This is a genomic window from Marinobacter gelidimuriae (genome assembly GCF_000372805.1).
Taxonomy (GTDB): domain Bacteria; phylum Pseudomonadota; class Gammaproteobacteria; order Pseudomonadales; family Oleiphilaceae; genus Marinobacter; species Marinobacter gelidimuriae.
The window spans coordinates 1-48,084 of record NZ_KB889881.1; the positions used below are offsets into that span (position 1 = coordinate 1).

The following is a 48,084-nucleotide window of genomic DNA, read 5'->3' on the forward strand; positions in this document are numbered from 1 at the left end:
GAATGAAAGTCATGGTAATCGAATTCGGAAAGTGGGGGCGGGCAGAAAATCTGTCATCGAGACCGAGTCTGGAGTGATGGCTGCGTTAGAAAAACGGGTTGAACCGACGACGCGAGGTGATCCAGAATCACCGCTACGCTGGACCTGCAAGAGCTTGCGTAAGCTGGCCGGGGAGTTGAGCATACAAGGCCATTCTGTGAGTCATCCGAAAGTGGGGGATTTGCTGCGGGAGCTGGGTTACAGCTTGCAGGCAAATCGAAAGAGGCTGGAAGGAACAGATCATCCAGATCGCAATGCACAGTTCGAGTTCATCAACGACCAGACCAAGCAACGCCTAGTGGCGGGCAATCCAGTTATTTCGGTTGATACGAAGAAGAAGGAGCTTGTTGGCACGTACAAGAATAACGGCACAACCTGGCGCCCTGAGGGAAAGCCGGAATTAGTCAAAGTGCATGACTTCATCGACAAGGAACTTGGACGAGCAAATCCTTATGGCGTCTACGATGTGGCCAGTAACACCGGATGGGTCAGTGTAGGGACGGATCACGACACGGCCAGTTTCGCGGTCGAGACAATTCGTCGCTGGTGGAATACGATGGGAAAACAACGCTATCCCAAGGCATCGGAATTGATGATCACAGCTGATGGTGGTGGCAGCAATGGCAGCCGCGTACGACTTTGGAAATTAGAATTACAGCAATTGGCCAACGATATCAACATTCCAATCCACATTTCTCATCTGCCTCCAGGTACCAGTAAGTGGAACAAGATTGAGCATCGCCTGTTCTCGTACATCAGCATGAATTGGCGCGGCAAGCCCTTGATCAGTCATGAGGTGATCATCAGTCTCATCGCGGGAACCACTACGCGAAAGGGACTGAAAGTTCATGCCGAACTGGACAACTCCTTGTACCCGTTAGGCATCAAAGTTAGCGCTGCAGAGTTTGAAAATATTCGCCTCACACGAAATGAGTTTCATGGTGAATGGAACTACAGGATTGATCCAAATAATGAATAAATTTGTTACATTTATTAATTAACGACTCCTTAGTAACGTCGTCGAAGGCAATCATTCCGGCGCGGGCACCCGCTTCAATGCTCATATTGCAGATCGTCATGCGCCCTTCCATGGAAAGGTTTGTGATCGCGTCACCCGCATACTCGATGGCATACCCGGTTCCACCGGCCGTTCCGATCCTGCCAATCAGGGCAAGAATCAGATCCTTGGGGGTAACACCGAAAGGCATCTGGCCTTTAAAGACCACCCGCATGTTTTTCTGCTGCTGGGTTCGAAGAGTCTGAGTCGCCAGGACATGCTCCACCTCACTGGTGCCGATGCCCGTTGCCAGGGTTGCAAAGGCCCCGTGAGTGGCCGTATGAGAATCACCACAGACGATCGTCATACCTGGCAGCGTCAGCCCCTGCTCGGGCCCCACTACATGAACGATGCCTTGCCTGGCATCCTCCAGATCAATCAGCGGGATATCAAACTCCAGGCAGTTTGAGGTCAGGGTTTCGACCTGTTTTCTGGCGACACGGTCCGCGATACCTGCGACACCAAGCTCGCGGTTGCGTGTTGGCACAGCGTGATCCGGCACCGCAATATTGGCATCAAGACGCCAGGGCTTTCGATTTGCGGCCCTCAAACCGGAGAACGCCTGTGGCGATGTCACTTCATGCAGGAGGTGCCGGTCGATATAGATCAGAGACGAACCGTCATCCAGTTCATCCACAAGGTGCCGGCTCCAAAGCTTGTCGTAAAGCGTTTGTACAGCCATCGCCATATCCTCGTTATTGGCTGGATAGAAGACCCAGGAGATCCGGGTAGCTCAGCCATTGATAAAGTTCTTCGCCTTGATCTGCGTCGAGTCTGAACCCGCACCAGCTGTCCAGCTTGCCATTCTGCAAGGGTTCAATAATGCAGTATGGGCGAGTACAGTCCGGGCCAGAGAGCCCCTGATCCAGCAGCAACTGGCGGCTATACTCGAGCTGCGCCTGTGCCATCTTGCCGGCTACCGGATCGTCCTCGGCTATGGCTTCTACGTTGGCCCGGAAACCGGATACGTATGCCTCCCGATAAATTTGGCAGACATCCGGCTCAGCAGCCAACTCCGAGACAAACGTTTCCAGATGCCCGCCTCGTGAATCCAGGGTCGGCGTTGCGACACAGCCAGCCAGACCAATGCACAGACACGCAGCACCGATGCGATCAAAAAACATGACTCAGAGTGTCCTCAAGAGACAAAACATCCACGTATTTCGTATTCAGGTCTTTCAGGTTTGCCGCGTGTGCGTCCCTGTCTCGATCGCCACAAGCTTCCCGGACCACAATGGTCCGGTATTCATGCTGAAGACACCCCAGCGCCGTAGCTCGCACACAGCCACTGGTGGTCAGCCCCGTCACGATAACCCCATCCGCACCGAGGTTTTGCAGTTGTTTATGCAAGTCAGTGCGGAAAAAACCGCTGGGCCACTGCTTGGTAATCAAAACTTCACCGTCACGTCGCTGCAGTCGAGGGTCGATCTTCTCCAGCCCAGAGCCCGCTTCGAGTACATTAAGCTCCGGTAGCTTTTCCCGGAAAATACGAGCCTGGTTGGGCGAGCTGTAGGCGACTGTCGTGAAAAGCACAGGCAACCCCGCCGACCGGAACCGATCCAACAGAACCCGGTTCGCCTCAATCACATCGCCACACTCCGCAGCCAGAGGGCTGAGGGTGATGTCAGTAAAACCCAGACTCATGTCTACGACGACCAGGGCGTATCGCTGTGCCTTTACCAGGGTTCGGGAGTCGAGGCTCATGCCGAACCTCCAGCGCCGGACGTCCAGACCGGCGCTGCCGGCGCCGGCAGGCCGGTCTCCGCTTCACACCGCGCCTTGATTTCTTCGATGGTGCCACCGCGGGTGAACAGGACTGAATCGTCACGACCCTTCGCCATTTCGGTACGCAGCGCCGCCGTTTCGGGTCCGTTCACTGCACCATCTGCGCTGACTACGACACCGTAACGTCTGACGCCTTCCACACTGACAAGCTCCTTGACCACATCGGTTGCCACGGCTGCCGGGTCGCGCTCCAGAGGGTTACCCCAGCCACCACCACCCCAGGTGTCAAACACCACCAGGTCGCCTTTTTCTACCTTGATGTGATCGCACTTTGCGGGCAGAACCCGACGCTCACCATTTGCCTTAATCAGCTCCTTGCGGCTGCGCATGCCTGGATCACCGCCATTGACACCCCATGGATAGGTAAGCCAGCGATCATCGTGGATAGAGATTTCGCCATCCGCCAGCAGGCGGTAGTCAACGCGAATTCCGTTACCACCCCGGTGCTTGCCGGCACCGCCGGAGTCGGTGATCGTTTCATAGGTTTCAATTCTGAGCGGGAAGTAAGCTTCCACAAATTCGTTGGGTACGTTAGTGAACCCCGGCCACAGCGAATGTCCGTCTGGTCCGTCGCCCACTGGCCGCCCCGGAATGCCGCCAAAGCCGATTTGGAACAACTGGAACCACTCGCCTTTTTCGTCGTAACCGGAGTACATAAAGTGCGGCGAATCGGAGAAGCCGGCCGCACTCATGGCATCCGGTGTGCCTTGCCCAAGCAAACCGCCCATGACGTCAAAGATACGGCCAAGCAGATGTGTCCGGCATGACAATGCGGCCGGGAAATTGGGTTTAAGAATCGAGCCTTGGGGAATACGCACTTCCACCAGATCGTAAAAGCCGTCGTTGAACAGAATCGACGGATCAAAGAGGTTGATGGTGAACGCACCGAAGAACATTTTGAACATCTCTTCGTTGAGGTAGAAGTTCACCGAAGACGGCGCCTGGGGATCGGTTCCCTCAAAGTCAAAGATGGCCTTGTCGCCTTCACGCCACATGGTGCAGCGAATGGTATAGGGGCCAAGACCCGCACCGTCATCGCAGATGTAGTCCTCGAACGAACGTTTGTCCTCGGGAACCACGCTCCGGATAATCTCGCGCATTGCAATATAGTTACGCTCCAACATCATGCCGAGCGCGCTGAAAAAAATGTCGTCGCCAAAACGTTCGGCCAGCTCAACACAGCGCCGCGCGGCCGTGCGACAGGACGCCACAATCGCGTTAAAGTCGGACTTGTTCCAGCTCGGCATGCGGACGTTGTGCAGAATCAGGTCGAGCACGTCCTGATTCAGTTCGCCTTTGCGGTAGATCTTGATCGGCGGAATGCGAATGCCTTCCTCGAAGATGGTCTGGGCGTCGGTTGGCAAGCTGCCCGGCACCTTGCCCCCAACATCGGACATATGACCAAACATAGCCGCCCAGTTGATTAAACGACCATCCTTGAAGACCGGAACCAGCACCAGCCAGTCCGGCAGATGACTGACCGCGCCATCACACATGTAAGGATCGTTGGTCAGAAAAATATCGCCTTCCTCAATATCCCCCTGGTAAGACTGAATGTACCCGGTGATGAAGGAACCGAACTGGCCAACCACCATCTTGCCTTCATGGTTGGCAATCATGGGGAACGCATCGCCCTGCTCACGAATACCCGGAGACATGGCGGTACGAAACAACACCGCATCCATTTCGTTTCGGGCGTTGGCCATCGCATTTTCGATGATGTCCAGCGTGACGGTATCGACATCGACCCGTTTCAGAGGCGTAGTATTAGGTTGAATAATATTCGCAGGCATACGATTACTCCTCGCCCTTGCGGCCAACAGGCTCGATCAGCAGGTTACCCACCTTGTCGACTTCGGCCTGAAGGCCTGGGAAGACCACGGTGGTGGAGTCCATTTCAGTGACAATGGCAGGGCCGGCGATTAAATGCCCGGGCCACAGCTTCTCCCGATCGTACAGGGTTGCTGTGTAATCCTTGCCATTGAAGTAGATCGGGCTTTCACCCGTAATCGCCTGGTCAAGCGGCGCGCCATCGGTCGTCCACTCCCGTTCCGTTATATTCGGGCGAGGGGCCCGGGCAATCGCCCTCAGGTTGACCAGTTCATGCTCCTCATCCAGAGAGAAGCTGAAAAGCTGCTGATGTTCAGCATCAAAGGCCCGCTGCAGCACGTCAAGTCCTTCAGCCCGGAGCTGTTCCGGAGACACGTCCTGGGTGAGCAGAAGCGCCTGGCCCTGATACCGGAGATCCGCCTGCCAGGTAATGGTTTGCTGGTCACGGGGAATGTCCTGTTTCTCCAGCGAACCACTGACCTGATCTGTCAGACCCTCCAGAATATCCACGACGTTCCCGGTGGCCAGAGTAGAGAAGCCTCTTATCAGCGACCGGGATGCTTCATCCTTCACACGGGTGGTGGCATCTCCATAGGCGCATAGAACACCCGGTGATAATGCTGACGTTTTCCCAGTCCTGAGCCTGCGCATCGCTCCGGAATACCGCGCCCATCTCCCCGATCGCAAAAAAATGGTCGTCCAGCCACGCCACTTCAATCAGTTTTCCGGCAATCTCGGACACCGGCAGTTTCAGGGCTGCCCAGGAGCTGTCTTCCTGATGGCGGAAGGTCCAGCCCGCATTACCAACCGCCAGCACAGTGCCATCACTGGATACGGCAATGCCCTGAAGATTGATGTCCTTCGGCATGGTGTGACGCTGCCAGGAGGCCGGATCCGATCCACCTTCCAGAACCACCCCGTTATTGCCAGCAAACCAGTAGTGGTCCGCTTCCGAGGCACTGACGTCGTAAAACAGATCCCTGGGTTCACTCAGGGGTTGTGGCAAAGGTAGCGGCTTGACTGTGGGTTTGACGAATGTCGCAGCATAGGCCAACCCGCTCACCACGGCCCAGGGCGCCACCTGCGCTGCGAAACTGAGCACTTTACCGACCATGACCAGATTTCCCGCGCTGCTTCCGGTATTGCTGGTCCAGCCACCGGTAACTCTTACCACCGAGGGACACACCAGTGAGCTCCTCCGCGAACTTGACCACGGGCACCAGGTTCAGCGGATCAATGCCGATGTCATAACCCATGCTGTGCAGCAGCAGGACCACATCCTCGGTGGCGACGTTGCCGGTCGCACCCGGCGAGAAAGGGCAACCTCCAAGGCCACCGATGGAGGAATCGAACTCGGAAATACCCCGGTCCAGCGCTGCGGTAATATTTGCCAGGGCCATACCGCGCGTGTCGTGGAAATGACAGGACAGCTTTTCAGAAGGCACAGAAGGAATCAGGACATCGAGCACCCGGCGTACCTGTTCCGGATTGGCCGCCCCAATGGTGTCGGCAACAATAATTTTACTGGCGCCGGCTTCCTGCATCTGCCGTCCGAATCGGGCGACCACCTCAGGGGACACCATGCCTTCAAAGGGGCATTCGTAAGCGACTGCGAGATACGCCTGAACCTCGATACCTTCACTGCGACCACGTTCAACAATCTCGGTACAAACCTGCGCGGTCTGGTCCAGGCTCATGCTAATATTTTTTTGATTCATGGTCTCGGTGACCGACAACACCACGTTCACTACCCTGGCACCGGCGGCGACCGCCAGCTCATAACCCTTCATGTTAGGCACAAGCCCTGCGTAGCGAACTGTCTCGGTGTTCGGTAAATGCGGGAAGATATCTGCCGTACCTGCCATTTGTGGAACGGCCTTGGGTGATACAAAGCTACCGGCTTCAACATGTCGGATACCGGCATTGACAAGGGCGCGAATGAGCTCTAGACGTGCCTCTGTCGACAGAGTTTTTCCCTGACCCTGGAGTCCGTCACGCGGACCAACTTCGTTGACTCGAATCTTCATCGACACCTTTTCACCCCACGATCTTTTTGGCTTTCAGGTCAGCAATGCGCTCTTCGCTATACCCCATGGTATGAAGCACCGCCTCCGTGTGCTGGCCTAACAGTGGCGGCGGGGTGTAACTGTCTGAGGAATCGACGCTCAGCTTGATCGGATTGCCCGGTGTCTTGACTGAACCACCGCCCGCCTGGGGAACGTCGACCACCATGTTCCGGAACAGGACCTGGGGATCGCTCAGCGCATCGGAAAACTTGTTAACGGGCGCACAGGGGATTCGGGCGCTGGACAGCAACTCCACCCAGTGTTCGGTGGTGTTGGTTTTAAGCAACTCGGTCAGGATGCCGTTGATTTTGTGTTTGTCCGCGAAGCGACCCGGCTGAGTCTTGTAGACCGGATCCCGGAGTGCATCGATATCCAGCAGTTCGACCAGGTTGTCCCAGAAGCTGTCGAAAATTACCGCGATGATCACGAAGCTGTTACGGGTCTTGAAGGCGTCGTAAGGAACGTGCACAAAATGCCCGTTACCGATCGGAGACGGATTATCACCACTCAGGAAATACATCGTGGCCATGTAGTTCAGCATGCTGATCTGGCAATCGAGCATGGAGATATCAATATGCTGGCCATAGCCATTGGCCGCACGGGAGTGCAGTGCCGCGAGGATACCCATCACAGCAAACATGCCACCACCCAGATCACCAATCGGAATACCCGATCGGGCAGGATGGCTCTCATCATGGCCGGTGATCGACATACCACCACCAATGCCCTGGACCACCTGGTCAAATGCCGGGCGCTGGAAATTCGGGCCATCCTGACCAAACCCGGTCACAGAGCAGGTAATGATCTTTGGATTGATCTTCGACAGATGCTCGTGATCGATCTTGAGCTTGGAGGGAACGCCAGCCGAGAAGTTATCCAGCACGATGTCCGCCTCACGAACGAGGTCATAGAAGGTTTGCAGACCTTCCTCGGTTTTCAGGTCAATGCAGACGCTCTTTTTGTTTCGATTCAGCGTTATAAAATAGGCACCCTGCCCATTGAAGGAGTTATTTGGGTCCTTCGCCAACAAGGCTCGGGTGCCTTCGCCTTTGAGTGGTTCGACCTTGATCGACTCAGCGCCCATGTCTGCCATGAGCATGCCGGCGTATGGACCGGAGAGCATGTGCGTCAAATCGATGATCCGGACGCCTTCCAATGGTTTGGTCATGTAGAGTCAGCACACTGTTATTGGATTGAGTGATGTAGCCCGTTTCTGCGAGAGCCGTTTTACTATCTGTCGCAAAGGTAGTGCCAACTGCGGCAACGCTGGCAAAAGAAGTCTTCAAATAATTGATTTTCAATAATTAATTACTACGTAAAAACCGAAATAAAAGGTGTTTTAAATGGCAGGAAAGTATTTCAAAATGAAATACATATTTCAAAACGAAACGAATGAAGCAATCAACAGCAGAGGGTAAAAAGACGGGACCGATCCCGGCGCCAGCTTGACAGACTCAATTGACTTCCCGATAAGCGCAAGGTGGGCGGAGAAAATTCGGGTATGGGAAAAGCGTTTTCGTGCTGATATTCTGCAGCAGCGCTGATAGGGGATCCCTCAGTCGATAAGCCGTTTTCACAAGGCATTTGATCGAACAGAAACCGCTGTAAAAATAAATCTGTTCCGGTTTTCAGAAAGATGTGCTGACTCGGCTGCCGACGCAGAAGGACAACGCCATCGATGAACTGTTGCCCCACAAATGGGAATCGGTGATCACTAGCAAGGTGTGGTCGCCGGACGTGTACACTTTTTGTAACATAGCGTTTAGCTTTGATTCCTTTAAATTCGGCTCGCTAACCACGGTTTTCTAAACGCTCTTCACAGAGCTGAATCTGGGCACCGAAGGTTTGATCCGTATCCAGATCCCGCACCCACCAGTTCAGCAATCCCTTCCGGTCTGTATCACGGGTTGGCTCCAGGCCGGCATTCGCAAGATCACTGAGAGACGACTCCATATCGTCCACCCCTAACGACATCAGGAAAAACCCCTCGCCATGGGCCTTCAGATGCCGCCCCGGCACAGAATCCGGATCAGTCGGCTGAACCAACACAATCCATTGCTCCCCCAAACGGGTGCGGGCGGTAAGAGCGCCCCGGGCAGAGAGTTCGTCTTTAGTGAAATGACTGCCACCCAGCAGGGCCGTATAGATGCGGATGGCGGCATCAAGTTCTTTGACCAAAAAGTTGATGTGGTGGATTTTTTGAATGCTCATTCGGTGCACCCTGTGCAGATGGTAAGGGAATGTCGGGCTTTTAATTCGTCGGCGCCACTTTGTTCAGGAAATCCGTGATGGCATCGTTGACCGGACCGGGATGTGACAGATTGGCGGTATGGCCGGCACCGGACACGGTTACTAGACATGATGTTTTGACCTGCCCAACACAGAGCCATAATTGAGAGGGCAGGTCATGACAGAGTTTACCGCAGAAACTATCGAGCATAAAACGCCAGCCAGCCTGGTTGGCTCAACGCTTTCCTGTCGCGCAGCAATGGCTGTTCCTGGCCGACAAACAAGAAAGCCGACACGTGCGCTTCAAGCCAGTCCGCCTCTTGCTGGCTCCACCCGGCGCAGGCGTAGGTGTAGCTTGAGGCGCCCAGCACGGCGACGAAGATCTGAGCATTTAGGATCTCGCCGGTGCGGTGTCCGGATTGACGACCGCCATGGTCGGTCGGCAGTAGTCGACGAACAGCTTTTCGCCAGCATGATGCACTTGGCGCATGCTGCGCTGCTGATAATAAGCTCATTCACAACTGTAAAAGCGGTCGCTCGGTATACAGTTTTTGCATGTGCCCTGGTGGCACCGTCGTCACCAATGGCATGAACCCGTATTCGCGCAATGCACACAACGCCAACAGTGCAGTGGTGGAACAAAGCCGTGCCCGAACCCTTCGACAGGGTGTTCACCCACCACCACAGAATGCCTGTTCTATATTAGTTGGAATAAATATTATTGCATACAATATTAGACTAAGGTCGACTACAAAATACGGTAAGAGGGGCTAAGCTATAGTTATTGCATACAAGTTAGGAGGAAATCGGTGATCGAGAGCAAGAGCCGGGTTGGTGACTCAGTTCCAAGAACTGCTAAAATGGAAGTTCACGACGCCGTTAAGCAGCGTATTCTTGACGCAGTTTATCTGTCTCATGAATTTATCCGTGAAGCACGGGTAGCCCAGGAGCTAGAAGTCAGTAGAACACCTGTTCGCGAGGCATTCAGGGAGTTGATTTCCGAAGGTTGGCTGGAGGCCATTCCACACCAAGGCGCCAGGGTGACTGCCTGGACTGAAAGAGACGCCCGCGAGGTGTTTGAAATCCGATTAGTATTAGAACCGATGGCCATTGCTCTGGCGTGTCACAAAATTGATAAGTCTCGCCTCGACTACCTCAGGTCTCTGGCCAGTCAAATGGAAACGCTGACTGTAAAAGTTGAGACCAATGCTGAAGCCCGCAACAGTATTGCTGCACTCAATCATGAATTTCACAGGGAGTTGATCGCCGGTAGCGACAATCAGCGCTTAATGGCTGCGCTGGAAAACATCGTGCGGACGTCGGTAATCAGAAGAAATTTCACAAACTATAAGCCAGAACATCTCCAACGCAGTATGCGCCACCACCGTGAAATGCTGGAGGCCATTGAAGCTGGCAGCGTGAGCTGGGCCGAAAGCATTATGCGATCGCACTTGCTTGCAGCACGTGATTTGCATGTCAACGTCTCAGACTCAGACTCAGAAACTTGTTATCAGCACGCTGAAGGCGCTTAACTATTTAATAAAACTCTAATTAAATCAAGGGAAAACAATTACAATGTCCCTAAATAAGCTTGCTCCAACCACGCCGTTAAGCGATCTCAAGGTACTCGAACTCGGGCAACTCATAGCAGGTCCTTACTGTGGCCAGATTTTGGCCGATTTTGGTGCCAATGTAATCAAGATCGAACCCCCTGGCAAAGGTGACTCCATGCGTCAATGGGGTGAAGTTGACGCCGATGGCGAACCTGTGTGGTGGAATGTTATCGGTCGAAACAAGCAGTCCGTGACGCTGAATCTTCGCGAGCCGCAAGGTCAGGAGATACTTCGTAACCTGGCCAGTCAGGCCGACATCTTAATTGAGAACTTTCGTCCGGGCACAATGGAGCGCTGGGGGTTAGGTTACGACGTTTTATCTAGGAACAATCCAGGGTTAATCATGGTTCGGGTCACTGGATTTGGTCAGGATGGGCCCTATTCTGACCGTGCCGGGTTCGCCTCTGTTTGTGAGGCCATGGGTGGTTTACGCTACATTAGCGGTTATCCCGACCGGCCGCCGGTTCGAGTGGGTATTTCAATCGGAGATACGCTAGCCGGAATTCATGGTGCAATCGGTGCGCTGGTCGCCCTTCACCAGCGAGAGAAATCAGGCGAAGGCCAGGTTGTCGACAGTGCCATCTTTGAATCTGTCTTGGGGGTGATGGAAAGTCTGGTGCCTGAGTACGATCGGACCGGCAAGATCCGTGAGCGAAACGGCAGTTCCCTGCCCGGTATCGCGCCTTCCAATGCCTACCCGGCCAGAGATAATCGTGATGTTATCATCGGGGCCAACCAGGACAGTGTTTTCCGCCGTTTGTGCGAGGCCATGGGTCAACCGACACTTGCGGATCACCCGGACTACGCGACCCATCGGGCAAGGGGCGCAAACCAGCAGGCGATTGACGATGCCGTAGCGGTCTGGACAAGTCAGCATGATGCCCAGGAAATCGTGAACAAGCTCGCGGAGGCAGGCGTGCCGGCAGGACTCATTTATCGCGCTCCCGACATGTTAGCTGATCCACATTTCAATGCCCGAAAATCCATTGTTATGGTGCCAGATCGCAAAGGAAAGCCATTGCCTATGCAGAATGTCTTCCCTCGCCTGACCAAAACGCCGGGTACGATTCGACACGCAGGGCCCCAACTCGGAGAGCACACCAATGAGGTGCTAAAAGGTTGGCTCGATATGAATGATGCGCAGTTAGACACGCTGCGTAATTCGTCCATCATCTGAGCGGGGGAGCACCTTTGGAACCAATTATTGTTGTAATCGCATTAATCACCATGATTGCCTTTGGTTTTCCCATATTTTTGGCGCTTGGATTGTCTGGCTTACTCGGACTTTACATGGCACAGGGTAGCCTGGCTTTTTTCTTCGCGCCCTCCTCTTTGTTTGGGCAACTCAACAGCTTTGAGCTGATCGCACTCCCATTGTTTATTTTGATGGGCAACATTCTAGGGGCTACACCGGTTGGATCGAGTCTTTTTCAAGCTGCAGTTTGCTGGTTAAACTGGCTCAAAGGCAGTCTTGCCATATCATCCGTTGGCGCATCGGCCATGTTCGGCGCCGTTTCCGGTGTCAGCCTGGCCGGCGTAGCGGCTGTTGGTTCAATTGCTGTACCTCACATGATAGAGCGTGGTTACAGTCGCTCACTGGCAGCCGGTTCAGTCGTCAGTGCCGGCGCTTTGGCAATGCTAATCCCGCCGAGTGTCCCCTTCATTATTTATGGATCTGTATCTGGCGTGTCAGTGGCGGATCTCTTCATTGGCGGTATCGTCCCCGGCGTTGTTCTGGCCTTGGCGCTCTGTCTTTACATTTGGGTAAGGGTGCATTTCAACCCTGAAGAAGCCCCTTTCTCCACCCAAACGTTTACTTGGAAAGAGCGCTTCCAAAGCTTAGGAGCAATTTGGCATTCAGCATTACTTGTTATTGCCGTTTTGGGATCTATTTACGCTGGCATCGCTACACCCAGTGAGGCTGCCGGTATCGGTGCGTTTGGTGCACTTCTGATTGCCACGCTGGTATTTCGGTCTTTGAGCTGGAGCAAGTTCCTCTCCATTGTGGCTGAAACGGCCCGCATCAGTGGTGTCATTCTACTCATTATTGGATGTGCGAAGATTTTCGGTGATTACCTCAATTTCGTGCGCGTTCCACAGATACTGTCTGAAATGCTTACTTCTAGCCCGTTGCCCCCCTGGGCCATTCTGGTCGCAGTTATGCTGTTACTGGTGCTGCTGGGCATGATTGTGGATGCCGTTTCACTGATTGTAGTCACCACACCCGTCCTGCTACCGCTGATTATTGCCCTCGGTTACGACCCGCTGTGGTTCGGCATCGTGCTGGTGCTCAACTTGGAAATTGCAGTGGTGACACCACCCGTCGGGCTTAATCTGTATGCCCTACGCGGGGTGTGCCCGGAGCTTTCGATCGAAGAAATCATTCGCGCTGCGCTGCCCTTTGTGGCTGTGCAGTTCGTCATACTGATGTTATTTGTCTTGTTCCCAAGTATCAGCCTCTGGTTGCCAGGGCTCTTGTAGCCCTAGTTTTTACTCAATGACACTGTCAACACAATTACAACAAAGCAGTAAAGAAAAAACCAAAGGAGACACACCATGCAGATAACACGTCGAGCACTATTGAAGAACAGCACATTGGCTTCTGCCAGCTTCGCCTTAATTGGGGGGCAAAGTCTGTTTGCCGGTCACGCCTCAGCAGCGACGAAGTTCACTGGGGTATATTATATCCCGCCATCCTACGAAGCTCTGAGTTATGGCTCCGACGGGTTTGTTGACTACCTAAAAAAGCAGGGAGGCGACACCCTAAGCGTTGATTACTACCACTCAGGCCAACTTGTGAAGGCCGATGAGCAACTGCCCGCGCTGCGCGCCGGCGCCATCGACTTCATGTTTCATACGACATCGTATATTACCCGCTCTCTGCCGATTCTGGGCATCACCGGCCTACCCGGCGTGGTTGACGAGCTGTACCGCAATCCGCAGCGCCTCGCCAAAGGCAGCCCTCTTATGGAATTGATTAATGAGGAATTGGCTAAGGACAATATCTACATGCTTACTGCCGGTGGCGGGATTCTTCAACCTGAATTCATCTGGAGCACAGCGGCCAGCCCTATTCGTTCACTCGACGATGTTCGTGGTAAAAAAATTCGTATCGTCAGTTTCGAAGCCACTTCAGCACTTAAACCTTTCAATATCGCTGCCGTGCGCATTTCATCTTCAGAAACTTACATGGCATTGGAGCGCGGCACCATTGATGCGGCTGTGGCAAACATTTCGACTATTTATGGCCGCAGCCTGCAGGAACAATTAAAGGTGTGTTACGAGCTACCCATGACTTCCTTTACCGTCGCCCCATTCATGCTCCGCTCACGTTGGGATGCACTTGAAGACGACGCCAAACAGGTCATTGAAGGAGCCGCACAATGGTATGAAGAGAACTTTGCCAGCTACTGCAATGACGTCATCTACCCCAATAAATACTGGCCCGCTGTTCAAGAAGCCGGGGTAGAGGTTGTTCTGCCCAGCGAAGAAGATTTAGCGACCTACAGAGAAAGCAGCCAGGCCGTATGGGAAGAGTGGAAGGAGCAGGTCGGCAAGGAGGTCGGCGAAAAAGCCATTTCTCTCGCTCTAGGGCAAATCTGAGGGGTGATGTTAATGACCAAGCTCGCAATGCAAGGTTGGGATGGCCTTCTGGCTGTCCTGCGCTGGACCATGTTCGTAGTGCTGATTTTCATGATGCTAACCATCTGCTATGACGTGATCATGCGCTATGTGTTTGTGGCACCCACAAGTTGGAGCTTGGAAATCAACACTTTCCTGTTGGTTTACCTGGCAGTTGTTGGTGCAGGTGAGGCTCAGCGCCATGATGCCCATATTCGTATCACATTTTTCACCCAACGCTTTCCGAAGAGTGGACAGGCTCTGATCACAATGCTCACCAGCGCACTTGGCTTGGTGTTCTGCGCCATCATGGTGTGGCGCGGCAGTCTAATGGCGCATGACGCTTGGGAATATGGTGAGCGGGTGTCCAGTGCTTTTGGCACACCCATGGTCTATCCCTATGCACTTATCCCCATCGGCTTTGGCGTACTTGGTTTGCAATTTCTGATTGATATTTTGCGTGTAGGATACGATTTATTCCACCCAAAGAGTGAGGAGGACATAACGCATGCCTGATTCATTGAGCCATAAATTGATTGCTGCGCACCTAGTCAGCGGAAAAATGACACCCGGCGGCGAAATTGCCCTCAAAATGGATCAAGCGTTATTGCAGGATGTTCTAGGCACGCTGGTCATGCTGGAGCTTGATGCAATGGGTATTGAGCGAGTGCACACATCGCCCAGCGTCCAGTACATCGATCACACCCTGATTCAACAAGACAACTTCAATGCCGATGCCCACTTGTTCCTTAAAAGCGCATGCGAGCGTTTGGGCATTTGGTACAGTGGACCTGGTAACGGTATAAGTCACCCCGTGCACATGGAACGCTTTGGCAAACCCGGCGACAGTCTGGTGGGGTGCGACAGCCACACGACTTCAGCGGGAGCCCTAGGTATGTTGGCCATTGGTGCCGGCGGTATTGAAGTGGCAATGGCGATGGCCGGTGAACCTCTGTTTTTAGCTATGCCGAAGGTCATCGGTGTACGCCTGACCGGGGAACTGCCGGATTGGGTCAGCGCCAAGGATGTCGTATTGGAACTGCTGCGCCGCTACGGGGTTTCGGGAGCAAAGAACTGCATTCTCGAATATTATGGCCCCGGACTGGCGGCACTGGATGCCATGGACCGCCATGTGCTGGCGAACATGGGAACGGAAATGGGAGCGACAACCAGCGTATTTCCCAGCGATGACACGACCCTTGAGTTCATGCGGGCGCGGGGCCGCGAATCAGAATGGCAGCCGCTAGCCGCAGATCCTGGCTGTCAGTATGATCAAGACGAACATATTGATCTGTACAAACTGGAGCCCTTAATTGCCCTTCCCTCCAGCCCGGATAAGGTCGTGCTGGTCAGTGATGTAGCCGGCGAACCCATTTATCAAGCGTATATTGGCTCGTCGGGAAACCCTGGGTATAGCGACTTTGCGGTTGTTGCGGACATTGTCAGGGGTCGCACGATCTCACCTAATGTATCACTAGACATTAACCCATCTACTCGCCAGGTTCTGTCGGCGCTGATTGACGAAGGCCACATGGCTACTTTGATCAAAGCGGGCGCGCGCCTTCATCAACCCGGTTGCAATGGTTGTATTGGAATGGGCCAGGCACCCGCAACGGGTCGTAACAGTTTGCGCACCGTACCGCGCAACTTTCCCGGTCGATCTGGCACGCTCGAAGACTCCGTATTTCTATGCAGTCCGGAGACCGCCGCCGCATCCGCACTGTACGGTGTAATTACCGATCCGCGCACTCTAGAACGAGCCCACCATCGCCCTAAAGAGCCTAAAAACATGAAGCCCGACGAGCACATGTTCTTTCCACCATTAGCGCTCGAAAAAGCTCGTCGCATCAAGTTACTGGCAACCGACAACACGCCACCCTTGGCTGTGCTCAAACCCTTACCCGATTCCATATGCGCGCCAATATTGTTAAAGCTTGGCGATAACATATCCACAGATGACATCATGCCGGCAGGTGCCCGCGTGCTCCCAATTTGGAGCAACATAGATGCATCAGCGAAACACACTTTTGAAACGGTGGATCCCGGTTACGCCACTCGGGCGCGCACGCAGGGGGAAGCTGGCCATATCATCGTCGCCGGTGATAACTACGGTCAGGGTTCAAGCCGCGAAAATGCAGCCCTCGTGCCCAGGGCTTTGGGACTGCAGGTGGTCATTGCCAAAAGCATTGCACGCATACACTGGCAGAATCTGCCCTGCTTCGGCGTATTGCCTCTGACACTCGATAATCCAAAAGACTTGGACCTACTGCAGCAGGGCGATGTTATTCGGATTGACCATCTTCGTGATCAGCTTGCCGCAGGCACTTGTATCACGGCTACCATAAATGAACACCAGACAATCACATTGACACATGAGCTAAGTGCCCGCCAGCAAGCTATTTTTTCATCTGGCGGCGTCATTAACTGGCTCTCGCGGAGAACCGGATCATGAACAGCACTTTTCATCCTCCCAAAACAGTCGATATCGTTGAAGTGGCTCCTCGAGATGGCTTTCAATCCATTCACGAATTATTACCGACAGCCGACAAGATCCATTGCATTCAAACATTGATCGATTCTGGCATTACTCGCATTGAAATTGGCTCATTTGTTAGTAGCAAGGCCATCCCCCAGATGGCTGACATTGGCGACATCGTAGCCGCGTTTTCGGATCATACCGGCATGCGTTTCTCGGCGCTTGTTCCCAACCTCAAGGGCGCCGACAGGGCTTTGGCAAGCGGCATCAAAGAGCTCGTTTTTGTGGCCTCAGTCTCTGAGACTCATAATCAGAGCAACGTGCGCCAAAGCGTAGACAGCTCCTTGGAAGGCCTAAAAACAATCGCCGACAGGCTCAGGAGCGAAAAAGATTCTGTGCGTCTACGGCTGGATTTAGGCACCTGCTTTGATTGTCCCTACGAGGGGGAGATTCAATGGCAACAGGTAGATGCTGTACTGGGTAAAGCTCGGGATATCTGCCAGGGTATCGAACTGGAAGTGGCCCTTTGTGACACCACAGGCCGCGCCACACCCTATCAGGTAGCAAACCACTTCACCCGCCTGCGGGAACGCCATGGCAGCCCTTCCCTGAAATGGGCCTTCCACGGTCATGATACCTTTGGGATGGGTGTCGCCAATGCCCTGTTCGCGGTCCAGCATGGCGCAACAACCCTGGATGCCTCCGCCGCAGGTTTGGGCGGCTGCCCGTTTGCTCCCGGAGCTACCGGAAACACCGCTACAGAAGATCTGATCTATGCCCTGCAAGGTGGCCATATCGAAACCGGTGTGAATTTGCCACTGCTTCTGGTAGCAGCCGACGCCATCGCGGCCCTGCCGGGGGGCCAAACGGCCAGCCACCTGCGCAATGTTCCACGTGAACGGATGAGTTAACCGTCGCAGAGTCCGGCTACCCATAGCCCGAGTAGCCAATACTTCCGTAACTGGGCACCGAGCCGAGGATAATGACTATGCCAACACTGTGGGGACGCGCCACCTCCAGCAACGTTCAGAAAGTTCAGTGGTTGTGCGCTGAGATGGCACTTTATGTGGAGCGTATCGATATTGGCGGTAAGTTCGGCAACACCGATACCGCAGCCTTTAGATCGAAAAACCCGAATGGCCTGATACCGATTTTTGAAGACAATGCGCTGGTGTTATGGGAATCCAATGCCATTTTGCGTTATTTGGCGGTGAACTGTGCCAATCAGGCATTTTATCCCGCCGAGCCGACCACTCGGGGCCTGGTTGATCAATGGATGGATTGGCAGTTGGGAACACTCTGGCCATGCATGAGGCCGTACTTCATCAGCCTGGCACTAACCCCGGAAAAAGAGCGCGACCATAACGCCACCGACGCCGCACGAGACAAAACATTCGCGTTATGGTCAATATTGGAAGGTTCACTTGTATCATCTGACTGGATCGTTGGCCATGCGCCTAGCCTGGCAGATATCGCCCTTGGCCCTTTTCTACATCGCTGGTTCACACTCAATCCAGCGGCATTAAACCAACAACCCCGGCTTCGGGAGCTCTACCACCGACTTTCAGAACGGCCCGCCTACCAGCAACATATCATGGCGCAGCCGTTCCGCTGATCAACGTGGCTTCAGTCCCGGAGGACCGCTACTATTTTCCTTGACCATGACAACAAAGGCAGCCACAAGTACCAAGGCCAGACCAACCACGAAGGCGTTCCATCCAGCACCGCGTAGCAGATAACCGGGCAAAAACGAGCCAAGCACACCACCGAAGTAATACGCTGAGATATCGAGCCCGTTAACCACGCTGCGATGGTCGGGCGCCGCCGGTTCACTATGCCCTACAGCAGACCATGAATCGTAAACATGTCAGCACAGAACAGGAACATAGTTAGAAACAGTAACGGCACAGAAGGTGCCAGAAATCCCAATGTGGCGAGCAGATACAGCCCCAAGAGTACAACCCGCCGCTCGTAAGCCATTCGGCGCACAACCCAACCAGACCCTAGGGCAACGACAATGTCCATCAAATACCCGGAATACATGAGTGAGATTTTTCCAGGACCCATTGCACCTGATAACTGGGTCAAACGAAAAGGTAAATAATTCAACAACGAAGCAAACACAAAGAAAGCACAGAAGATGGTAATGTAGGCACGAAATAATCCTGGTATGCGCAATACATCACCCAGGTCTCTATGCCGTAAGCGACCAAAACCAACACTCGGCTCACCCCTCAGTCATAACAGCCACACCGTAAGAATAGCCAGGAGAAGTCCCAGCACTCCAAACATCATCTGCCATCCCACCAGATCCGACATGTGGCCGGAAAATGCACGGCCTAGAACCCCCCCAGCGATGGTCATCGCAACATAGCCTCGGGATAACGCCGTTTCATTTTCGCCAGCCGGTATATGGTGATGAAGTTAACGACCAGCACCATGGCTTCCGCCAGCGTGCCGCCCACCGAACCGATGGCAATATTGTTCAGCATCCAGGCAACCGCGGCGGCGGCCAGCATNAGCCGCATGGGAATGCCCCTGAGCATGAACATGCCCAGGGTGCCGAAAATAGCCGCCGCAATGGCGAAAAAATCTACCGGGCTGCGCCAGGTCAGTAACGCAGCCACCAGATTTACCGCCAATACCGCCAGCATCACCTGCCAGCTGCCCATATAGCGCCGCGCCAGCACAATGCGGCCGATCACCAGCAAACTCAGGATCGCCGCCGTCCAACTGCCAAACAGCGCAAACTGCAGCGCAAAGGCCACACTTGCCGCAATCAACAGCACCATCAGCCGGTCATCGCGCTTGCTGTTAAAGCCGACAATGCAGAAGCCCAGCGCAATAAGGCCGACAATCTGGCCCGCCAGGGCGGTGTAATTCATTTCTTCGAACATCATCAAAGTCTACGGCACAGGCACTATTTAGAGAAGCCAGCAAGAAAACCCGGACCTGCATTCCTTCTGAAACCTGCAAATTCACGAAAAGGTCTCAAGCCAGCGCGGCCCGCACCTTCTTGCCCAAATGGCCCATGTCGACCCGACCAAGTACCTGCGGGCGCAGCTCGTTCATCACCCGACCCATGTCCTGCATTCCCTGGGCATCGGTTGAGCTGATGGCCGCACGGATCAGGCCATCCAGGTCGTCCTCAGTCAGGGCGGCGGGCATAAATTCCTCAATAACCAGCATTTCTGCCCGCTCGATGTCGCCCAGCTCTTTGCGACCGGCATCGTCGTATTGACTGGCGGAATCGCGGCGCTGTTTGAGCATTTTGTCCAGCACCTTTAGAACGTCGTCGTCATTCACCTCGCGGCGTTCATCAATCTCGATCTGTTTGACCGCGGCCTGAACCAACCGCAAGGTGCCAAGCCGAAATTTTTCCCTATTCCGCATCGCGTCTTTTACCGCGTTGTTCAGTTGTTCCTTGAGTGATAATTCCGCCATGGTCGAACTCCTGTTCCATAAGTTAAGAGGACTAGTTTCGCATTAAACGAAGAAGTAGGTGTGTTTGTCATCACCAAATTAGAGGCTGCCAAGACGTCGACACATCAAAACCCAACGGCTGCCGAAAGCTCATGGCCTCTGGAGCAACGAGCAGCCAACCCAGAACGCCTATATTTACCAGAACAGCCAGCCATCCATCCATCCAGAATGGCAAAAAGCACCCGCTACCGAGCGCAAGCCGTGAACCAAGGCGACTTGATCAGGCCTAACTAGCCTGTTGGGAGGTGGCAGCAGTCTAAGCGAAAGCCCTCAATACAGGCGATCGATATAGGACTCGTGCGGCTTCGCCGTACGGTTGTCGTCGTGCGACCATTCGCGCGGAGGCAGGTCCGGGACTGGCGGCAGATCGCGGCTATAATCGAATTGCTCCAGCAGATTGCTGATACAGTTCAACCGGGCATGGCGCTTAACGTCGGCGTCTACCATCCGCCACGGTGCGTATGGCAGGTCCGTGTAACGCAGCATTTCGTCCTTGGCCCTTGAGTACTCGGCCCACAGCTCGCGCGACTTGAGATCCATCGGGGAGATCTTCCAGCGCTTGGCAGGGTCGGCGGCACGCGCCTGAAAGCGCTGCTCCTGGGTTTCCTCGCTGACCGAGAACCAGTACTTCAGCAGAATAATACCTTCCTCGACAAGCATGTGCTCGAATTCGGGGCAGGTGTGCATGAACAGCGCGACCTCCTCGGCCGTCGCGAACCCCATCACCCGTTCAACGCCGGCCCGGTTGTACCAGGAGCGGTCAAACAGCACCATCTCTCCGGCCGCCGGCAGGTGGGACACATATCGCTGAAAGTACCACTGGCTGCGCTCGCGATCAGACGGTTTGCCAAGTGCGACCGTGCGCACAATGCGAGGATTCGTCTTCTCGGTAATGCGTTTGATGGTTCCGCCTTTGCCGGCGGCGTCGCGTCCCTCGAATAAGACCACGATGCGCAGGCCTTCGTCGGTAATGGTGCGCTGGAGCTTGGCCAGCTCCTCCTTCAATCGCGCCAGTTCCTTCTCGTAGATTTCCTTCCTCAATATACCGTGCTTATCGTAAGCATCGTCGCTGAAGCGGCGACTCGGCGACAATAGCTGCATGCGGCCTCTCCAGATTGACTGCTCGGCTTTCTAACTAAGCCGTGAACTTACTTACATTACAGAAATGTGACAAGATAATAAACGTCATCGAAATCTTGCCATATCGATGGTTTTGCGGCCTGACTGCACGGAATCAAACTCGCGCCAACAGCGGGGAAAGGTAAGCCAATGAACTACCGCCAACTCGTCCTCGCCGGAATACTCAGCCTTCTGGCTTTTGCACTCTGGACGAGCCCAGAATTCAAACAGATTGCCGCCGGGGTTGCGATCTTCCTGTTTGGCATGCTCTCACTCGAGAACGGGTTCCGCCAATTCACCGGCGGATTCCTGGAGAGGGTGCTGCGCCGAACAACCAACACGATTCCGAAGAGTCTTGGTTTCGGCATTGTCAGCACCGCTATCATGCAATCCAGCTCCCTGGTATCGGTCATCACGATATCGTTCCTGAGCGCCGGCCTGCTCCCCCTGATCACCGGCATCGGCATTATTTTCGGAGCCAACCTGGGCACCACAACCGGCGCGTGGCTATTCGCCACCATCGGCATGAAAATGAGCCTTTCGGCCTTCGCGTTGCCCATGCTCGTCTTTGGCGTGGTGCTGAATTTCCAGCAACCCCGCGCACTGAAAGCCGTCGGCGCGATTCTGGCCGGTCTGGGGTTTCTGTTTCTCGGCATCGATTTCATGAAGGAGGGATTCGTAAGCTATCAGTCGGCGGTCGATCTGCGCGAATATGCGATGACAGGCGTCACAGGACTGCTCGTTTATACAGGGCTCGGAATTCTGGCGACGGTCATCATGCAGTCGAGCCACGCAACGCTGGCCCTCACACTGGCCGGCCTGGCCACGGGCCAGATAACCTACGAGAACGCGCTGGCCCTGGCTATAGGTGCCAATATCGGCACAACGGTGACCGCGCTGATCGGCGGTCTTGGCGCAAATATCGCCGGCAAGCGACTGGCAGGCGCCCACCTTTTGTTCAATATGGCGACGGCGGCGATCGCCTTGATACTGATCGAGCCCCTGCGCTGGTCCGTCGACTTTCTGTCGGCGCTCATGTCGATCACCGAAGATGATTATACGGTCAAGCTCGCCATGTTCCACACCCTGTTCAACTGCCTGGGTGTCGCCGTGATGTTGCCACTGATATCGCGGATGGCGAGCGCGCTGGAACGCTGGTTGCCGGAACGAGAGGAGGAAGCCGCGGCGCAGCCGAAGTACCTGAACCCCGCTGCGATGGACTCCCCCGATAGCGCAAACGCAGCAGTCCGCCGGGAAGTCTGGCACCTGTTCGACCAGGCCTTCGTCATCCTCGCCCATGGCCTCCACCTGCACCGTGAACAGATCCGCAACTGCGATGACCTGGAAGCAACGATCAATAACAGCCGAGAGCGCATCAACATCGACATCGACCTGGTCTATCGGCAGCGCGTCAAGCGCCTTTATAGTGCCATCCTCGATTTCATTTCCGGGCGAATGACGCGAATATCGTCAGCCAGTTCCACCGAATCACTCTACCGCCTGCAGCACGCCGCCGGCGAGATGGTGGAAGCCATCAAGCACGTTAAACACCTGCGCAAGAATCTCACTATCTACATGGTTGCAGATAACACCGCTATCCGTAAGGAGTACAACGATCTGCGGCTGCGGGTCGCGATGGTGCTGCGGGAAACCCACCGGTTTTACGAGGGCAAATTTGACGACGCCAGCACGGCCATACTGGAGCTCGACGAGATCGCTGTACGTGCCCGAGTGGACCGCGAATCCATGGTCGCGCGCGTCACGAAACTCCTCGGCGCAAAGCGGATCGACTCAGCAATGGCCACTTCCCTGCTCAACGATTCTGCCTATGCCAGCGAGACAGTGGATGCTATTCTGACCGGAACACGCGCGCTCCTGACAGCCACGGATGTGGAAGCCGCCCGGACCACAGAGGCACTGTCGGTGAGCGATGCAGGCCAGGCAGACATCATCGTCTGACGCGTAATGGGCTCGTGACGGCGTCCCGGCCGACCAATCTTCGAACACGGAGGATTCAGGCAATGGGTTTCAAAGACTTGGTGGCAACGTTCGACGATGCACTGCGCAAACACGACAAGGGCAATTCCCTCAAGCGCAAGGAACTGAAGCATCTCGAGCAGGCACTGAAAAAAAAGCGAGCAAAATACCGCGAACGGCTGTATTCCGGCTCGTCAGAAGAAACATCTGCTCAGACCGAGGTTCGCCTGCGCGTGGTCGAGGCTCAACTCGCTAAGCTGCGCGAGCTTATGGAAGAAGCATCCCTCTGATGGTAAAGAAAGCACAGCCGCTACCATTCTTCCTTTTGAGATGCTCGCGTAAAAAGCCGACTCCGAACACGCCCCCTATTGCAATGTGAGTCGAGCTCACGGGAAGGCTCATGCCGCAGTATCCCGCAACTAGCCGCTCATTCCAAGACGCTGTAGCGGGGTGCCCGTAATCCCGGCGTTAGCTCGGCAGGGCCACCACGTAGCGGTCCCGACCACCATTCTTCGCAGCATATAGCGCATCATCGGCTCGCTGCAAAAATCGGGTACGGTCCTCTATCTTATCTCCCAGCACAGCAATACCGATACAGGTCTAAAGCTGACTTCTTCCCCCGTAGGTACCTTGAGTTTTTTATTGTGGCATCCGTCGCGTACGGCATCAGCTACCTTGACTGCCTCTGACTGATCCATACCCGGCAGAATCATCAGAAACTCCTCACCCCCGAAGCGCCCGGCGAGATCCACCTTGCGTTTGGCACCATCCTTGAGAATTTTGGCAAACTGTTTGAGCACCAAATCCCCGGCTGCATGGCCGTGGTTATCGTTGAAACTTTTGAACTTGTCCAGATCAAACAGCAACACCGACAGCGGCGTGTCCTGCTCGTGAGCATCCTTGATATCACCGTCCAGCTGCGCCATCACCTGGCGGCGATTGGCCAGCCCGGTAAGCGGGTCACGGGTCGTTTGACGGTAAAGCACCAGCAGCATGCTGAGCTGATTCACCGAAGCCCAGCCTGCAATGCAGCCCAACACTGCCACAGCCAGCGGCGGCTTCCCGGTGAAATTTTTTCTCTGGCAGTTGCCCGGGTTCATTGGCAAAGATGAACCGCTCTCTGAACTGCTCTTTATGCTGCATGAATGGCTGGGCTGGATCATTTTAGCGTTGTTGGTGCTGCATGTGTCTGGTGCGATGTTCCATTGGAAAATCAAACGCGATAACGTTATGAAGCGTATGAGCCTGTTTGATTAACGGACGCATCTAGCGCAGCCACACATAAGGCGAGTGGTTTGGCCAGTTCCAGTACTTATCAGCGGGCTTTTCGGGACTATAATTATTAATTTTTGCAAATCATTTCGAGACAGAAAAGACGCACCCTCGCGTATCCGAAGCATCCCAGATCTCGTCGATGCGAATCATCACAGAAGCTCACGCTGAAGCGCTTGTTACTATGCCCATTGCCACATCGCCCAAGCACAACGTCTCCGAAGTTGAGATAGAGCAGGCAATCCGCTCAGGCATCGAGCGTTACTTTGACGACTGCCGGGCGCGGGTACCGGCGTTTATTGACCGGCATTTCCATTATCCCGGTGCCATGGCGACCAACCAAATGGCGCTGGGATGGGACATGTTGCGGGCACCCATCAACCTACTGTGGGCGCCGGTGTACGCCTTGGTATGCCTGGTGAAAATTCTGGTTCCCAAACGAACAGGCCTTATGTGGCTGCACGGTTTGGCAAATCGTGTACCCGCCGGTTTGATCACCCGGGTACAACAGCACATCTCGCACCTGATCCTGGTGAACCTGTTGAGCAATGGTCAGGAGAGCTCACGTCTGGAGGGATATCTGATTGAGGCGCTGGAGGCGGTCTATGAGCGCCATACCTGCAAGTCGGTCGAGCACCAGCGGTTTAGCACCCTGATTGAACCGCTGGTCGCGGACGCTCTCAGTCAGTACCGGATGACCCGAACGGCGTCTGCCGATATCACCAACAGTATTTCATGCACGGTGTTGGGCGCGTTCGCGTTCCAGAAGTTTACCCCGGGCGGCATTGGGCTCGGGGTAGTGCTCGCATCCATGCTCGCAGAGACCCTGGCCGCCCAGGACTTTATCCTTGGTGAAACCCTCGGCAGTTGGTACTACAGCGGGTTTCCACCAGAACCTTCGCTGGCGACGACGGCCAGCGTTATGATCGCTGTCATGGGCTCATTGGCGGCGTTTGCAGCCTTTTCCGGCGTTATATTCGACCCAGTTCAGGCGGCGGTCGGTTTGCATCGTCGGCGCCTGCACAAGCTGCTGGACCACCTGCAGAGGGACGTTACCATCAACACCCAAAGCAGCTTTCGCCCGAAAGACCAGTTTGTGGCGCGGATTCTGGACATGTTCGACATGATAAAATCGGGTTTACTTTAGTTAGCGGAGTTTCTGCATGATTACCATGAAGGTGTAAACTGTAGTGGCATCGTGAATTTGGACACCGAATTGGCGTTTCAGATGATCACGCCAAACCCGAGGGCAGGCCTCTTTAAATTCTCGCGCTCCACGCGCACACTTGGACGTAACTTACTTTGAAGCGAACACGCACATCATGTCATTAAACATAAAAACCCGAATTCTCTTCTACTCCAAACGCCTGAGCATTTACCTGGTGCGTTACCCAGAGGACCACAAGGTGGTTCCCCACGTGGACATGGTATCCGAAGGCCGGCTGTACAAGCTCAATTGCGTACTGGTTAAGCCCAAAGCCGGCGGTGATTTCATCTGCGAAAAAAATGTATTCAATCTGTTTGGGCGAGTCATACTCTTCCGGCCGGACCTTTACCAACACCGGGTTTCGAAGATTGAGCGCGGCAACCGCTGGCTACTCAGTTTTGCGTTGACCCAAAGCTGAGTGAAAACGAGGAACGATGGAATTCACCTTTCTGGGCACGTCTGCCGGAACACCAACATGTTCACGCAACGTTACCGCCCTGGCTCTGTCGCACTCTGGCCACAAACCCTGGTACCTGGTGGACTGTGGCGAAGGCACCCAGCACCAACTGCTACGCACCCACTACTCCGTGATGCAATTGGGAGCGATATTCATCACCCATATCCACGGTGACCACACCTTCGGCCTGCCGGGGCTGCTCACCAGCGCATCCATGCTGGGCCGCACAGAACCTTTGGACATCATCGCCCCCGTCCAAACTCAACGCTTCATCAACGCAACTCTCGAAAACAGCGACTCCAGTCTCGGCTATTCCCTGAATTTTATCGATTCCGAAGCACCGGACTTTTACCGGCAAGATCAAGACTTCGGGGTGACGAACGTGGCCTTGTCCCATCGAGTGCCCTGCCGTGCCTACGTATTCACTGAGCGAAACATAGAGCGACAACTGTTGCAGGACAAGCTGAACGAGGATGGAATCGAACCCGGGCCCAGCTGGGGCGAATTGCAGAAAGGCAATGACGTAACGCTGGAGGATGGCCGCCTGCTAAGGAGTGACGATTACACACAGACTCCCCGCGTTGCCCGTCGCCTGATCGTCGCCGGCGACAATGACGACCCTACCCTGCTGACTGACGCCTGCAAGGGCAGCCATGCGCTGATTCACGAAGCCACCTATGCCCAGGATGTGGCCGACCGGGTTGGGCCCTGGCCACAGCACAGTTCCGCAGAACAGGTGGCCCGGTTTGCTCAACAGGCCCAGGTGCCTAGCCTGGTACTTACCCATTTCAGCTCCCGCTACCAATCCGCGCCGGGCGGCACGCCCAACATCAACCCATTGGCAGCCGAAGCCATGCAACACTATCGGGGGCCGCTATTTATGGCTCGGGATTTCGACGTTTACCGGCTGGAGAAGAACTTGTCGCTGACGTGCCTGACCACATAAGGGCCTACTGCTTTCCTGCATGGCTATAGTTGTGCCTGTCCATTGTGTGGCTTGAGTGATAGCGGGACTTGTCGAGCAAACAGCGGGCAGAGAGATTAACCAGGAACTCCCCAAACTTACCTGTGAACCAGGGGGTTTTGACGATGCCCGCAATGATGAGGACGGGTATCAAGTACCAGAGCACCGCAACCAACGGCTGGAACATGGGGTTAATGTCCATTTAACGGGCGTCCTTGTGGTATTTCTTTGGCGGGGCCAAAAAATCAGGCCACGTATTCTACACCAGAGCCAGACAGCTTCAGAAATTTAGCACTCACAAGCTGATTAAGCTCTTTTTGAATCGCCATTTCATGCTTTAACGTCCTTTGTTTTAACGCATTGTGCCACGGCACGTCTGGGAACACAGTTCAATGAAACCCAACCGAAAGATAAATCTGTCCTGTTTTTCTGTTGCGACATGCGCTATTGCGATAACTGCTACACTGGCGACAAATTATACATGCTGACCCAACTCCAGAGGGGCAGCACCTTGCAGGGAAGTGTAAACACTTACTGCAGTGTACCGTTATAAACCAGCTGCCTGAACATCGACAAGCCTGCGGCAACAGGGTAGGTTTTTGCTCTATCAGGAACTTGTCGAAGTATTTCTCATGAGACAGGGCATTGCCAAGGCTCACCGGGATAAAACATGGAGTCCGTATGAGCAAGCCCTCGGCAAACCAGAACCCGGAACAAAAGGCTCGTGACCGGATAGACAGCCAGCTGATTGCAGCCGGCTGGCTGGTGCAGGATAAGAAATCGATCAACCTGAACGCTGGCCCCGGAATAGCCGTCCGTGAATACCAAACCGACGTTGGCCCAGCCGACTATGTACTGTTTGTGGCTAAGCAAGCCGCTGGCGTGATCGAGGCCAAGCCGGAAGACTGGGGCCACAAGATTACGATGGTGGAGGATCAGTCGCAGGGTTATGCCAATGCGACCCTGAAATGGGTCAACAACCCAACCGCCCTGCGGTTTGTATACGAAAGCACCGGTGTGATTACCCGGTTCACCGACGGCGGAGACCCTGCCCCTCGCTCACGCGAAGTCTTCAACTTCCACCGGCCAGAGACCCTGGCCGAATGGTTGAGTCAGCCCGCAACCTTGCGCGCCAGCTTGCAACAGCTTCCGCCACTGGTTCATGACGGCTTGCGCGACTGCCAGATCACCGCCATTACCAATCTAGAAGAATCCTTCAAACAGGACAAACCCCGCGCCCTGGTACAAATGGCTACTGGCTCCGGCAAAACCTTTACCGCCATTACTGCCAGCTACCGGCTGCTGAAACACGCCGGTGCCAAACGCATCCTGTTTCTTGTGGACACCAAAAACCTCGGTGAACAGGCCGAGCAGGAATTCATGGCCTTCCTGCCCAATGACGACAATCGCAAGTTTACCGAACTGTACAGTTTGCAGCGGCTCAACTCGTCTTTTATGGCCACCGACACCCAGGTCAGCATTAGCACCATCCAGCGCATGTACTCCCTGCTCAAGGGTGAAGACCTGGATGAAGCTGCCGAGGAAAACCCGCTGAGCGGCGCCAACCTGTTGAACAAAACCCCGCTGCCGGTGGTGTATAACCAAAAGATACCGCCGGAGTTCTTCGATTTTATTGTCATCGACGAATGCCACCGCTCGATCTACAACCTATGGCGCCAGGTGATCGAATACTTTGATGCCTACCTGATTGGCCTCACTGCCACACCGGATAACCGTACCTACGGCTTCTTCAACAAAAACGTGGTCAGCGAATACGACCACGAAAAAGCCGTCGCCGATGGCGTCAACGTGGGCAATGAAATCTATGTCATCGAAACTGAAAAGACTAAACAGGGTGGCGTGCTGACCGCCCAGCAGCAGATTGAAAAACGTGAACGCCTGACCCGCAAAAAACGCTGGGAGATTCAGGATGAAGACGAAGCCTACACCGGCAAACAACTGGACCGCGATATCGTCAACCCGGACCAGATCCGCACCGTGATTCGCACCTTCAAAGAAAAACTACCGGACATATTCCCCGGACGGAAAGAAGTGCCGAAAACCTTAATCTTCGCCAAAACCGACAGCCACGCCGATGACATCATCAACACCGTGCGTGAGGAGTTCGGCGAGGGCAACCAGTTCTGTAAAAAGATCACCTATAAGATCGAAGAAGACCCGAAATCTGTGCTCGCCCAGTTCCGCAACGATTACTACCCGCGCATTGCCGTCACCGTAGACATGATTGCCACCGGCACTGACGTCAAACCACTGGAATGCTTGCTGTTCATGCGCGACGTCAAAAGCCGCAACTACTTTGAACAGATGAAAGGCCGCGGCACCCGCACCCTGGATGCCGACAGCCTGAAAAAAGTCACGCCCTCCGCCACGACGGCCAAAACCCATTATGTGATTGTCGATGCCATCGGCGTCACCAAATCCCTAAAAACCGCCAGCCAGCCGCTGATCACCAAACCCGGCGTGTCACTGAAGAATCTCGCCATGGGTGTGATGATGGGCCAGCACGACGAAGATACCGTCAGCTCACTGGCTGCCCGCCTCGCCCGGCTGGACAAACAACTGGACGACAAAGAGCGCGCCCGCATCAGTGAAAAAGCCGGCGGCAAACCGTTGCTGTTGATTGTTGGCGAACTCTTCAACGCCATCAACCCGGACACCATCGAGCAAACAGCCCTGACCCTCGCCGGGCAACCAGAAGGCACCAACCCCGGTGACAGCGCCCGTGATCAAGCTCGCGAACAACTGGTCGGCCAGGCCGCCAACGTATTTAACGGCGAACTGGTAGAACTGATCGACAGCATCCGCCGCGATAAAGAACAAACCCTCGTCCACGACGACCTGGACAGTGTTATCACTGCAGAGTGGGCAGGCGACACCGAAGACAACGCCAAAGCCCTCACCCAGGAGTTTGCCGACTACCTGCAAGAGCACCGCGACAACATAGAAGCCTTGAGTATCTACTTCCAGACCCCGGCCCGCCGCAGCGACATCACCTATCAGATGATCCGCGAGCTGCTCGAACGCCTGCGCAGCGACCGTCCCAAGCTGGCCCCACTGCGCGTCTGGCAAGCCTACGCCCATTTGGACAACTACAAGGGCGACAGCCCCATCGGCGATCTGACCGCGCTGGTCGCCCTGCTCCGCCGCGTCACCGGGCTGGACAACACCCTTTCTACCTACGCCGCCACCGTGCGCCGCAACTTCCAGAGCTGGATCATGCAACATCACAGCGGCGCTGGCGAAAAATTCAACGAGGAACAAATGGCCTGGCTACAAATGGTCCGCGACCACATCATCAGCTCCTTCCATATCGAACGCGATGACCTGGAAATGGCACCGTTCGACAGAAAAGGCGGTATGGGCCGGATGTATCAGTTATTTGGCGACGGGATGGATGACGTGATTGAAGAATTGAATCGGGAGTTGGTGGCGTGAGTGAGCAGTTACCTGAAGGTTGGCTAAGAACATCGGTCGGAACGATTTTAGAGTTTTCGTATGGCAAAGGACTGGTTAAGAACTCCAGGAATGAGCAAGGGCCATTTCCTGTCTACGGTTCCAGCGGGATAGTTGGATATCACGATGACTTTATTGTTGAAGGGCCCAAAGTTATTGTGGGTAGAAAGGGTGCAGCTGGTGCAGTCCATCTTTGTCTAGATAATTGCTGGCCGATAGATACGACTTACTTTATTAACATTAATGTCGGCGTAGATGTAAAGTTTGCTTACTACCTTTTGAAGAACTTGAGGCTCAATCAATTTGAAACCTCAACAGCTATTCCGGGGCTTAACAGAGATGATGCCTATCGGCTGAGCATTTCGTTGCCACCCCTCAACGAACAACACCGCATCGTCGCCAAAATCGAAACCCTGTTCTCCGAACTGGACAAAGGCATCGAATCCCTGAAAACCGCCCGCGAACAAAACAAAGACAAACTGGACACACCCGAACAACTCCTCGCCCGCATCTCTGCGCCAAAACAACCCCGCGGGGGCAGGAAAGCAAGCGTAGAAATCATTGAAGGAATAGCGGCTCTATCCGTCAACAATCCAACTAAAAAAGCACCTAATGGGTGGCTCTGGACACCGCTTTTGCGAATAGCACGGCAAGAGACAGGCCACACACCAAGCAGGAAGCAGGAAGCAGGAAGCATCCAGAGTATTGGGACGGCGATCAATACTGGATCGGAATTGTAGATGCCAGGCACCATCACGGCCTAGTTATTCAAGACACATTACAAAAAGCGACCAAACTTGGGCTGGAAAACTCATCCGCAAGAATCTTGTCCACTGACACGGTTTGCCTTTCAAAAACAGCATCGGTTGGGTATGTGACCATCATGGGCAAGCCTATGGCGACCAGCCAAGATTTTGCGACTTGGTCTTGCACGGAAGCATTAGATCCAAAATTTCTTATGTATGCGTTGATGGCAGAAGGCAACGAGATTAGGCGTTTTGGAAAGGGCACCACACATACCACAATTTATTTTCCTGAGATAAGGGCACTTCATATCTGCCTGCCTTCAGTGCAGGAGCAGAAGGTAATTGTCGAGACTGTCGAGTCAAAGCTTCAGCATATAGGGAAAATGGTCCAAGAGATTAAGAATCAACTGAAGAGGTCTGACACTCTCCGCCAATCCATCCTGAAAAAAGCCTTCTCCGGCCAACTCGTCCCGCAAGACCCCAACGACGAAACCGCCAGCGCTTTGCTTGCCCGTATTCAGGCGGAAAAATCCGCGCATGCCGCGAGCAAAGTCAGCCACAAACACTCACCCGCCAAGGGTGGCCGAAAAGCACGTAGCAAGGAGGCTTCATGATTGAGGAAGAATTAAAACCAGTATTCGAGGCGCCGTTCGATGAGGCGATCCAGCGTCTCGAAGACCTGATTTCGCAAAGTGGCCGCGCCTTTCTTTTGGGGGCTGGCTGTAGCAAGTGCGCTAATCTTCCATTGACAGCAGAACTCACTAAAAAAGTTTTAGATAGTGACAAGCTAGACGACCGTTCTAAACAAATACTCAGTGTTATTCAAGCCTCATTTGACGGCTCAATACCCCCTGCAAATATTGAAGATTTCCTCAGCGAGTTGGTGGACTTAATCGCCATTGCTAATCGAAGGTCCACACGGAATGCCACTGCAAAAACTGTAGCGCTTGATGGAGCGGATTATACGGTAGAACAGCTTTTTGAAGCTGCCGAGCAGATTAAGCGTGCGATTGCGGGTGTCATCAATCAGAAGATAGATATCCAGACCCATAAGCGATTTACCGAGGCTTTGCACCGCCCTATGCGGCCAGGGAAATCATCGCTAAATAATTCGGTTGATTATTTAGTTTTGAACTATGACACGATTATCGAGGATGCTTTGGCGCTGGCACGCGTACCATTCTCAGATGGTATTGAAGGTGGCGTTAGTGGTTGGTGGAACCCCGAAACGTTTGACCGTAAAGGCTTGGCCGCTCGCGTATTCAAGATGCATGGCTCAATTGATTGGCATGAGTTACCGGGCAGCACTCTGCCGCATCGTGTGGCGGCGAATGTTGATTTACCCGATCTTGGCGATCGCCGCATTTTGATCTGGCCAGCATCAACCAAGTATCGCGAAACCCAGCTTGATCCTTATGCCCAACTGGCTGAACGGGCACGACGTGTCCTCAATCCTGGACAAGGATCACAGCGGGTGCTGGTGATTTGTGGTTACAACTTTGGTGATGCGCATATAAATATTGAGATTGAGCGCGGACTGACTTCTTCTGCAGGCGACTTGACGGTTGTTGCTTTTACCCATGAAGCAGAACCAACAGGCACATTGAAGGAATGGCATGAGGACGCCAATATTAGTGACCAAGTCCTTATTTATGCCAATAACGGTTTCTTTCATGGTCAAGATGTTCGCCGGTCTGAAATACCATTGCCGTGGTGGAAGTTTGAGTACATCACCACCATTCTGGAGGGGGCACGATGAGCCAACTTATTTCAGGCCACGGCTTCCCGATCGAAAATCTTGCCATCGGTAAAATCATTGAAGTCGATGGCTCACGCTTTATCGCAGAGCTTGACCCTGCAATTTCAGAGCTATCCCGAGTCTACGCGGGCGAAACTTACCCCATTGGACAATTCGGTTCAATCGTCCGTGTTCACTTTGGTAGACGTTCGATTTACGCACTTGTTGGTCGCCTGAGAATGAAGGCAGACTATGAGGCTGAGCGCGGTATGCCGACGAGTGTTTCGGCGGATGAGCGCATTATTGAGGCTAATCTTTTCGGTGAAGGTGAATGGTTCAAAGATGAAGAAGGAAATCCACGGCTCAATTTTGAACGCGGCGTAGCCACGTACCCGCTCCCCCAGCAAACCGTTTACATCACTCCAAAGGCTGAACTTCGGTTTATCTATGGCAACGCTAAAGGTGCGGTTATTCGCTTGGGTGAGCATGTTGGATCAGGTGGCGCTCCCTGCTATGCGCAGATGAACGAACTGCTCGGAAAGCACACCGCCGTGCTGGGATCTACTGGAGCGGGCAAATCCGGCACGGTGGCTGCAATTATCCACAGCATTCTTGAGAGGGGGGCTGATGCGGGTCACCAGCACTGGCATCCACAGATAATTATTCTCGACCCTCATAACGAGTACGGAAAGGCGTTTGCTGGGCATCAGCGGCTTTCGACCGATGAAGGTAGCTTGAAGCTTCCATACTGGCTTTTGGATCTCGAAGAGTCTCTCAGCCTATTTATAGGTAAAACCGAGTTTGCGGCCACGTCTCAGTCAAATATTATTAAGAATGCGTTGATTGCTGTGCGGGGAAACGCCGCTGGCATTCTCGGTCTGGATGAATCGAAGCTGACAGTTGATTCGCCAATTCCGTACATTTTGGGTAGCACTACGGAGCTAGATGAGTTCGGTAAAGTTGGTGGAGTACTTTATGAGAAGGGTTTGATTGGCGCTATAAATAAACAGAGGCCAGCCGGTCAAAACAAGAAAGACCATGAAGACTTCAACAAGGTAATACGGAAAATTGACTCTCTTCTGAAAGATGGCCGTTTGCGCTTTATGATGACTGCCTGGGATGGTGCACAGGATCCATTGCCAGAAATTCTAAATCAGTTTTTAACTTCTAAAACGAAAATACAGATTGTTGATTTATCTGGTGTCCCAAATGAAGTGGCAGGAACCGCTAGCGCGGCAATTTCGCGAATGGTATTTCAACTCAAAGTTTGGCAAAGCGAGGATGAGCGCGCTAGAAGCCCTGTGTTACTTGTTTGCGAGGAGGCGCATCGCTATGTTCCGAACAAGGGTGAGGCTCAGTATGAAGCGGCACAAAGTGCTGTTCGGCGTATTGCTAAAGAGGGCCGTAAATACGGTGTCGGTTTGCTTCTGGTCTCACAACGACCAAGCGAAGTGGAAGCAACGGTCCTTTCTCAGTGCAACTCGTGGATTGTCTTGCGGATAACCAATGATGCCGATCGGGAGCATGTGCGCTCAATTCTCCCTGACACAATGTCGGGCTTGACTAAAATGCTTTCTGGTTTACGCAGGCAAGAAGCTATTTTTGTTGGTCAAGCTGCAACGCTTCCTTCGCGAATCATGATGCGCGATCTGACTGATGACCAACTGCCACGCTCAAATGACATTGATTTTGATAAGGGTTGGCAGGAACCAGCAATGAATGCTGCACAGCTGACTCAAGTCGCGGTGCGCTGGAGATATCAGACGAAATGAATGCTGCCACAAAGCCTCAGTCGCTGGAGTTGTTCTTTATCGACGGCAAGCCTGACGGCATGCTCACCGCCGAAGTCTTCAACTGGACCGGCCATGTACTGATGACGCCCCGCACCCAACTGAGCGCTGCCTTGAAGCGCGCGGAAGCCAGATATACCGGCGTCTATCTGCTGCTCGGCGAAGATGACAACGGTCCGCTGGTGTATATCGGTGAAGGCGAGGATATTGGTGACCGGATCAAAAGCCATGACACCAGAAAGGACTGGTGGACGATAGCAGTGCTGATCACCTCTGCGGCCAACAACCTCAATAAAGCGCATGTAAAGTACCTCGAGTCACGCCTAGTAGAAGAGGCCCGGCGTATTGGCAAGATCGCACTGGATAACGGCAATACGCCGCCACGCCCTTCCCTGAGTGAAGCGGCCCGCGCCAACATGGAGAATTTTCTCGAATATATCCTGATGGTGTTGCCGGCGTTGCGTATCGACAGCTTTCTGGCCAATACCCGACCTAGATCTCCTGTTCGCCTATCACCGCTGGACAACTCCGCTGAGATTGCTCCCCCTACCTTCATGCTGAACACCCCAAAGCACGGTATAGAAGCTACAGCGGTCCTGGAAAATGGCGAATTTGTCGTACAGGCAGGCTCAAATGTCAGTTACCAGTGGAAGGGCAAAGGCACCGAAGAGACCGGTTATGCCAGGCTGTTCGCTGAACTGGTCAAGACCGGCGTTCTGATTGAACACGGTAGTGGCCGCACGTTCACCGATAATTACGCCTTCAAAAGCCCAAGCGCTGCCGCGGCTGTAGCCAACGGCCGCCCTGCCAACGGCACCATTGAATGGAAGCTGACCAGCGGCAAAACCTACAAAGATTGGGAGCAGGAGAAGCTCGCCCAAGAAGTAAGCCCGGATGAATAATACTGCTTGTATATACAGCTTTTATTGCTATCGTTTGTCTGTTGAACCCCATTTGACATGGCACTCTGCACGGAGGCAGCAATGAGCAATAAACTCATCCGTAACAGCACTGCTGAGTTTCTGATTTTTACCGGGCAAGCGGGCGAGCAAAGCATCGAAGCACGGCGTGAAGATCAATCCATCTGGCTTAACCAAGAGCTGCTTGCCAAGATATTTTGCGCTGGTATCCGAACTGTCGCGACCATCTTGGATTACAGCTACAGGGGGCAGCGCTTTTGATGGCTATCCCAAGTCAGCCCAAAATCTATCACATCGTCCACGTTGATCGGCTGGCATCGATTATTGCCGATCAGGCGTTGTGGAGCGATGCGCAAGTCATCGCTCGTGCGCCAGCAGGCACGACCATTGGCATGAGTGGAATCAAGCAGCGCCGCCTCAAGGAGTTGACCTTGACCAGCCACCCCAATTTGTATGTGGGTGCTTGCGTACCATTTTACTTTTGCCCACGCTCTATCATGTTGTATCTGATTTATCAGGGTAACCATCCGGATCTCAGCTACAAGGGAGGGCAAGGCCCCATAATTCACCTTGAGGCAGACTTGAATGATTCTGTGGCTTGGGCTGAGGCGAATCAGCAACGCTGGGCTTTTACCCTTTCTAACGCAGGCTCGTATTATTTCGAAGATCGTTCAGACCTGTCCAGGCTGAATGAGATAAACTGGACTGCGGTTGGAGCACGCAACTGGATGTCCTGCAAGGATGGCAAACAAGCCGAGTTCCTTCTGGAAAACGGCTACCCCTGGCACCTTGTTGAACGTGTCGGGGTATGTTCGCAGGCGATCTACACACAGGTGGCAAATATTTTGACCGATGCGCCCCATCGACCAGACCTACAAATCAAGCGTAACTGGTACTACTGACAATGGAGGAGGCCAAGATGATCGAATACAAAACCGGCGACATCCTGCGTGAAGACGCCGACGCCATTATCAATACCGTAAATTGTGTCGGTGTCATGGGCCGTGGGATTGCGCTGCAGTTCAAGAAAGCCTTCCCAGATAACTTCAAGGCCTACGCCGCCGCGTGTAAAAATCGTCAGGTTGAGCCGGGACGTATGTTTGTCTTTGAGACTGGGCAACTGACGGCGCCGCGCTACATCGTCAACTTCCCTACCAAGCGCCACTGGCGGGGTGCCAGCCGTATGGAAGACATCGACGCCGGACTCAAGGCGCTGGTCGACACGATCCAACAGTATCAGATTCAATCTATTGCTATTCCCCCTCTGGGAAGCGGCCTTGGGGGTCTGGACTGGGCAGAGGTGAAGCCGCGCATTGAGTCGGCACTACGACCGCTCCGCGATCTGCGGGTGATTGTATATGAGCCCAAGGGCGCACCGCCTGCACAAAAGATGGTGCAGAACCGGAAGGTGCCTGAGATGACCGCCGGAAGGGCCGCTCTGGTAGAACTGGTAAACCGTTATCTTGGTGGCCTGCTGGACCCGTGCGTGACGCTGCTGGAGGTGCATAAGCTGATGTACTTCATGCAAGAGGCAGGCGAGCCACTGCGGCTAAAATATCAAAAAGCGAGCTATGGCCCGTATGCGGAGAACCTGCGGCATGTATTGAATGCGGTAGAAGGGCACCTTCTGTCTGGCTATGCCGATGGCGGCGATGCGCCAGACAAACCGTTGCAACTGGTGCCCGGTGCGGTGGACGATGCCAGCCGTTTCCTCCTGCAACACCCGGACACCCTGTCGCGGTTTGATAAAGTGGCGCAGCTGGTTGAGGGCTTTGAATCGCCCTTTGGTCTGGAGCTGCTATCCACTGTGCACTGGGTCATCAAGAAGGAGTCAGCTTCTACTCGGGAACAGGCCATCCGCCAGGTGTATGACTGGAATGATCGCAAACATCAGTTCTCAGAACGTCAGGTTGATTTGGCTACCCGGGTATTAGAAGCGAAGGGATGGACAGAAGCCGTTTAAAGAAGGGTCATTCAACAAAACCATGCATTATGTACCTTGGTGGGCTTAATCCGGATTTGCTTGACCGTTGCTTGATTCAAGAGCCTGAAAAATGATCAGGGAAATTTAAAGTTTACAAAAACAACTGGTTATGTTTTCGTTTTGCGTGACCAATGCTTGAGGGAGATCCCCCTGAACAAGTCAGCTTAATGCTGTTCACATATACAGTGTTTTGTTATTCTTCGGCTAACCGCCCGTTTTGCCAAGTGGCTCGCCGCAAGGAGACACCCATGAGCAATAAACTCATCCGCAACAGCACCGCCGAGTTTTTGATTTTCACCGGGCAATCAGGCGAGCAAAGCATTGAGGCACGGTATGAAGATGAATCCATCTGGCTGACTCAGAAGCTTATGGCTGAGCTTTTTGGGGTAGATGTTCGAACGATCAGTGAGCACCTTGCCAATATCTATACTAGCCAGGAGTTGATGCGCGAGGCAACTATCCGGAAATTCCGGACAGTTCAACAAGAGGGCTCCCGAAACGTCACCCGTACTATCGAGCACTATAGTCTCGACGCCATTATCTCTGTCGGCTACCGCGTCAACTCCCTGCGTGCTACTCAGTTCCGTCAGTGGGCCACCAACGTATTGCGTGAGTTCGCGATCAAGGGTTATGTGATTGACCGTGAGCGCATGGAAAACGGCAGCTTTCTGGGTGAGGATTACTTTGAGCGTCTGCTGGAAGAAATTCGTGAAATCCGGCTTTCGGAGCGGCGCTTCTATCAGAAAATCACCGACATCTATGCCACCAGTTTGGATTACAACGGTGAGGCGCCAACCACTAAGACCTTCTTTGCCAAGGTGCAGAACAAACTGCATTACGCCATCCATGGCCATACCGCGGCCGAACTGATAAAGCTGCGTGCCGACAGCACCAAGCCGAATATGGGACTGACCAGTTGGGCCAAGGGGCCTGAGGGCAAGATTCTCAAGACCGATGTGGGTACGGCTAAAAATTACCTGAGCAAGGATGAGCTCGATTCGCTGGGCAGAATAGTGAACGCCTACCTTGAGCTGGCGGAAGACCGCGCCAGGCGTAAAATTCCGATGACGATGGAAGACTGGGCGAAACGCATGGATGCCTTTTTACAGTTTGATGAACGCGAAATTTTGCAGGACAGCGGCAGTATCAGCGCCGCGTTGGCCCGCCAATACGCCGAAAGTGAATTCGAGAGCTACCGTATTATCCAGGACCGCTTGTTCGAGAGCGACTTCGACAAGCTGACCAAAAACAGCGATGACACGGCAGATAACGACTTACCCTTGAAAGACAAAACCGATAAGGATTTAACCGAATGAGCCCGGCAAGTGCCCCGATCATCTCCAAAGTATGGAGTTTCTGCACCACCCTGCGTGACGACGGCGTTGGCTATGGAGATTATCTGGAACAGCTTACTTACCTGATCTTCCTGAAAATGGCGGATGAGTACGCCAAGCCACCTTACAACCGTGATGTGGGCATTCCAGAACAGTACCGCTGGCATACACTGAAAACCAAAAAGGGTGCGGAGCTGGAAGTGCTCTACGTGGAGCTGCTACGAGCACTGGGTACCCAAAAGGGAATGCTCGGCCAGATTTTTACCAAGGCGCAGAACAAGATCCAGGATCCAGCCAAACTGTATCGCCTGATTGATATGGTGGACAGCACGCAATGGGTGGTCATGGGTGCGGACGTCAAAGGGGATATCTACGAGGGCCTGCTGGAGAAAAATGCCGAGGATACCAAGTCGGGTGCTGGCCAGTACTTCACCCCACGCGCTTTGATCCGGGCGATGGTGGACTGTTTACGCCCGGAACCGCGCAAGACTATCGCCGATCCGGCCTGTGGCACGGGTGGTTTTTTTCTTGCAGCATACGATTTTCTGACCGATCCACAGAATTACCAGTTGGACAAGGCGCAGAAGAGCTTTATCAAGCATGACACCTTCTTCGGCAACGAGATTGTCGCCAACACCCGCCGCATGTGCCTGATGAATATGTTCCTGCACAATATTGGCGAGATTGACGGTGATAGCCTTGTGTCGCCTAACGATGCCCTGGTAGCCGCCAGCCCGCAGAGTTTCGACTATGTGCTGGCGAACCCGCCTTTCGGAAAAAAAAGCTCGATGAGCTTTACCAATGAGGAAGGCGAACAGGAAACCGATGACCTGACCTACAACCGTCAGGATTTCTGGGCTACTACTTCGAACAAGCAGCTCAACTTTGTGCAGCACATCCGCAGCATGCTGAAAACCACCGGCAAGGCCGCAGTGGTAGTACCGGATAACGTGCTGTTTGAAGGTGGTGCCGGTGAAACCATCCGCAGGAAGCTGCTGGAGAATACTGACCTGCATACCATTTTGCGCCTGCCCACCGGCATCTTTTACGCCCAGGGCGTAAAGGCAAACATTCTGTTTTTTGATAACCAGCCGGCCAGCCCAAACCCCTGGACGAAAGAGGTCTGGTTTTACGATTACCGTACCAATGTGCATCACACGCTGAAGAAAAAGCCCCTGCGTTACGAGGACATGGCCGACTTTATCGCCTGTTACAATCCGGCGAACCGGCAGAAGCGCGCTGACACCTGGCACCCAGACACCAATCCTGATGGCCGTTGGCGCAAGTACAGCTACAAAGAACTGGCTGCCCGCGACAAGACCAGCCTGGATGTGTTCTGGCTTAAAGATAAAAGCCTGACAGACCTGGATAACTTACCAGAACCGGACGAACTGGCTGAAGAAATCATTGAGAATCTGGAGGCCGGGCTGAATAGTTTTCGGGAGGTGTTAGCAGGGCTGGGGGAAAAGGTTTGATATGAACGTAGGTGAACGGAACCCGAGACAGAGTCAGTGCAAACTGGCGGGCTTAACACTTAACAGGCTTCACGCTTAATACGCCTTACGATAGTTACCCTGATAATCAAAGATCCGTTCCTGCACCTGCCAGTAGTGCTTTTGTTTGCGAGCAATAACAAAATCCGGTGCAGGCAACGAGGCTTGTATCGCAAGCACCTGTTCAATCCTGCTGAACTCTTGCGGGGCCTGGCTATTCGCTAAACGCCGTCCAAACAGTTTGTTAAAAACGTTGCGTTGTGTCGGCTTGCTGAAATCAAAAGACTCGCTGAGCTCTTCCCCTTCTTCACCGTGATAGGTGATTCTCAGTTTGCTCTCGTTTTTGATGTCGTTTTTACGGCCAACGGCGCTTAAAGTGATCCCAGCGCAACGAATCACCATGGCATCTTTGAGTTTCAGCGCGTCTCTTAGCTGATCATCCGGGTCGATAATGGCTTTTTTACACTGCTGACAGTTACGGGCCGCGATATCATTCTCGGCACCGCAGTGTGGGCACTCCTTGAAACGAAAACGGTAATCGCACTGTTCAGGGCGTCTGTTCTGCGCTGCAGGTTCATCCTCTTCAGCAGGCCCTAGCAGCCCCTGACAACGACGACCGAAGTGCTCGATAACATGGCCCTCACTGTCTGCTTTGCCCCAGAAGATATTGGCAAAACCGCAGCCCGGGCAAAATACCTGCACCGGCTCACAATCCGGGTTCGGTTTCTTCTCCCCCACTTCCGGGTGATACAGATTGACACTGTTACCCGCATAATCAATCACCAGACAATCCTGTTTACCGTCGTCCAGACGAAGACCGCGACCCACAATCTGCTGATACAGGCTGACCGACTGGGTGGGACGAAGAATGGCGATGAAGTCCACATGGGGCGCATCAAAGCCCGTGGTGAGTACGGATACATTCACCAGATACTTTAACTGCCGCTGTTTAAAGCGCTGAATCAGCAAATCACGTTCATTCAGATCGGTAGCGCCGGTAATTAAGGCGGTTTGGTGTTCCGGCAGATAGCCGGTGATCTCCCGCGCATGATCCACCGTTGCAGCAAAGAGCATCACCGCCTTTCGCTTAATAGCCAGCTCCATCACTTGCTCAATAATGGCACGGGTTACACGCCGATGTTTGCCCAGCAGCTGATTAACGTCTTTTTCGGCGTATTCGCCAAAACGGTTCTGAGACAGCGCAGAGAAATCGTATTGCGCCACCGCCGCGTTAACCCACTCAGGCCGGGTGAGATACCCCCGATTAATCATATAACTCAACGACAGTTCATAAATGCAATGCCCAAAGGGCTTATTCTGCTCATCACTACCGCTACGGACAAAGCCCCGGTAGTGATAGCGATAGATCCAGCCCATGCCCAGGCGATAGGGTGTGGCGGTTAGCCCGAGCACTTTAAGGGAGTCATTCTGTTGCCGTAGCAGCTCGATGATTGTTTGATACTGGCTGCTGTCATCACCACTGACCCGATGGCACTCATCGATGATGATCAATGAGTATTGATCTCTAAACTGATCCAGATTCGCCGATACAGACTGCACACTGGCGAAGGTCACCTGATGCCGGTTTTCCTTACGTTTTAACCCGGCGGAGAAAACGCCGCCCGTTAAGCCATAGCTCTGGTATTTGGCGTGATTCTGCTCAACTAGCTCTTTTACGTGGGTCAGCACCAGAATTTTACGCCGGGCAAGACGGGCCAACTCGGCAATGACCAGACTTTTACCCGCACCGGTCGGCAACACAATAACCGCAGAATCATCCGATTTGCGAAAGTGTTTCAACGTGGCATCAACGGCTTCTTGCTGGTAAGGCCGCAGTTTAAAAGGAGCATTCATGTTGCAGCGCTTAATCGTTATCAGGATGAGAAGGCGGTCGTAGTAGCAAATACCGATGCCGTTACCTGCGAGACTGTTAATAAATCTGCCCCGGCTTTCCATACATGTTCATAAAAACGTACATGGTCTGATAAATTGTACGATTATGAGTACATCTATAAATTGATAATTTTCCATTGCTCACTATAATGTACAAAATACATTAATTTGTACATTTTTTGGTGAATAATGCCTAAATCCGTTGAAGCACAGACCTATAACATCCGACAGGTCCGGGACGCCCTGAAGGAGACCGGAGAGCTAATTGAAGCCATTCGAAAAGAGCGTGGGTGGAGCCAGTCCGAACTTGGCAAGCGCTTGGGCGGTATCGATCGCAGACACATCAGCGCCTTGGAAAAAGGGAATCCAAACACAGATTTTGGCTTGGTCGTTAGCGCCCTCTGGATTCTCGACATCCCTGTGCTGGAGACGCTCAAAACTCACCGTAGAGCTCATGCGAGATCACGAAAGAAGGTGGTAGACAATGATTTCTGATGAAGCATACCTTTGGTTCTACTTGCCTGGTGAAAATGAGCCCGTCGTTTGCGGCATTGTTGCCTTCAACGGCCAGGAACATGTATTCCGTTATGCCCGAAGCTATCTTCAGCGGGACAACGCTGTCCCACTTGCCCCACCTAACTGCACGCTTGGCTCTCTCACAGGTGAAGAACACATCCTGGACGACGAGTTAAACAGCGTCATCCGGGATGCTTCACCTGATGCCTGGGGCCGGAACATCATGCTGCGTGAGCATGCTAATGCCCTGAGTAAGAACGAGAACGAACTTGGGGAGATCGACTTCCTCCTGAGGGCGGGACCGGATCGTATCGGGGCGTTGGACGCTACAGACAGCCCAAGCCACTACCTTCCAAAGGATAGTCATGCGGCGTCTCTGGAAGAGCTGCTGAAGGCGGCTGACCGCATCGACCAGGGCAAGCCGCTGGATGTTAATCTTGATGCCGCATTGAACCATGGCACCAGTGTCGGCGGAGCCAGACCCAAAGCTTTACTGCATGAGAACAGGGAGTTCTGGATCGCAAAATTCAGCTCATCAAGAGACTCTGCGGATATGGTTGGCATCGAAGGCGGAGGAATGGCACTGGCAAAGATGGTCGGTATCAACGTCGCGGACACTCGAATTGTCGAATCACTGAATAAGCCGGTAATTCTGATCCGCCGGTTCGACCGGGTGGTCACCGCCAAGGAGGTACATCGCCGTCACATGATCAGTGCGATGACGCTCCTGGGCCTGGATGAGTATGCCGTCCGGGCAGGCTACTCCAGCTATTTTGAGCTGGCAGACATACTCAGGCAATACGCCAGAGACTTTAATTTCGATGGAAAAGAGCTGTTTCGTCGCATGGTGCTCAACATCCTCATCGGCAACGTGGATGACCATGCCAGAAACCATGCCTGCTTCTGGGATGGTGAATTCCTGGACCTGACACCGGCTTATGATGTTTGCCCTCAGCCACGAACCGGAATGTCCGCAGACCAGGCAATGATAGTCGGTGCGTGGGGTCGTCGGTCCAACCTTCAGAACGCCGTTGGTAAATGTGAACGATTTGGCCTCGGCTTCGGTGAAGCGACAGAGATAGTGGACAAGATGACAGCCACCGTCCGAAAAAACTGGGAAAAGGTCTTTGCGGATGCCGGGGTACCCGAGGGGGATATTCGCTATCTCTCCCAGGCAACCCTACTGAGCGAGTCGGTGTTCTATGAGTTGGCGTGAAATAACCGCTCAGTAGAGCGCAAAACCTGACCTCGAGCTTCCCCTTTCGCGTGAAGTGCATCAGAGGTTTTGAATGGTCGACATTCCACCATCTACACCCAATATCTGTCCCGTAATCCAGGATGCCTTTTCACTAAGCAGAAATGAGGCTGCCTCAGGGCGACCCCATGATCACCGGCATAGGCTGGGTATCGGAGCTGATTGGCATCGCGGGTGGTGAAGATATCCCTGCCGTGGCGAACAACCACCTCTACGAGATCAAGTCACCGCTAATCCTTCAACCCGGGCCAGCTGCGCTGACGGATGGGCTGGACGCGTTGTGTGAGATCATTGACCGGGTGTGACGGTCTGGCCATTCCCTGGCTCTTTTCGTGGCTCTTTTCGTGGCTCTTTTCGTGGCTCTAATTAAGGTGGGGCAGACTGAGACGAATACAACGAAAGGGCAAGGCAGAGGCAAAACGCAAGACCTGACCCCGGCACCTTAGCCACTCCTGAAAAACCGGTGTTAGCGCACCGGGGGTAATCACGGCGTTTGCTGCGCCGCGTGCTTCACTCTCAAAATTTCGATAGTGCGTGCCTCGTCCAGCACGCGATAAAAAATAATGTAGTTCCGATGCGCAACCAGCTCACGCAGGAAGGCCGGTAGACCGGGCCTGCCAGTGCGGCCAAGTTTTGGATGCTGCGCAAGCGGCAACACCTTGGCACGCAGTTCTTGGCCGAATTCCTCGGCCTTGATCGGGTTGTCCTGGGCGATGTAGTCAACGATGTTGTCTAAGTCGGCTTCGGCTATCGGTCGCCAGACAATTTGGTAAGGGGTCTTTGGTTTCGTCATGAGTCAGTTGGCCTGCTGGTTCATGCTCGCTTCGCTCCTGCTGCCTTGTGGCGTGCAATGCGGGCATCCATCCGGGCCATAACTTCATTGTGCGGAACGCTCGGCCGTGGGTCGTCGATGGCTTCCTGAATTTCAGCAGCCAACCACTGGTTATAGGCGGCGGCTTCGTGGGCTTGGCGCATTGCTTGGGCGCGGTTATCCCGGTTCTGCGTGACTTCTTTTTGGTCGGGGTCCCAGTTGGTCGCGTCGAGCTGTGCAACAGCAATACCAATGTCGCGCAATACAGTCAGCGCCGAATTAGCACTACCGAAGCGGCGTGGCTCGGTGCTGCGGGCCTTCACCAAAAAAGCGTTTTGTCCGCTGCGGGTGGCAATCTCCATGAAAAAGCCGCTGCCCTCGCCTTTCAAAGTAACGCCTACAACGCCGCCGGCGCTGGCTGTGGCGCGTAGCTGCTCTAGTGTCATGCTTTGCATGATTTGCTCCTTCATAGGTTAAGCGTGTATTCAAGCCTTTATTGTGTATGACCTATGGAATTTATGAAAGCGTTTTAGAATCAGTAAACGGTCGTTTTGTGGGCTTTTTATGGATTTTCAACGGGACGCGCTGAAGGCGATCGGTTGTGAAAAGGTCTACATGAAGTCTCGCAAGAACTGACCGAAGCGCGCCCACACGAAACGGTAGCGCTGGCTGCGGCGCCGTAACGCATCACCGCGGCTAACCAGCGTTTCTGCACGCCAACCGGCCGATGCCTGTTTCGGTATAACCCGTCCTTGACGCTATGCAGCGTTCGTCGCACCGTCCTTCCGGGCAAAGCGCCAGACCTGCCCCCGGCACCTCATTAATAATGCTTTAACGGTTGATAAACAGACACATCTCATCATCACTGCTAGTCTCTCTTAGCGAATTAAAATAAATCGAAACATGGAGCTAGCTGTGGCGACTCGTCCTGAATTCCTGTCTGGTGGTGAACCTGCCCGTCTTATCCCGATAACTGCAGACAGTGCCCGTGAACAAAAGTCTATATCCGTATTACTCGCAGGTATGCGCTCCGTGCTTGAACTTCGCCAAGCATTGCTGAAATCCATTGGCACCCGTGTCGGAAGCAGCGCCACGTTAGAGACCTGGACTGAAGTGGTTTTTGCGAATGAAGACAAGAAGACCGCTCAACAAAAAGACCGACCAGACGGAATTCTGATTCTCCGTACCGGAAGGCGTGAATGGCGAGCGTTGATTGAGGCGAAAGTGGGGAACGAAACAATCGGCGAAGAACAGGTATCACGCTATCTACAACAAGCGAAGAACCACAAGCTGGACGCAGTCATTACCATCACCAATCAGTTCGCAGCACTCCCAACTCATCACCCGGTAAAGCTTCCAAAAATCGCTACTCGCTCAGTCGCGCTTTATCACTGGTCCTGGGCATTTATCCGCACCCAGTGCCAACTCCTGCTCAAGAATAACGATGTTGAAGACGTAGACCAAGTCTTCATCCTCAGTGAAATTCTCCGGTATTTCGAAAGTGACCGGTCTGGCATCAGTAACTTTGACCAGATGAATAGCGAGTGGAAAGATGTCGTCAATAAAGTGAAAAGCCATGCTTCACTTGCAAAATCCAGCGACGAGGTACAAAACACCATTGCAGCCTGGCATCAGGAACAGCGTGACCTTTGCCTTATCATGTCCAGGCTGACCGGCAGCAACGTTTCTCTAAAGCTCAAAAACAGCCATCGGACAGACGCAGCTGAGCGTGTAAAGGATGACGCGACGGATTTCTGCAAAGAACCCGTACTCAAATGCGCGTTAAGCATCATCAACGCCGCTGCTGATCTGGAAATACATGCAGACCTGCAGCGACGAATGATTTATTGCTCCATGAAGCTCACTGCGCCGAAAGATAAAAAAAGCACAAAGGCCAGAGTCAATTGGCTGCTGCGGCAACTGAAACGCACTAGCCCGGCTAATTTCTTTGTTCGGGCAACCAGACCTGGGAAAGCCGAGACAACATACCAGCCGTTGAGTGCCCTGCGGGAATCGCCTGAATTGCTGGAGTCTGAAACCTCCAATACCACCGCCACCAACCTGGAGGTGGTATACGAAGTAGATTTGGCAGGTAAGTTCAGCGGTCGAAAGATATTCATTGAAGAGCTGGAAAAAGCTGTCCCTCATTTCTATCATGAGGCTGGTCAATGGTTGAAGGCTTGGAGTCCGGCACCGCCGAAAATCTCTCAAGAATCGGATGTTGAAGAAACTGAACAATCGGATGCAGCGGATCAGTCAGCGGAAAGTTCGTAAAATAAGCTTGCCTCGATTTTCCTCTGTAAAATCCCCCCTGCGTCTGTGGCACTGAATTCCTTCAGTGCCCCAAGTTCCTCGGGGTCAGATCCTGCGTTTTGCCTCTCGAACAATCTGGCTTACGCGAGAATAATGCAGGCTGAGACGATTACAACGAAATGGAAAGACAGGGGCAAAACGCGAGACCTGACCCCAGCACTTTCCCTTTTTTCTCGTGAAGATAATCCTTCAATGATGCCCACCCGGCCCATGCGCGTGGCCGTGGGCTATCTCTTCCGAACTGGCGGCGCGTACTTCGATGATGTCGACATCGAAGGTCAGGGTTTTACCGGCCATCGGATGGTTGTTGTCGATATCGGCAAACTTGAGGCCGACCTTAACGACGATCACGTGGCGCTGGCCCTGCTCGGTTTCTACCTGCGCGACCATGCCCGGCTTCCAGCGTTTGGCACCGATCAAGTGCTTGATCGGCACACGCTGTATGGAATCGGCTTTACGCGGGCCGTAGGCTTTTTCCGAAGTGACGGTGACACTGAAGCTTTCGTCGGCGTCGCGACCTTGCAGGGCTTCTTCCAGGCCTCGGATAATGCCGCCGTGGCCATGCAGGTAGGCGTTCGGCTCGCCGCCACGGGAGTTTTCAACGACCTTGCCTTGTTCATCA

At 53.7% G+C, this 48,084-nt stretch carries 47 protein-coding genes and 4 pseudogenes; 31 read left to right on the forward strand and 20 right to left on the reverse strand.

Going from position 1 to position 48,084, the window contains the following annotated elements:
- Positions 1–1,018, forward strand: a 1,018-nt coding sequence (locus tag A3OI_RS19650; RefSeq protein ID WP_018403845.1) for an ISAzo13 family transposase, incomplete at its 5' end; no start/stop codon positions are given.
- A 25-nt stretch (positions 1,019–1,043) separates the two neighbouring features.
- Here A3OI_RS19650 and A3OI_RS19655 read toward each other — a convergent pair.
- The 10 genes and pseudogenes from A3OI_RS19655 to A3OI_RS23135 all read right to left on the reverse strand — a co-directional run.
- Positions 1,044–1,778: pseudogene (locus A3OI_RS19655) on the reverse strand (aconitase family protein); the annotation flags it as partial.
- Positions 1,779–1,791: 13 nt separating this feature from the next.
- Positions 1,792–2,220, reverse strand: coding sequence for a hypothetical protein (locus A3OI_RS0108430; protein WP_018403847.1), 429 nt, complete (start codon positions 2,218–2,220; stop codon positions 1,792–1,794).
- The gene (locus tag A3OI_RS0108435; protein ID WP_018403848.1) at positions 2,210–2,800 is read right to left on the reverse strand and encodes an isochorismatase family protein; all 591 of its coding nucleotides are present in this window, start codon (positions 2,798–2,800) and stop codon (positions 2,210–2,212) included. The genes A3OI_RS0108430 and A3OI_RS0108435 overlap by 11 nt, the downstream gene beginning before the upstream one ends.
- Positions 2,797–4,674, reverse strand: a complete 1,878-nt coding sequence (locus A3OI_RS0108440) for a hydantoinase B/oxoprolinase family protein (RefSeq protein ID WP_018403849.1) — start codon at positions 4,672–4,674, stop codon at positions 2,797–2,799. Before A3OI_RS0108440 ends, A3OI_RS0108435 begins: the two co-directional genes overlap by 4 nt.
- Positions 4,675–4,678: 4 nt before the next feature.
- The gene (locus tag A3OI_RS0108445) at positions 4,679–5,284 is read right to left on the reverse strand and encodes a hydantoinase/oxoprolinase family protein (RefSeq protein WP_228702928.1); all 606 of its coding nucleotides are present in this window, start codon (positions 5,282–5,284) and stop codon (positions 4,679–4,681) included.
- Positions 5,274–5,825, reverse strand: coding sequence for a beta propeller repeat protein (locus A3OI_RS19660; RefSeq protein WP_018403851.1), 552 nt, complete (start codon positions 5,823–5,825; stop codon positions 5,274–5,276). The genes A3OI_RS0108445 and A3OI_RS19660 overlap by 11 nt, the downstream gene beginning before the upstream one ends.
- Positions 5,815–6,738 (reverse strand): hydroxymethylglutaryl-CoA lyase, encoded by a 924-nt coding sequence (locus A3OI_RS0108455; protein WP_018403852.1) that lies wholly within the window; start codon positions 6,736–6,738, stop codon positions 5,815–5,817. The genes A3OI_RS19660 and A3OI_RS0108455 overlap by 11 nt, the downstream gene beginning before the upstream one ends.
- Positions 6,739–6,748: 10 nt before the next feature.
- The gene (locus tag A3OI_RS0108460) at positions 6,749–7,945 is read right to left on the reverse strand and encodes a CaiB/BaiF CoA transferase family protein (RefSeq protein ID WP_026224084.1); all 1,197 of its coding nucleotides are present in this window, start codon (positions 7,943–7,945) and stop codon (positions 6,749–6,751) included.
- Positions 7,946–8,568: 623 nt separating this feature from the next.
- Positions 8,569–8,988, reverse strand: a complete 420-nt coding sequence (locus tag A3OI_RS0108465; protein WP_018403854.1) for a VOC family protein — start codon at positions 8,986–8,988, stop codon at positions 8,569–8,571.
- Between the two features lie 290 nt (positions 8,989–9,278).
- A pseudogene (locus tag A3OI_RS23135) lies at positions 9,279–9,499 on the reverse strand (IS21 family transposase); the annotation flags it as partial.
- On the opposite strand from A3OI_RS23135, the pseudogene A3OI_RS24430 reads away from it, so the two are divergent.
- From A3OI_RS24430 to A3OI_RS0108510, 9 genes and pseudogenes are all read left to right on the forward strand, one after another.
- Positions 9,433–9,642, forward strand: a pseudogene (locus tag A3OI_RS24430) (FAD-dependent protein); the annotation flags it as partial. The pseudogenes A3OI_RS23135 and A3OI_RS24430 sit on opposite strands and share 67 nt — an antisense overlap.
- A 173-nt stretch (positions 9,643–9,815) precedes the next feature.
- Positions 9,816–10,538, forward strand: coding sequence for a GntR family transcriptional regulator (locus tag A3OI_RS0108475; RefSeq protein WP_026224085.1), 723 nt, complete (start codon positions 9,816–9,818; stop codon positions 10,536–10,538).
- 43 nt (positions 10,539–10,581) lie between these two features.
- The gene (locus A3OI_RS0108480) at positions 10,582–11,796 is read left to right on the forward strand and encodes a CaiB/BaiF CoA transferase family protein (protein ID WP_018403857.1); all 1,215 of its coding nucleotides are present in this window, start codon (positions 10,582–10,584) and stop codon (positions 11,794–11,796) included.
- 14 nt (positions 11,797–11,810) lie between these two features.
- The gene (locus tag A3OI_RS0108485) at positions 11,811–13,100 is read left to right on the forward strand and encodes a TRAP transporter large permease (protein ID WP_018403858.1); all 1,290 of its coding nucleotides are present in this window, start codon (positions 11,811–11,813) and stop codon (positions 13,098–13,100) included.
- A gap of 75 nt (positions 13,101–13,175) precedes the next feature.
- Positions 13,176–14,222, forward strand: coding sequence for a TRAP transporter substrate-binding protein (locus tag A3OI_RS0108490; protein WP_018403859.1), 1,047 nt, complete (start codon positions 13,176–13,178; stop codon positions 14,220–14,222).
- 12 nt (positions 14,223–14,234) lie between these two features.
- Positions 14,235–14,756 carry a TRAP transporter small permease subunit gene (locus tag A3OI_RS0108495; RefSeq protein WP_018403860.1) on the forward strand — a complete coding sequence of 174 codons (522 nt, stop codon included), beginning with the start codon at positions 14,235–14,237 and terminating at the stop codon, positions 14,754–14,756.
- Positions 14,749–16,692 (forward strand): aconitate hydratase, encoded by a 1,944-nt coding sequence (locus A3OI_RS0108500; protein WP_018403861.1) that lies wholly within the window; start codon positions 14,749–14,751, stop codon positions 16,690–16,692. Before A3OI_RS0108495 ends, A3OI_RS0108500 begins: the two co-directional genes overlap by 8 nt.
- Entirely contained in the window at positions 16,689–17,627 is a 939-nt protein-coding gene (locus A3OI_RS0108505; protein ID WP_018403862.1) for a hydroxymethylglutaryl-CoA lyase, read from the forward strand. Before A3OI_RS0108500 ends, A3OI_RS0108505 begins: the two co-directional genes overlap by 4 nt.
- A gap of 77 nt (positions 17,628–17,704) precedes the next feature.
- Positions 17,705–18,331 carry a glutathione S-transferase family protein gene (locus A3OI_RS0108510; protein WP_018403863.1) on the forward strand — a complete coding sequence of 209 codons (627 nt, stop codon included), beginning with the start codon at positions 17,705–17,707 and terminating at the stop codon, positions 18,329–18,331.
- A 745-nt stretch (positions 18,332–19,076) separates the two neighbouring features.
- Here the strand turns inward: A3OI_RS0108510 and A3OI_RS0108525 are convergent.
- The 3 genes from A3OI_RS0108525 to ppk2 form a co-directional block, all read right to left on the reverse strand.
- Positions 19,077–19,613, reverse strand: coding sequence for a YgjV family protein (locus tag A3OI_RS0108525; RefSeq protein WP_026224087.1), 537 nt, complete (start codon positions 19,611–19,613; stop codon positions 19,077–19,079).
- Positions 19,614–19,707: 94 nt separating this feature from the next.
- Entirely contained in the window at positions 19,708–20,160 is a 453-nt protein-coding gene (locus A3OI_RS0108530) for a GatB/YqeY domain-containing protein (protein WP_018403867.1), read from the reverse strand.
- 309 nt (positions 20,161–20,469) lie between these two features.
- Positions 20,470–21,300, reverse strand: coding sequence for a polyphosphate kinase 2 (gene ppk2, locus A3OI_RS0108535; protein WP_018403868.1), 831 nt, complete (start codon positions 21,298–21,300; stop codon positions 20,470–20,472).
- A gap of 168 nt (positions 21,301–21,468) precedes the next feature.
- Here ppk2 and A3OI_RS0108540 point away from each other — a divergent pair, with 168 nt between their 5' ends.
- Both A3OI_RS0108540 and A3OI_RS0108545 read left to right on the forward strand, forming a co-directional pair.
- Entirely contained in the window at positions 21,469–23,277 is a 1,809-nt protein-coding gene (locus A3OI_RS0108540; protein WP_018403869.1) for a Na/Pi cotransporter family protein, read from the forward strand.
- Between the two features lie 62 nt (positions 23,278–23,339).
- Positions 23,340–23,585 carry a hypothetical protein gene (locus tag A3OI_RS0108545; protein WP_018403870.1) on the forward strand — a complete coding sequence of 82 codons (246 nt, stop codon included), beginning with the start codon at positions 23,340–23,342 and terminating at the stop codon, positions 23,583–23,585.
- 273 nt (positions 23,586–23,858) lie between these two features.
- Here A3OI_RS0108545 and A3OI_RS19665 read toward each other — a convergent pair whose 3' ends face one another.
- Positions 23,859–24,305 (reverse strand): GGDEF domain-containing protein, encoded by a 447-nt coding sequence (locus A3OI_RS19665; RefSeq protein ID WP_018403871.1) that lies wholly within the window; start codon positions 24,303–24,305, stop codon positions 23,859–23,861.
- Positions 24,306–24,321: 16 nt separating this feature from the next.
- On the opposite strand from A3OI_RS19665, the gene A3OI_RS0108555 reads away from it, so the two are divergent.
- From A3OI_RS0108555 to A3OI_RS0108570, 4 genes are all read left to right on the forward strand, one after another.
- Positions 24,322–24,552, forward strand: a complete 231-nt coding sequence (locus A3OI_RS0108555) for a cytochrome b (RefSeq protein WP_018403872.1) — start codon at positions 24,322–24,324, stop codon at positions 24,550–24,552.
- Between the two features lie 157 nt (positions 24,553–24,709).
- The gene (locus A3OI_RS0108560; protein ID WP_018403873.1) at positions 24,710–25,714 is read left to right on the forward strand and encodes a DUF6635 family protein; all 1,005 of its coding nucleotides are present in this window, start codon (positions 24,710–24,712) and stop codon (positions 25,712–25,714) included.
- Positions 25,715–25,889: 175 nt separating this feature from the next.
- On the forward strand, positions 25,890–26,192 hold the full coding sequence (locus A3OI_RS0108565) for a 2OG-Fe(II) oxygenase (protein ID WP_026224089.1): 303 nt from the start codon (positions 25,890–25,892) through the stop codon (positions 26,190–26,192).
- Positions 26,193–26,208: 16 nt separating this feature from the next.
- Positions 26,209–27,177: a ribonuclease Z gene (locus A3OI_RS0108570; RefSeq protein ID WP_018403875.1), complete on the forward strand. Its 969-nt coding sequence runs from the start codon at positions 26,209–26,211 to the stop codon at positions 27,175–27,177.
- A 4-nt stretch (positions 27,178–27,181) separates the two neighbouring features.
- Here the strand turns inward: A3OI_RS0108570 and A3OI_RS0108575 are convergent, their stop codons facing one another.
- On the reverse strand, positions 27,182–27,397 hold the full coding sequence (locus tag A3OI_RS0108575) for a hypothetical protein (protein WP_018403876.1): 216 nt from the start codon (positions 27,395–27,397) through the stop codon (positions 27,182–27,184).
- A 479-nt stretch (positions 27,398–27,876) separates the two neighbouring features.
- Between A3OI_RS0108575 and A3OI_RS0108585 the strand changes: the two genes are divergently transcribed.
- The 11 genes from A3OI_RS0108585 (at position 27,877) to A3OI_RS0108635 (ending at position 40,656) form a co-directional block, all read left to right on the forward strand.
- Positions 27,877–30,651, forward strand: a complete 2,775-nt coding sequence (locus A3OI_RS0108585) for a type I restriction endonuclease subunit R (protein WP_018403877.1) — start codon at positions 27,877–27,879, stop codon at positions 30,649–30,651.
- Entirely contained in the window at positions 30,648–31,409 is a 762-nt protein-coding gene (locus tag A3OI_RS21095; RefSeq protein ID WP_018403878.1) for a restriction endonuclease subunit S, read from the forward strand. The genes A3OI_RS0108585 and A3OI_RS21095 overlap by 4 nt, the downstream gene beginning before the upstream one ends.
- Positions 31,403–32,029, forward strand: a complete 627-nt coding sequence (locus A3OI_RS21800; protein ID WP_267283290.1) for a restriction endonuclease subunit S — start codon at positions 31,403–31,405, stop codon at positions 32,027–32,029. Before A3OI_RS21095 ends, A3OI_RS21800 begins: the two co-directional genes overlap by 7 nt.
- On the forward strand, positions 32,026–33,174 hold the full coding sequence (locus A3OI_RS0108600; RefSeq protein ID WP_018403880.1) for an SIR2 family protein: 1,149 nt from the start codon (positions 32,026–32,028) through the stop codon (positions 33,172–33,174). The genes A3OI_RS21800 and A3OI_RS0108600 overlap by 4 nt, the downstream gene beginning before the upstream one ends.
- Positions 33,171–34,925: an ATP-binding protein gene (locus A3OI_RS0108605; RefSeq protein WP_018403881.1), complete on the forward strand. Its 1,755-nt coding sequence runs from the start codon at positions 33,171–33,173 to the stop codon at positions 34,923–34,925. The genes A3OI_RS0108600 and A3OI_RS0108605 overlap by 4 nt, the downstream gene beginning before the upstream one ends.
- On the forward strand, positions 34,922–35,845 hold the full coding sequence (locus A3OI_RS0108610; RefSeq protein WP_018403882.1) for a GIY-YIG nuclease family protein: 924 nt from the start codon (positions 34,922–34,924) through the stop codon (positions 35,843–35,845). The genes A3OI_RS0108605 and A3OI_RS0108610 overlap by 4 nt, the downstream gene beginning before the upstream one ends.
- Before the next feature lie 81 nt (positions 35,846–35,926).
- Positions 35,927–36,124 (forward strand): hypothetical protein, encoded by a 198-nt coding sequence (locus tag A3OI_RS19675; RefSeq protein WP_018403883.1) that lies wholly within the window; start codon positions 35,927–35,929, stop codon positions 36,122–36,124.
- Positions 36,124–36,765, forward strand: a complete 642-nt coding sequence (darT, locus tag A3OI_RS0108620) for a type II toxin-antitoxin system toxin DNA ADP-ribosyl transferase DarT (protein WP_018403884.1) — start codon at positions 36,124–36,126, stop codon at positions 36,763–36,765. The genes A3OI_RS19675 and darT overlap by 1 nt, the downstream gene beginning before the upstream one ends.
- Positions 36,766–36,782: 17 nt before the next feature.
- Positions 36,783–37,826, forward strand: a complete 1,044-nt coding sequence (gene darG / locus A3OI_RS0108625) for a type II toxin-antitoxin system antitoxin DNA ADP-ribosyl glycohydrolase DarG (protein WP_018403885.1) — start codon at positions 36,783–36,785, stop codon at positions 37,824–37,826.
- 269 nt (positions 37,827–38,095) lie between these two features.
- Positions 38,096–39,163 carry a virulence RhuM family protein gene (locus A3OI_RS0108630; protein WP_018403886.1) on the forward strand — a complete coding sequence of 356 codons (1,068 nt, stop codon included), beginning with the start codon at positions 38,096–38,098 and terminating at the stop codon, positions 39,161–39,163.
- Positions 39,160–40,656, forward strand: coding sequence for a type I restriction-modification system subunit M (locus tag A3OI_RS0108635; protein WP_018403887.1), 1,497 nt, complete (start codon positions 39,160–39,162; stop codon positions 40,654–40,656). The genes A3OI_RS0108630 and A3OI_RS0108635 overlap by 4 nt, the downstream gene beginning before the upstream one ends.
- Positions 40,657–40,731: 75 nt before the next feature.
- Here the strand turns inward: A3OI_RS0108635 and A3OI_RS0108640 are convergent, their stop codons facing one another.
- Complete coding sequence (locus A3OI_RS0108640; RefSeq protein WP_026224090.1) at positions 40,732–42,528, reverse strand: DEAD/DEAH box helicase; 1,797 nt, start codon at positions 42,526–42,528, stop codon at positions 40,732–40,734.
- 228 nt (positions 42,529–42,756) lie between these two features.
- On the opposite strand from A3OI_RS0108640, the gene A3OI_RS0108645 reads away from it, so the two are divergent.
- Together A3OI_RS0108645 and A3OI_RS0108650 are read left to right on the forward strand one after the other, a co-directional pair.
- Positions 42,757–43,062 (forward strand): helix-turn-helix transcriptional regulator, encoded by a 306-nt coding sequence (locus tag A3OI_RS0108645; protein ID WP_018403889.1) that lies wholly within the window; start codon positions 42,757–42,759, stop codon positions 43,060–43,062.
- Positions 43,052–44,299, forward strand: coding sequence for a type II toxin-antitoxin system HipA family toxin (locus A3OI_RS0108650; protein WP_018403890.1), 1,248 nt, complete (start codon positions 43,052–43,054; stop codon positions 44,297–44,299). Before A3OI_RS0108645 ends, A3OI_RS0108650 begins: the two co-directional genes overlap by 11 nt.
- 60 nt (positions 44,300–44,359) lie before the next feature.
- Here A3OI_RS0108650 and A3OI_RS22685 read toward each other — a convergent pair.
- Positions 44,360–44,443: pseudogene (locus tag A3OI_RS22685) on the reverse strand (oxidoreductase); the annotation flags it as partial.
- A gap of 23 nt (positions 44,444–44,466) precedes the next feature.
- On the opposite strand from A3OI_RS22685, the gene A3OI_RS0108655 reads away from it, so the two are divergent.
- Positions 44,467–44,643 carry a hypothetical protein gene (locus A3OI_RS0108655; protein ID WP_228702929.1) on the forward strand — a complete coding sequence of 59 codons (177 nt, stop codon included), beginning with the start codon at positions 44,467–44,469 and terminating at the stop codon, positions 44,641–44,643.
- A 179-nt stretch (positions 44,644–44,822) separates the two neighbouring features.
- Here the strand turns inward: A3OI_RS0108655 and A3OI_RS0108660 are convergent, their stop codons facing one another.
- Positions 44,823–45,131 (reverse strand): type II toxin-antitoxin system RelE/ParE family toxin, encoded by a 309-nt coding sequence (locus tag A3OI_RS0108660; protein ID WP_018403892.1) that lies wholly within the window; start codon positions 45,129–45,131, stop codon positions 44,823–44,825.
- Positions 45,132–45,151: 20 nt separating this feature from the next.
- Entirely contained in the window at positions 45,152–45,604 is a 453-nt protein-coding gene (gene relB, locus A3OI_RS0108665; protein ID WP_018403893.1) for a type II toxin-antitoxin system RelB family antitoxin, read from the reverse strand.
- 460 nt (positions 45,605–46,064) lie between these two features.
- On the opposite strand from relB, the gene A3OI_RS0108670 reads away from it, so the two are divergent.
- Positions 46,065–47,423 carry a hypothetical protein gene (locus A3OI_RS0108670; RefSeq protein ID WP_026224091.1) on the forward strand — a complete coding sequence of 453 codons (1,359 nt, stop codon included), beginning with the start codon at positions 46,065–46,067 and terminating at the stop codon, positions 47,421–47,423.
- 228 nt (positions 47,424–47,651) lie between these two features.
- Here A3OI_RS0108670 and A3OI_RS0108675 read toward each other — a convergent pair.
- Positions 47,652–48,084, reverse strand: a 433-nt coding sequence (locus tag A3OI_RS0108675; protein ID WP_018403895.1) for an FKBP-type peptidyl-prolyl cis-trans isomerase, incomplete at its 5' end; no start/stop codon positions are given.

Bases quoted from the DNA above. Each gene is read 5' to 3' on its own strand.
- A3OI_RS0108430 (WP_018403847.1), bottom strand. From the start codon at position 2,220: ATGTTTTTTGATCGCATCGGTGCTGCGTGTCTGTGCATTGGTCTGGCT.
- A3OI_RS0108435 (WP_018403848.1), bottom strand. From the start codon at position 2,800: ATGAGCCTCGACTCCCGAACCCTGGTAAAGGCACAGCGATACGCCCTG.
- A3OI_RS0108440 (WP_018403849.1), bottom strand. From the start codon at position 4,674: ATGCCTGCGAATATTATTCAACCTAATACTACGCCTCTGAAACGGGTC.
- A3OI_RS19660 (WP_018403851.1), bottom strand. From the start codon at position 5,825: ATGGTCGGTAAAGTGCTCAGTTTCGCAGCGCAGGTGGCGCCCTGGGCC.
- A3OI_RS0108455 (WP_018403852.1), bottom strand. From the start codon at position 6,738: ATGAAGATTCGAGTCAACGAAGTTGGTCCGCGTGACGGACTCCAGGGT.
- A3OI_RS0108460 (WP_026224084.1), bottom strand. From the start codon at position 7,945: ATGACCAAACCATTGGAAGGCGTCCGGATCATCGATTTGACGCACATG.
- A3OI_RS0108465 (WP_018403854.1), bottom strand. From the start codon at position 8,988: ATGAGCATTCAAAAAATCCACCACATCAACTTTTTGGTCAAAGAACTT.
- A3OI_RS0108480 (WP_018403857.1), top strand. From the start codon at position 10,582: ATGTCCCTAAATAAGCTTGCTCCAACCACGCCGTTAAGCGATCTCAAG.
- A3OI_RS0108490 (WP_018403859.1), top strand. From the start codon at position 13,176: ATGCAGATAACACGTCGAGCACTATTGAAGAACAGCACATTGGCTTCT.
- A3OI_RS0108495 (WP_018403860.1), top strand. From the start codon at position 14,235: ATGACCAAGCTCGCAATGCAAGGTTGGGATGGCCTTCTGGCTGTCCTG.
- A3OI_RS0108500 (WP_018403861.1), top strand. From the start codon at position 14,749: ATGCCTGATTCATTGAGCCATAAATTGATTGCTGCGCACCTAGTCAGC.
- A3OI_RS0108505 (WP_018403862.1), top strand. From the start codon at position 16,689: ATGAACAGCACTTTTCATCCTCCCAAAACAGTCGATATCGTTGAAGTG.
- A3OI_RS0108510 (WP_018403863.1), top strand. From the start codon at position 17,705: ATGCCAACACTGTGGGGACGCGCCACCTCCAGCAACGTTCAGAAAGTT.
- A3OI_RS0108530 (WP_018403867.1), bottom strand. From the start codon at position 20,160: ATGGCGGAATTATCACTCAAGGAACAACTGAACAACGCGGTAAAAGAC.
- ppk2 (WP_018403868.1), bottom strand. From the start codon at position 21,300: ATGCAGCTATTGTCGCCGAGTCGCCGCTTCAGCGACGATGCTTACGAT.
- A3OI_RS0108540 (WP_018403869.1), top strand. From the start codon at position 21,469: ATGAACTACCGCCAACTCGTCCTCGCCGGAATACTCAGCCTTCTGGCT.
- A3OI_RS0108545 (WP_018403870.1), top strand. From the start codon at position 23,340: ATGGGTTTCAAAGACTTGGTGGCAACGTTCGACGATGCACTGCGCAAA.
- A3OI_RS0108555 (WP_018403872.1), top strand. From the start codon at position 24,322: ATGCAGCCCAACACTGCCACAGCCAGCGGCGGCTTCCCGGTGAAATTT.
- A3OI_RS0108560 (WP_018403873.1), top strand. From the start codon at position 24,710: ATGCGAATCATCACAGAAGCTCACGCTGAAGCGCTTGTTACTATGCCC.
- A3OI_RS0108565 (WP_026224089.1), top strand. From the start codon at position 25,890: ATGTCATTAAACATAAAAACCCGAATTCTCTTCTACTCCAAACGCCTG.
- A3OI_RS0108570 (WP_018403875.1), top strand. From the start codon at position 26,209: ATGGAATTCACCTTTCTGGGCACGTCTGCCGGAACACCAACATGTTCA.
- A3OI_RS0108575 (WP_018403876.1), bottom strand. From the start codon at position 27,397: ATGGACATTAACCCCATGTTCCAGCCGTTGGTTGCGGTGCTCTGGTAC.
- A3OI_RS0108585 (WP_018403877.1), top strand. From the start codon at position 27,877: ATGAGCAAGCCCTCGGCAAACCAGAACCCGGAACAAAAGGCTCGTGAC.
- A3OI_RS0108600 (WP_018403880.1), top strand. From the start codon at position 32,026: ATGATTGAGGAAGAATTAAAACCAGTATTCGAGGCGCCGTTCGATGAG.
- A3OI_RS0108605 (WP_018403881.1), top strand. From the start codon at position 33,171: ATGAGCCAACTTATTTCAGGCCACGGCTTCCCGATCGAAAATCTTGCC.
- A3OI_RS0108610 (WP_018403882.1), top strand. From the start codon at position 34,922: ATGAATGCTGCCACAAAGCCTCAGTCGCTGGAGTTGTTCTTTATCGAC.
- A3OI_RS19675 (WP_018403883.1), top strand. From the start codon at position 35,927: ATGAGCAATAAACTCATCCGTAACAGCACTGCTGAGTTTCTGATTTTT.
- darT (WP_018403884.1), top strand. From the start codon at position 36,124: ATGGCTATCCCAAGTCAGCCCAAAATCTATCACATCGTCCACGTTGAT.
- darG (WP_018403885.1), top strand. From the start codon at position 36,783: ATGATCGAATACAAAACCGGCGACATCCTGCGTGAAGACGCCGACGCC.
- A3OI_RS0108630 (WP_018403886.1), top strand. From the start codon at position 38,096: ATGAGCAATAAACTCATCCGCAACAGCACCGCCGAGTTTTTGATTTTC.
- A3OI_RS0108635 (WP_018403887.1), top strand. From the start codon at position 39,160: ATGAGCCCGGCAAGTGCCCCGATCATCTCCAAAGTATGGAGTTTCTGC.
- A3OI_RS0108640 (WP_026224090.1), bottom strand. From the start codon at position 42,528: ATGAATGCTCCTTTTAAACTGCGGCCTTACCAGCAAGAAGCCGTTGAT.
- A3OI_RS0108645 (WP_018403889.1), top strand. From the start codon at position 42,757: ATGCCTAAATCCGTTGAAGCACAGACCTATAACATCCGACAGGTCCGG.
- A3OI_RS0108650 (WP_018403890.1), top strand. From the start codon at position 43,052: ATGATTTCTGATGAAGCATACCTTTGGTTCTACTTGCCTGGTGAAAAT.
- A3OI_RS0108655 (WP_228702929.1), top strand. From the start codon at position 44,467: ATGATCACCGGCATAGGCTGGGTATCGGAGCTGATTGGCATCGCGGGT.
- A3OI_RS0108660 (WP_018403892.1), bottom strand. From the start codon at position 45,131: ATGACGAAACCAAAGACCCCTTACCAAATTGTCTGGCGACCGATAGCC.
- relB (WP_018403893.1), bottom strand. From the start codon at position 45,604: ATGCAAAGCATGACACTAGAGCAGCTACGCGCCACAGCCAGCGCCGGC.